We start from the raw sequence: 57,671 nt of genomic DNA, 5'->3' as shown, positions 1-57,671 counted from the left end.
GCCGACGAGCGCATTGGGGCGGTAGCAGGCAACGCGAAGGTCGGCAACAAGGTCAATCTCTGGACGCGCTGGCAAGCGCTCGAATACATCACCAGTCAGAATTTTGAGCGCCGAGCGCTTGATCTGTTTAATGTCGTCACCGTCGTTCCCGGTGCGATTGGCGCATGGCGCATGAGCGTAGTGCGTAAGGCTGGCGGTTACCCCATCAACACTGTGGCTGAAGACGCCGATCTGACGATGAATCTGCTCGAGCAGAACTACAAGGTCATCTATGAAGACCGGGCGCTTGCCTTTACCGAAGCGCCGACGACGATGAATGGCCTCATGCGGCAGCGCTTCCGCTGGTCGTTCGGGATTTTGCAGGCTGTCTTCAAGCACAAGCAGGCGTTCCGCACGAACCTTGCAATGGGACTGTTTGCGCTGCCGAACATTCTTGTCTTCCAGATATTGCTACCGCTGGTTTCGCCCTTCATCGACATCATGTTCGCGGCGGGCATCCTGCAATACTGGTGGAACCGGCACTATCATCCGGAAGCCGCCAGCGCGGCCAGCTTCGAGAAGCTGCTGGTCTACTTCCTCGCCTTTCTGCTCATCGACTTCGTCACTTCGATCCTTGCGTTTTCGCTGGAACGGCGTCACCCGGCGAACAAGGGCGACGCCTGGCTGCTCTTCCACATCTGGCTGCAGAGATTTTCCTACAGGCAGGTTTTTTCGCTTGTGCTTTTCAAGACGCTGAAGCGCGCCATCGACGGGCGGCCCTTCAACTGGGACAAGCTGGAGCGCACGGCGAAGATGTCGCAGCAGACGGAGAAGATTGCGGCTGGAGGGTGATGGCTACTTACGGACGGTTTGCGTTCCCGACGCAACCTTGATGGAGAAAGCGCTCGCGGGAATCTTGTTCATCTCGATATTCGAATAAGTCGCAGTCCGTGTGTCGCCGCTTGCCTGATAAAACACCTGTTTAAGTGAGATAGCACGGGCCGGGTCGATCCAGATAGTGATGTGGGTGAACATCTGGTTGCCGGTGGTATTCTTCGGGGTCAGGTCGAGCTTTGCTGTCTGCACGCCATCGATTGTTTCCATGCCTTGAAAGCTGATGTTCCAGTTTGCGGCGAGGTCTTTGCCGCTACCGCCGAAGCCTAGCGTCAGGAAGCCCTCATACTGCTGGCGGTTTGCGCCTGCGGAAAATATCGTCTGCTGCTTGATGGTCGGCTGATAGTAAGCAAGCTCGCCATTCTTATACAGGATTTCTTTTGGAGCAGGCTGGCCGTTGTCCGTCTTCACATGCGCGATCATCTCGGTGCCGCTGTTCGCGCGACGGAAGGCAATCGTACCTGTAGTCGTCTCATGACTCTGGATAACAGCAGTCAGCTGGTCCCAGTTAAAATCCGCTTGCGCGCTTTGGAACTTCAGCGACGCGGCATCCATCTGGTTCAATACCTTTTGCAGGTCACCGCTCTGGGCACGGCCAGGGATAACAAAGAATGCAAAAGCGGTGGCGAGAACGGCGCAAAAAATAATCTTCATCGTTGATTCAAACCGTCCGAAACATTGGATGCGGATGCGGCTCTAGCGGTGCGCCCATACTTTGTAGGCAGTAACCTTGCCGCTCGCGTCCTTCAGCGTGTCGTAATGGTCTATGATCATGGGGCCGGATATGCGCCCGATGCTCTGCTCCAGCCGGCTCTCAAAAGGCATGGACGAATTGCCGCGCACCTGCTCGGCGGGAATCTGGTAGGTGAAGGCGTCCGCGCCGATCGAGCGCACGACTACTTCGCTCGGAGCAAAGCTGCCCACGGACGGATGATCGCCATAGTTCCAATAGTGCGGGGTGATGAAGATAAACGCCAATATCAGCGTCACCATCACGTCATAGTGGAAGTTGCCGCGCTCATACGTCCAGAAAATGTAGCTCTTCAGAATACGGCCCATAAAATCGCAGGTCCTTCGACTTCGCTTCGCTCAGGATGACAACTTAGAGCTTATTTCATAAATTGGCTCGTTCTCGTCCGGCGGAGATTTCCGAGGCGGAAACCCCTTCGTACCCTGTTCTGTTTCGCTGGGCTAAAAGCCCAGCGCTTCTACCGAAAACATTTATGAAACACTCTGTAACTATTTTACCTGTGTGCGATCGCTGTTTGCCCGCCCATATAGGGAACGAGCGCCTCTGGTATTCGCACCGAGCCGTCAGCCTGCTGATAGTTTTCAAGAATTGCGAGCCATGTGCGGCCCGTCGCCAGGCCGCTGCCGTTGAGCGTGTGTATGAACTCCGTTTTGCTTTTGCCCTGCGGACGGTAGCGGATATTCGCGCGCCGTGCCTGGAACGCCTCACAGTTCGAGCAGGAAGAAATCTCTCGATATAGTCCCTGTCCCGGCAGCCAGACTTCGAGATCATATGTCTTCGCCGAGCTGAAGCCCATATCGCCGGTACACAGCAGCATTCGCCGGTACGGCAGACCCAGCCTTTCAAGAATGGCTTCAGCATTTTCTGTCAGCTTTTCCAGCTCATCGTAGCTTTGCTCAGGCTTTGCAAACTTTACCAGCTCTACTTTCTGGAACTGGTGCTGGCGGATGATGCCGCGCACGTCCTTGCCATACGAACCTGCCTCAGAGCGGAAGCAGGGCGTGTAAGCCGTTAGTGAAACAGTCAGCTTCGTTTCATCGAGCACTTCATCGCGATAAAGGTTCGTTATTGGGACTTCAGCCGTGGGAATGAGCCAGTGGTCGTTCTCGCGATACTGCCCTTCCTGAAAACCCTGCTCGTCCACGCATCGAAACAGGTCTTCGGCGAATTTCGGCAACTGCCCAGTCCCGAAAAGCGACTTGCTGTTGACCATGAAGGGCGGCAGTACTTCTGTATATCCATGCTGGCGCGTGTGCGTGTCCAGCATGAAATTGATCAGCGCCCGCTCCAAGCGCGCGCCTTCTGCCCAATACACGGCAAAGCGCGCGCCGGAGAGCTTCGCCGCGCGTTCGAGATCAAGAATGCCTAGGGTTTCGCCAATTTCCCAATGCGGCTTCGGCTGGAAGTCGAACTTCGGCAGCTCACTCCATCGCTTGATCTCGACGTTGTCGTGCTCGGATGAGCCAACAGGAACAGATTCATGCGGCAAATTCGGAATTCGCTGAAGGATCGTACGGAGTTCCTCGTCTCCCTCTCCGGCCCCGGCAGCCAGCGACTCCATCTTCTCCTTAAGCGCCCGCGTCTCCTGCATTACGGCTGCCGTATCCTGTCCGGACTTTTTCAGCCGCGCCACTTCTTCGCTCAGTTTGTTGCGCTGCGCCTTCAGTTGCTCCACTTCCGTGATGCGCTCGCGACGCCGTATGTCAATTGTGTGAAAATCTCCCAGTAGCGCAGCCGGGTCCTGTCCGCGAGCGCGCAGCTTTTCTTCGACCAGCGACAGGTTGGCCCTCACAAATGCAAGATCAAGCATAGGCTTCCAGATTACTAGAGAGATGTGTCCTGACAACCGAAATGCGAGCATGAAAATAGAACTGAATTGTCATCTCGACCGGAGCGCGAAGGGAAAGTGGAGATTCTCTCTTGAAAGCAAGCATTAATCGGTTGGGTTAAGGAGAGCAAAGGTTTTTCCACTAGGCTGGTATGAAGCTGGGAAACAGTTGTGCTTCTTTGTAGATGGAGTTGGAGCGGAACATGCCGTAGATGGCGTGCAGCATTTTTTTTTGCTCGCTACCGCGATCAGGCTTGCAGCCTGGCCTGCGCCGCTCCACCAGAGAGAGACAAGGCTTTCAGGTGGGGGTCGCGATATGCGCCCACCAATGCCGGCATGTAGAGCGCATGGCGAAGATGGCGGTTGCCGACGCGGCTGATGCGCGAAGCTTTTCGCACCGAGTCGCCCGATCGCGGAATTCCAGGTGTGCTCTTATGCAGGTTGTCTAAGTGTGACCGCGATTTTTTGTAACGGACTCTTGACAATTGGCGATCTCACCGCGCTTGGTATGCATTTCCTGCCGATGAAAACCAAGGCATTTCCGAATAGTTGTCTGTCACTTGACAGACGAGCACTAGTAAGAGTGACAGAGCAATGACATCTTCATGACACGCTTCATATTTGGCCTTCCTATACTCCGAGTTGATTGATGTGCTTTGAGATCTCCGGATGCCGTCAAATTCACAAAAGAGATGGGGTCAAGAATTTTGTCATTTGCTCATCAGTTGAAGTGGCTACGTTTCTTAGTCGTATTGGCGATTTATCTTTCCATATTTTGGCGGTTGAACGCGCAGGATGATTCGGAGAACCACGCAGGCCATGTTCCGATCATCTCCGGCGGCGCAGGCTATTTACATAATGTGGATGGCGGTGTCACATCCTTGGAACCACAGGTCAGCCCGGTTCTCCTGGTTCCTTTTGGTTCTCATGTGCTGCTTGAGTCGCGCACTGATTTTCTTGGCTTTTTCCAACGTGAGAACCAGACCACAGGGCCATTTAAAGGGAAGATTTTTAAGAGTGTCGATTATGCACAGTTAGACTGGCTCGCGAATACTCATATTATGGCCACGGCGGGCAAGTATCTATTGCCCTATGGTTTATATAGCGAGCGGCTGGAGCCATTCTGGATCCGGAACCTGCAGGATTCGCCGATCGACGTGACAATCGGCCTGCCGGCTGGCGGCTCCGGCGATGGTGTGATGCTACGCGGAGTGGCCATCCAAAGGCCATCTTACTCACTGCAATATAGTGCATACTTTTCCGCGCGCAGTAGCGTTAATCAGCTTCAGGCGGCGCGAACAGCGGGAGGGGATGCAAGCATCTTTCTGCCGCATCCGCATCTCGAAATTGGCACATCGTATCAGCGTCTTCTTCAGGACCATGAGATCAACAGCGTCTCCCCCTATGTTTCATGGCAGCCTCCGGCGGTTCCGATTGATCTGAAGGCCCAATACGATTACAGCTATTACGGCAATGGATACTGGCTGGAAACTGCATACGACTTTGACAAGCTGCCTATACCACCGTTCCTGCAGAAGTTGCAGGCCGTTGGACGGATGCAGCAATTCTTTCCTCTAAATGGCGGCGGCAATGACCTGCCGCGGATTAACACACAGCGCTTTGACTTCGGACTGAACTACTACTTTCGCGATGATCTCAGGATTGTCTCGAGTTATGGCAGAAGTTTCAGCTCGCAACAGGATGCAAATGTCTGGAACATTGGCCTTAGTTATCGTTTTATCTTGCCGCTCTGGCCGGAAAGGAAGAAATGAAGCGCTATCTCGTTTTTCTCTCGCTCCTGACGATTTTGCTGCTTGGCGGCGTTGGCGCTGCGGCGCTCCAGCAAGATACCCCCGCAGCCCAGAGCGGTAAGAAAGCCGCATCCAGCAGCAATAGCAGCAGCCAATCCCAGGGAACTACCGGCGAAGAAGTCTTCCAGGCGAACTGCGCGCGCTGCCATAGACCTCCAATGAGCATTTCGCCGCGAATTACCGGGACAATCATCATGCACATGCGTATGCGCGCGCGGTTGTCACGTCAGGATGAGCAACTACTGCTGAAATATATGGCACCCTGAGTTTTTGTTCGGCAACGGCGACATCTTGGAAGAATTCGCATTTGCTAGATCGGAGAAATAAATTCGATGACCAGAAAATCGATACTTACCGCGCTGGTGGTGCTGGGCATTCTTGCTCAAACGCCTTCGGCCTTTCGTGCCCAGGATACCAGCGGGACAATCGAAGTTCATGCACGGCGCTTCAAGTTTGTCCCCGCTGAAATCACCGTCAAACAGGGAGAGACAGTCAAGCTGCATCTTGTCTCTGACGATGTTCCTCACAGCCTTGTCATCAAGGACCTCGGCGTAAATCAGGAAGTATCAAAGGGCCATCCTGCTGACGTCACATTCACTGCAACGAGCGCCGGCGATTTTAAGGGCAAGTGCGGACGGTTTTGCGGCAGCGGGCACGGCTCCATGGCTTTCATGGTTCACGTAAAACCGGGCTGATTCAGGTGGCGAACTTGGAAACAGCAAATAGTGAATTGCGGTATGCGCCGCAAAAGGCGCAATCGTCGGACGTCAACAGCGGGCAGGGCGTGGAAGGCGCTCCTTTATTGCCTCACGCCGAACTGCCGCTGCATGCAGTCTATTTTCCTATGGGGTTCCCACTCGAGGTGTTTTCAAATTCTGCTGCCGTAATGGCGGTAGCAGAACAAAGCTGGAAGCATTTTCAGCCAAGGTTTACAGACAGGTCTTTGGATCTCCGCATTCAGGTGACGGATGATGAGGATAGCCCAACTCCGCCGTCTGTTCCTTCTTGTACCTTGCAGTGGAATATTCTGCTGCATGTTGCCAATGCGCGGAATTTTCTCGTGTGCGATCTAAGGAATGGACGCTCTTTTGGATCGATCACGCAGTCGACTGCGGAGTCTCCACTCTATCTCCGGTACTACTTTCTTGAAGGCGCCGCCTTATCCATGATGACGGCATTACGCGCCGCTCCAATCCACGCTGCCTGCGTCTGTCCACGCGGCTCTGGAATGCTGCTATGCGGAGACTCGGGCGCAGGCAAGACCTCTCTTTCCTATGCCGGAGCGCGCTCTGGTTGGATCTATGTAAGTGATGATGCGAGTTATCTTCCACTGGGCCGCAAGGATCGGCTGGTGATCGGAAACCACCATCAGATACGGTTTCGAAGTTGCGCAGTGGAGATCTTTCGCGAACTTGAAGGACGTCCAGTGACTCCGCGCGTTGCAGGAAAGCCATCGATTGAGGTTCCAACCTCTGAACTCGATGGTCTTGTTACAGCCGATTCAGCGGTCATCGAATATGTGATTTTCCTTAATCGACAGGCCGGCGAAGACGGGTTGACCATGCTCTCAAAAGATTATGCGCTGGGGTGGTTCAAGCAATGGTGTTATACAGCGCCAGACGAGGCTCGCGAAATTCAATATGCTGCGCTGGAGCACCTTCTGGCAGTTCCAATCTACGAGCTGCGCTATCGTGATCTGGGTTGGGCAGTACGGCGGCTTGAACAGTTGGCGGCGACGGGAAGGTAAACCTCAGTGCGGCGTCACCCTATCGGAAATGGCATTTGCGCTCCGCGCATCCCGCGTGAGCTTGCTGCGCTTATCGCTGCTCTCCAGCTTAAAGGAGCAACGACAGAAGGTCTTTTAGAACTTCAAGAGCACGAATGGGAATCGCTCCTGAAATTCTGCGATCCGGCACATCTGACATTACCGCTGGCGCAGGTCGCCGTGAGCGGCTTTCCATTGTGGGTAGGAGAGCGTCTGAAAAAAAATCTCGCCGACAATGCCGCGCGGTTTTCCCGTGTCGAGACCACATACAGGGAAGTGGCTGCTGCACTTGATCAAGCTGGAGTCGAGTACGTCGTGCTTAAGGGCTTCACCCAGGCTCCTGACTATGTCAGCGACGTACGTCTTCGTATGCAGTCCGACCTGGATTTGTATTGTCGGAAAGAGATGATCGTCCGCGCGCGGGATGCTCTGATGAACATTGGCTATCAATCGGAACAGACCATTGACTACAGTCGCTCCGATCACTTGCCGACCATGATTCGTAAGGGTGACTGGCAATGGGGTGGCAACGCATTCGATCCTGAGATGCCGCTTTCTGTCGAATTGCATTTTTGCCTGTGGAATGAGACTGTTTCTAAATTTCCCGTGCCGGAAACAGATCGGTTCTGGGAGCGCAGAATCAGGCGGTCACTCGTGGGGCTATCGTTTCCCGATCTGCACCCAATCGATCATCTCGGCTTCATGGCGCTCCATATTCTTCGCGGGCTGCTTGCCGGTGACTGGATCATTCATCATGTGCATGAAATGGCCACATTTCTGCATCGACACGCAAAAGAAGATGCGTTTTGGAGGCACTGGAAGGAAGCGCACAACGATTCTTTTCGCGCACTGCAAGCCATTGCATTTTTCCTTGCCAGATGTTGGTTTTGTTGCGATATTCACTCTGATGTCCAAAGTCAGATCGAGGCGCTGCCGCCTGTGCAAACGGAATGGCTGGAGCGTTTCGCCGGATCAGCGCTGGAAAACATGTTCCGTAAGAACAAAGACAGCGCCTGGCTTCATGCAAGCCTGATAAAGGCACCACACAAGAAGGTTGCAGCTATATGGCAAGCGATCATGCCACTTCAGGTTCGGGGAATCCCTACGATTGACAATCCCGCCGTTAGAACCAAGAACAGGCAATATAATGACTTGCGCATATCGAACAAATACATTCGATATGTCCTATACATCTCTGATCGTACTATCGATCATCTTCGCCCTATCCCGGCTCTCGTGATGCACGGCTTACTGTTGTGGCTGTCATCGCGCCAGCCGAGAAAGCAGTTCCATCAGTAAGTCGTGGTTCCGCGATCGGGAAAATAGTCTTCACCATACTTGTTTTTGTGCGCGATGTTTGCGCCGCTTTCAGTGAGCTGAATCACGCCGAGATCGGCTTCAGATGGGCCGATACGCTCGTGGCGCGTCAAGGAATTCAACTGCTTTTGATCGACTCCTTCGGCCCATACCCGCATTTCATAAGTGCCGGGAGGAACGTCGTGCAAATCAATCTGCCCCTGCGGTGAAGAGACAGCCACATAAGGCGTTGCCAGAGAAATCACGACGGCGCTCATTTCCGGGTGAATGTTGCAGAAGATATATGAGACGCCTTCGTGGTCGAAGCGCACTGTCTTGTTGCTGCCTTCTTCGTAGAGTCCAAGATCAAAGCGCTTGCCATTGAACTGGGAAAAAACATTGTGGAAGAAAGGATCCATATTGGGGAAATCAACCGCGCTCCCCAACGGAACGACAAGCAGATGCGGATGAAAGCTTTTGTCCTTCTGGACGAGACGGAAATGTCCCGGCTTGGCGGCAGGCGGGTTGGACGAGGTAGGATTAAGCCAGACCACGACTCCAGATGATTGGGCGCGCGCGGCCTTCTGCTTATCAGCATGGGTGAACTGGACGCGCCCAGTCACATCAACCGATTGGGCGTGGCTCATGCCGCAAACGAGCAGCACTGCGAGAGCGGTAATAAATCGTGCGCGATGGAATGTCATAGTCAGCACTTAGAAGAGGTATCCCGCGGCAAGGCCGAGGCTTTGGTTCGAGTTACTCTGGCCTGAGATAGGCCAGCTATAGATGTTTCTGTACTCCGCTGAAAAGAGCAAATACGTTTTGGGCCGTAAGATCACATTTGCAAACCCTGTGCGGTTCCGGGCCAGGTTCATATAGTCATTGTTCTCAAACTCCACGTCGGACCCGCGCAGATCACCCGCGAAAGCATTGTCCACTCCGAATGCAAAGTTCGTTTCGAGCGAGCGCGTCATTTTGATCTTGAACTGTCCCCAGCCGCCCTCCGCGTTCAGGCCGCGCTGAATCGTGTCATCCGCAAAAGGCGCGTAGTCTTTAAAAGCGCCACCTCCGAGGCCGCCGATGCTACGGCCGCGATAGAACTCGCCGGAAAGTTCAAGATGCTGCGTGAATGGAATTTTCCAGTCCAGAGTCCCGGCCCACGCGTCAAGGTGATGATCGTCTTCATACGCCTGCCTGCTGTAGTAGCCGCCGGCGCCGATCTCAATCGCGCGATCTCCTATAGGTATGGACGAAGTGAGCCGGGTTTCATATCCCGGTTGATGACTTTGCTCCGATGGGCTGGCCGCCCGCAGCGCGTGACTCGGAGGTGGTCCTGGGGCCGGCACATCAATCAGTCCAGCATCAATCCCTAATTTTTTGTTGGCGAGAAGCGAGCTGTCCTTGAACTCAAGCTGTGGAGACCATGTCCATAAATTGCCCGACCATGCGAGCGCAGGCTCGCCGACGCTTAAAAACGACGTGGGCTGCAGAGGCGAGATCAGCGGCCTGTCAAAGGATGCGAGTAATGAGCGATGGGACCAATCCAGACCAGCATGTGCTGTGCGCAGCCGCAAGAGTCCGGAGCTGGTCGCATAATCGGCATAGGGAATTCCGCCAAAGAAATCGACGCTGATGTCTGCGGAAGAACGAGCACCCCAGAGCGAAGGGCCTGACGCCTCAAGACCAAGTATGGTCTGGCGCGCGGTAGCGCTGAGGCTGCCTTGCGGCTGGTTGCCGTATTGCGGTGTCGCAATAATTGCCAGATCGACATTGTCCACATTGCTGCTGTTCAGCAGGGATGTAAAGAGCAACATCCCGGAGATGCGCACCGGGTATTTCGACAAACTCTCTACTTTTGTCTGGTCGTGCTGCTTTACCTCTGACTGTAGTATGGCGCTCTGCTCCTGCAATTGCTGCACGCTGGATTGCAAGTCTGTAGCAGCCTGCTCCGGTGCTTCACCGGCGTGGGCTTGCGCCAGTTGCGTTCGCAGGTCTGCGATCTCAGACCGCATCTGCTCCATCTCGCGCTGTGACTTGTCCAGTTGCTCGCGCATGTTGTCCATGGCAGTCATGAGCTGATCCATGCGCTTTTCCAATCGCTCTGAAGAGCTACTGGTTTGGGTGTCTGCCTGTTGACCTTCACAGATACCAGCGCCGAGTGACACGGTGAGTGCAAGTATGATGCTGAGGCTGCGTCTCGATCGTTCGCAATTCATGTTTGACATCCTTGAACAGGCGAAATCGTTCCAGCACTTCTCTAATGGGGCGTGGCGATTGCTGCGTGCTGCTGCGCCGATTCCGCCAGCTTTCCTAATGTGGCCTTTGCCAGTGACAGTGAAAAGACTGTGCGGCCCGGACGGGATTCTTCAAGAGCAACGCTTCCGCCGTGTTCCTCAGCGATCTTGTTCGCCAGCGTTAAACCGAGTCCGGCGCCGCCTTGCTTGCCTTCGCTCACAAAGGGCTGAAAGAGGGTGACGCGAATTGAATCCGGCACACCGGGTCCGTTGTCGGTGATGTAGAGCCGGATCCAGTCTTCAGTTTCCACGATAGAAATCTCGACCGAGGCGCCGCGCGAACTCAGCTTCGCTGCCTGGCAACCATTTAGCAATAGATTGTAGATGGCGCGCTCGATCTTAAGCGCGTCCATCCATAATTCGAGAGGCGGCAAAGAGCTATAAATAAAGCTCACATCTTTCGCATCCGGATGGGCTCGCACGAGTTGTAACGCTCTTTCAATAAGGAATGACAATGACTCATAAGTGGGCTGAAGGGCTTGACCCGTGCGGCTGAAAAGAAGCAGTGAATCGATTAGTTCGGTCATTCCCTCTACACCAAGACGGACCTCGGCCAGCAACTCGGCCCGCTCCGCCGGACTCGCCGCATCGTATCCCAAAAATTCAGCATTCGCGTAGACAGCCGAGAGGTAGTGGCGCAGGTCATGCGAGATGGAGCTGGCCATTCTTCCGATGGTGGCAAGACGTTCTGAAGCAAGCAGCTCCTGCTGTGATTTCTGCAGGCGCATCCGCATCCGGTCAAAGGCGGTGCTCAATTCCTGAATCTCAATCGCGCCCTTTTTCTGAAAGGGATAATCGAAATTGCCCGCGCCCAAAGCACGCGCCCCCAGTACCAGCGCTTCAAGAGGCATGGTGATGGTTCGCGAAATATAAGTGGCTAGTGCAGCGCTGATCAGCAGAACAACCAGCACGAGAGCAAGCAGAAGATGATTCAGCTGCGTCAGATAGCGGCTTGCTTTGTCATACGACTTGAGGACAACCAGCTGTATCAGCGGGTTGCCAGCACGCGACAACGTTACCGACGCCTGGATGTAGTGCTCATGCTCGAGCCATAGATCAGTGCTGTTGAGCGGATGATTCAGCAGGTCTTCTTTCTGGTCGATGCTTGCCCGCCGGTGGTGGGCATCAAGGGTGGTGGCGACAATTTCGCCGTTGGCAAAAAAAATGACCTCGGCCGCCGCAGCTTCGCTTACTTCCATCACCACCTGATCATTGACTGCATATCCCACGGCTACATAACCGAGCTTTGTGCCCGAGAGCTCAGAGCCGAAATAAATAGGCTGCGAGGAGACCTCAAAGAGCCGGCCATTGCGGAGAACATAGTGTGATTCAGTGGAGGTAAAGTCAGCTTCGTCCACGCCGGAAAGAGCTTGCGCGCCGTCCCAGGGCACACCTTGCTGAAAGAGCGCAACCGGGACGCCGTTTGCATCGGCAAGGACAAAGAAATCGCACCCGCTCAAACGATAGAAGTCTTTCGCGCCGTCGCGGATTGTGGGACCGTCGTCCGTGGTCATTAAGGACTTGAGAACGGGAAGATCGGCGAGTAGAGATGCTTCGCGCGAAAGCATCTGGCGTCGCTGTGCCTGGATATTTTGAAAGGTGAGAATCGAGTGCTCAAGGTCGGAGGAAATTTCCTGCCTGATCTGTTTCTCTGAAATTGTGTGAACAGCTAGCAGGCTCAACGCAGCGAGGCCAAACGAAACCGACACCAAGCTCAGCAGAAGTGTCGTTCGCATGCGCATCGCCACTGGGCTTCGCCTCCCCGTTGGTTCTCTTATTCCTGGGGACTCTGTACAAACCTGTAGCCTACTCCGTGGACCGTACAGAAATGAACAGGATTCGCCGGGTCGAGTTCCAGCTTCTGGCGAAGCTTGAGCATCTGGTTATCGACCGTCCTCGTCGAAGGATAAAAATTGTAACCCCAGACTTCATTCAGCAGTTCTTCGCGGCTCAGCACGCGCTCGGTGTTTTCCAGGAAAAACCGAAGCAGCTTAAACTCATGCGCAGTCAGTGTGATTTGTTTTCCATTTTTTGTTACCTGCATTCTGGCAAAATCCACCTGCACGTCGCCAAAGTACGCAGCTGGTCCAGGGCGCGAGCGTTTCGCGCGCCTTATCGCGGCCTGTACTCGTGCGAGCAATTCTCTTGGGCTGAATGGCTTGGTGACATAATCGTCTGCGCCCAGTTCCAGAAGCAGTACTTTATCGGCAACTTCCGAAATGGCACTTAGAACCACGACGGGAATGTCCGGCGAACTCTGCTTCATTGACTTGCAGAGTTCCCGCCCCGACATGCTGGGAAGCATCAGGTCGAGAATGACCGCATCAGGATTTGAGCCGCGGAAAATTTCCAGTCCCTGCCGTCCATCGGTAGAGCTTTTGATTTCGTACCCCTCAGACGCGAACAGGCGTTGCACCGCCTTTTGTATCCTCGCGTCATCTTCGATCACCAGAATGGTACCCATACGCCATCCAGCAGCAGGTAATGATTTGACCCACAACTCTTCAATCATTTTCCTCTAGATTGACAACATTGCTGCATACCTTTGCTGGAAATGACAATCTGATGACAAAAGCTCGACATCATTTGAGGCACAGTAACTGCTTGTCGATCAGGCAGTCGTGCAAAGACGCCAGTCACCGCTTGGATGACCTGCGAAGTTGCGGTTATTAGTCGTGTAGGCCGTTACACAGGAATTGCCATGAAATCCATGCGAAGTCTCAGCCTGCAGGGATACTTGGCTGTAAATGACCACCACACAGGTACAGTTGAACGGAACCTCTATTTTTCTGGAGGCTGATAGCAACTGCGTCCGGGCACACAACGAGCGAGATGCACATAGTTGTCATCCGGGCCGGCGGAGCTCATCGTATTCAGGCACCAATAGCTGGAGGAAGTTTGCACGCCGGGGAGCCATGATTCGGCGTCTTGCGGCGTGGTGCCATAGGGGTTCTTGGTCCGGAGGCACTGGCATGGTTTCGGGTTCGCTTGTGTTGTACTCATCGATACCTCCTAGCCTGCCGCGCTCGGGTCGCGGTCCATTTGTCCCGCAGCCAGCAGAATGGTGCGGTAAATTGCGATTGGGAAAAGGTCAACTTTGTAGGCATTCATGGAAAGTGGCTGCGCCCCTTCCATGGCGGCCTTGCCCGCTGCCCGCGCATTTGCTTCCGTGATTGGCTTGCCGGCCAGCGCTGCTTCGGCTTGCGGCGAGCGGCGAACGATTGGCGAGGCCGCGCCCATTGTCACCACAGCGCGTTTGCAGGTGTTGCCGTCCATTTCGAGGACAATTCCGGCATCGGCAATGGCCCAGTCAAAGCTCTCTTTTTCTCCATACTTCTGGTATGCGGAGCGCGTTCCGCTTGCGGGTTTCAGAATCGTCACCGAGGTCATCAGTTCATCCGGTTCGACGACAGTGAACTTCTCAGGGTCAGCCTCTGCCGGGACGTAAAGCTTGTCAATCGGAACAGTTCGGTTGCCCTTCTTTGCCGAAGTCAGCTCGATGCTCGCATTCAGGCCAAGGAGCGCCACGGCCGCGGACGAGGGGGCGACGGCGGGACACATGCCGTAGTCCATGATGGCGTGATATTGGTTCAGGCCATTGAGCGCGAAACAAATGTCCTTGCCTCTGCGCAAACACGCAAAATCAGCAGAACGGTAGTACCAGCACTGTATCCGCTGCAGCAGGTTGCCGCCCAGCGTCGCCATATTGCGGATGTGCGGAGTGGCCGCGCTGCCGCAGGCATCGGCGAGAATCTGGTATTGCCTACGGACGACGGGGTGCTCTTCGATCTCGGACAGGGTGGTAAGAGCGCCGATTATTAGCCCGTCATTCGTCTCGTGGATTCCGCGCAGTCCGGAGATATTGCGGATGTTGACCAGCTTCGATGGCTGGTCAACGCCGTTCTTCATGCGGTCCAGCAGATCGACGCCGCCCGCTTTTACGACAGCGCCATCTTTCAACTGCGAAAGCGCGCCGTCTACGGTTGTGCAATTTGCAATCGCGAAATTGTTCATGCCAAATTCCTTTCCGGCGCGGGCCTGCGCAGCGCCGCCAGCACGACTGACGGCGTCATGGGCATCTGGCGAATGCGGACCCCAAGTGCGTTGTAAACGGCGTTGCCGATGGCAGCGCCGACAGAGACAATCCCGGCGGCCTCGCCGATCCCGGATGCATCGGTTGAGCTTTGGCCGATGTAGGCTTCGACAAGGTGAACGTCGATCTGCGGAGTCTCGCGTGATCCGGCGATTTTGTACATGTCAAGGTTTGGGTTCACCATGAGGCCATATACCGGGTCGAGCAGGCGATTCTCAAAAAGCGTGTAGGAAATACCTTGAATGACGCCGCCATTGATCTGGCTCTTGACCAGAGAGGGATTCATGGGGCGTCCACAGTCATGGACCGAGAGCACGCGCTTTACCTGTATGCGTCCTGTTTCGGTGTCCACCATGACTTCCGCCACATCGACACCGCCATAGGTCAGGTATTTGCTGCGGTCGTAGTCAGGGACGCGCTTGGCCTGCACGGCGATCTGGTCGGTGGTCATTTTGGCCGCCGCACGGCGGAACGAGACGGGCTGCATTTTGCCTGATTTGCTGCGGACTTCGCCATTGACCAATACGAGATCGTTTGGCGTTGTGCCCAGAGCCGGAGCAACGTCCGTCAGGAATTTCTGCGATGCTTGCCAAGCTGCGTCACGCACTGCCGGCGTCAGTGAAAGCGTGGTCACGCTTCCTCCGGAATTTGGTCCAGGCGGATAGTTGGTGTCGCCGACTTTGACGGCGACTTGGGCGGGAGGCACGCCAAACTGCTCAGCCAGAATCTGCGCCAAGACGGTCTTGATGCCCGAGCCGATGTCCTGTACTGCGGAGAGCACTTCGAGAGATCCATCCTTGTGCACGCGCACTTCGGCGGCTGAATTCATGTTGACGAAGCGATACCATACGGACTGCGCCAGGCCGACTCCATGCTTGACCGGGCCGGTGCCCGCACCCGCTTTCGGGTTGCGGGACTTCCAGAGGTCGCTCTCGCGGACAATCTGACGCTCAACCCGGCGCACCGGATGCTCGTCGGCTTTGTCGCGCAGATCAATGGGGTCCATGCCGAGCTTTTCCGCGAGATCGTCGATGGTCCCTTCCAGAGCAAACGCTCCCGGAGGATGTCCCGGCGCACGCATCGCTGTTCCGGGTCCGGCGTTAATGAATACATCGTTCTCTTCCGTGTGCAGAGACGCATACTTATAGAGGTTTTGCGCCGGGCCTGCGCAGCCAGCGCCTGTGCCGCATCCTGCTGTGCCATAGCTTACGAGATGGATGGCGGTAATCTCGCCACTCTTCTTTGCGCCAATGCGCAGCACCTGATCGGAGCTGGGACGATTGCCGACGGACAGATGCTCTTCTTCACGGTCAAGCATCAGCCGGACCGGCGCCCCCGCCTTTTTTGAGAGGGTTGCCGCGGCTATTCCAAAATTACCGGCGCCAAACTTTGCGCCGAAGCCGCCACCCATGTACTCCGTTATTACGCGCACCTGTGACATGGGAAGCTTAAAGAACTGCGACAGTTCCTCGCGCACACTGGCGGTCCCCTGAGTTGACGCCCATACTGTCAGCATCTCGGGCTTCCAGTCGGCGACGACACCGTGGGTTTCGAGCGCAGAGTGAGTCTGCACCTGCGTGATGTAGTGCCCTTCGACGACTACATCCGCGTCCTTGAAACCCTGATCTATATCGCCACCCTTTTTGTGAATCGATGGTCCGTGTACATTGCCAGTCTGCGGAACATTGTGGGGGCCGCCGCCGCCGCCTGCAGTACCGGCCTGGTCCGCTGCGCCTGGGAACACGAGCGCTGCATCTGGGGCGCGTGCCTTGTCCAAGTCGACGGCGAAGGGCATCGGCTCATATTGGATCTTTATCAGCGCAGCCCCTTCTTCGGCAGCGTTAGGGGTGGTTGCCGCGACTGCAGCAACAGGCTGGCCCGCATAGCGCACGACTGGATATTTGACCTGCTCGAGCGATGGATCGCGCAGGACCGCACCACCGTCTATGTGCTGAATCACATAGACAGCTTTCACTCCGGAATACTTTTCTGCTGCGGACGTATCAATGGATACAACTTTCGCATGAGGCACGGAGGCATTAGCGAATTTCGCATACAACATGCCCGGCAACTGGACATCAGCCGTGTAGCGGGCACGGCCCGTGACTTTTGCGGCACCGTCCCATCGCTCGACCGGCTGCCCCACATACTTAAGATCCTTGTTGGTGGGCCATACCGGTGGTTCGGTCGTCGGCACCTCACGCGGCTCATCCTTCAGTGTGTATCCGGGCACGCCAAACGGCATTGAGACGGTCTTTTTGTCTGCAGCTTTGCCGGCCTTGCTTTCCGCTTCCTGAACCATATTCTCGCTGGTTGCCATGGTGCTCCTCCACTACGCCTTGCGGTTGCTGCCTGCCACCTCAAGGGTGGCAGAGAAGATTCTGGGGTAGGTGCCGCAACGGCAGAGATTGCCGGCAATGGCATGGCGCACATCGTTTTCGGTTGGGTTGGGATTGCTCTCCAGCAGCGCTGCGCAGCTCATCACCATGCCCGGCGTGCAGAAGCCACACTGCAGGGCATCATGCTTTACAAACGCAGCCTGAAGAGGATGCAGGCTGCCGTTTTCAGAAATTCCTTCGATGGTTGTTACCTGGTGGCCAACGGCATCTACTGCGAGCGTCATGCAACTGTTCACGGGTTTCTTGTCGAGCCAGACGGTACATCCCGAACAGCTGCCACGGTCACAGATCACCTTGGTGCCGGTCATGCCCAATTGATTGCGCAGGGCCTCGGCCAGCGTTGTGCGCGGTTCGATGTTGACGGCATGTTCCTTGCCGTTCACGTTCAGCTTGATCGAGGCTGGCTCAGGCCCGATGACCGTAACGCCATGATTTTCCGAACGGGCCGCTTCTTCGCTGAAGGCGTATACTCCATCGAGCAGGGCAGTTCCGGCAGCCGTTAACCCGGCGCCTTTTAGAAAGCCCCGGCGCGTAATGCCGTTCGCTTGCGTTTTCAGATGATCTTCGTTTTCCTGCGACGCAGGATCAGGATGCGGCGCCTTAGGTGCAGACATACATCGCTCCTCACTACAGCTTCCGGTTTTATCTATCACTATCGCTGCTCACCTGAATCCGGCTCAAGCGAACAAATTTGACTCTACTATGCTGGAAACGGAGACGTGCCGGCGGACAAATAAGTTCCTCCATCCAGGAAGCTTTTCAACAGCAAAATACGGCTGCCGATTCGAGCCTTTTGCCCCGAACCTGGAGGACAGGCACTTCGGTTGTCCGGGGAATTAGGCAGCGCCAGCAGAACGCAAATCGCCGACGCCAAACTATAACTCCGTGCAGCTTCCTCTGGCAATCGGCGCTTGAACCTCTATCAAAATCTCGAAGACTCAAACTTTGCGAGAGAGTGCATGCGCAGAGAAAAGTCAGCGATGCCCCCTACATTTTTTAGTCCGAACAAATTCATTTTTGTAAGCAGTCACATATATTTCGGACCCTTGTGAAGGGCGCTTTCGGGTGGCAGAATAGCCGGAAGCAGTTGTGAGGAGTTTCTGTGACTCCTATGTAGACCGCCCATGCGTTGTTGCAGAGGGCACTCCGATGTATCTGCGAAGCCGCCGCGAATGCCTGAATCTGATTCGACTTTTGTTGACAATTTTGAGTGCGCTAATATTTGAACCTGTCTCGGAGGCGAAGCTAGCCACTATAGGCGGCATCATTTTTACGGCTAGTTCCGATCAAGTAGAGACCGTGTGGCCTAATGCTCGAGTCACCTTAAAGAATCTCGACACAAGTAACGAAGTCGCAACCATTTCCAATGATCTCGGGACCTACGCTTTTACCGGCGTGCTACATGGCCACTATCAAATTAGGGTCACATTGGCTGGATTTGAGCCTGTCATCAGACGCTTGACAATCGCTGGGAATGAGACTGCGAAGCTCGATTTTCAGCTTGTCCCAAAAGGGCAGGTGGAAGCAGTTACAGTGAATGCTGAGAACCCCGGAGTTGACCTGACTTCCAGTTCCGGCGGCACTCCCGCTTTGAACGCGAATATTCTTAAGTCACTTGTCCAACTTAATCAGGACTTTCAGGATGCCTTGCCCTTGCTGCCGGGAGTTGTGCGTGGCGTCGATGGGCTCATTCGCATTAAAGGAGGACGGACTAACCAGACAAATACTCTGGTCAATTCAGCGAGCGTAACGGATAGCTTTACCGGGCAACCGGCACTGAGCCTGCCGGCCGTGGCCATTCAATCGGTGCAGGTGCTTTCCAATCCTTTTTCGTCAGAGTACGGAAATTTTGCCAGCGGCGTGGTCAATGTTGACACCCGTGGTGGAACCGACGAGTGGAAATATCTTTTCGAAGATCCGGTTCCACGCTTCCGCTGGATCAATCATCGTCTAACTCACGGAGTCGAAAGCGCCTCTCCTCATCTGAGTTTTGCAGGCCCTCTGGAGAAGGGCAAGGCTTACATTTTTCAGTCAGTTGGGTACGGGTACGACACGGTAACGGTGCCGTCCCTTCCTGATCCTGACAACGTGCGTGTTGTAGAAAAGATCAATTCATATACGCAGCTCGATTGGAACCCCACCGCCAGCCAGAGATTTTCGGTAGTGCTTGCACTCGACCCCCAGAACACTGACTATGCCAATATCAACACATTCAATCCCCAGCCGGTTACCGGAAATGATCGTGAACGGGACTATTTCCTCTCCGCCACGCACCGCTGGATTCTCGCCAATGGCGGCTTTGTGCAAACGCTGTTTTCATCGAAGCAGCTCGATTCGCGCATCTATCCTGCAACGCTGACTGGAGAAATGGTTCTTTTTCCCGAACAGAACTACGGCAGTTACTTTGAGCAGCAGAATCGGGATACGCAACTCTATCAATGGTCGCAAACCCTGCACGTGCGGCCTGTCGAATATGGCGGCAGGCACTTGCTGACTTTCGGGTACTCCTATTCTCATTCGTCTTATCAGGGACAGGTGACGAACTACCCGCTACAAGTCCTGCGGGAAGATAGCACCTTGAGCAGTGTCATCACTTATCCAGGCGCGATTGAGTCACAAGCAGGGGTAAGCGATTTGGCTTCGTTCCTACAGGACAATTGGCAAATCCATCCACGCTTAACAATGGATCTGGGTCTGCGTCTTGATCACGATACCCTCTCGGCTGAGGCCGTCGATATTGCTCCACGCTTTGGCTTTGTCTTTACCCCAACGCGCGATAACCGCACGGCTATTCGTGGCGGTTTTGGCGTGTTTTACGACAAGATTCCGCTCAACGTTGCGATCTTCGACAAGTTCCCGGCACAGACGATCACCGACTACTCTCCCTCTGGGGCGACCGTTGTAAGCGGTCCGGCAACCTTTACACATGTCGCTCCCAACGCACTGCATGTGCCCTACAGCCTTGGCTGGACATTGCAGTTCGATCGCGAGTTGCGTCACGATCTACTCTTTCGTCTGGGGTATGAAGACCGCCATGCCTTCAGGGAATTTTATGTAAGTCCGTTGCAACTGGTAGACGGAAGTTCCAGGCTCCTGCTATTCAACTCCGGCCACCAAAGCTATCGCGAGTTCCTGACCATGATGAGGTGGCGCGTTAATGAGCGCACTACCGTGTTTGCGAGCTACGTTCATGCGCGTGCTTATGGCGAACTCAACGACTACAATCAGTTCTTCGGCAATTATCCTTATCCGCTTATCCGTCCCAATCAATATGGTCCGCTCTCGTCCGATGCGCCGGACCGCGGCCTCTTCTGGGATGTGATCGGATTACCGCATAAGCTCGACTTCGTTCCTATTTTTGACGTCCACACAGGATTCCCCTTTACCCGTCTTGATCAGAACTGGAATTTCATTGGTCCGGAAAACCAGGCAGGACGTCTGCCAACTTTTCTGGCGCTGGACACCAAATTCCAGTATCCAGTCGATTTCAAATCTCACGGTCACCACATTCAGTTCCGAGCTGGGCTGAGCGTGTACAACGTGCTCAACCACTTCAATCCTCGCGATGTCCAGGAACACTACGCCTCTCCGGCCTATGGCACCTTCTACAATTCTGTCGGCAGGCTCTTTCGAATCGATGGAGACTTCGACTTCTAGCAAGCAGCTTCTGCCCATAGTTCCAGAAAATCAATCAATTCTTCTGGAGGCCGGATCCATACTTTAGCGTTTGTCGTCCTGTATTCAGACCGCACGAGGATCGAAAGCCCGCGTCTATCCAGTACGCGGAAGGCATCTTCATCCGTAAGATCGTCTCCCATGAAGGCAGCTGGCGCTGTTGGGTTTGCCTTCTCCAGAATGGCACGGAGCGCATCTCCCTTGTCCGGATGAGCGGCGCGGATCTCAATGCCACCGTCAAAAGCCAGAAGCTTGACTCCGCTCACTCCGTCGAATTTGTGCCACTTGGCCTGGATGCAGCCTTGAACATCCTCAATCTCTGGTGCGGACAGTCCCCGCCAGTGAACAGCCAAGCCGCCGGGCTTGATTTCAGTGATGGGTAACAGTCCTGCTTGGCGTAACCAATCTTCTGCCTGCCGAATGATCGAAAGAGTCTCTGGTTCGATTTGCTCGCTGCGATAGGTGCCATCCGACGACAAATGTTCCAGTCCGTGAGCACCCCATAATTCAAGACCGGTTAGCGGATTGAGCAATGTCTGTATTTCGCTGACTGGCCGACCAGACACGATCGAAATATTTGTCCTACCAGATCGATTGATCCTGTCGAGAAGCGGAATGATTCCCGGATATGGACGGGCCTTGTGACGATTAGTTTGAAAGGGCGCCAATGTGCCGTCATAATCCAACACAAGTAACGCGGTTGTTTGGCTGTTGAAATGCTGAAAAAAATCTGCGACCGCGAGGTGTCGATTTCTATCCAGCACGACGAGTCTCGCTTGCGGTCACTCCAGAGGCCGCATATCTACTTAGGCGAAGGTCGCATAGATCGCCGATCAGGCTGCCGGCCCACCAGTAGATGTTGTGATCCTTCACCGAGCATCGCAGCCGCTGCATACGATCTACCACCTCATGAATATCCATCTCCAATGCTTGCGCGATGGCTTCTCCAGTGGCCTCGGTATCGTAAGGATTGACGATAATCGCATCACGCAAATCACGCGCAGCTCCCGTGAACTGACTCAGAATTAAGACTCCCCGCTCATCGTTGCGGGCGGCAACATACTCTTTCGCAACCAGATTCATGCCGTCATGCAGCGAAGTCACCATGCAAAGATGCGCTACGCGGAAATAACGTCGCACCTCTTCATGGCTATGTTGGCGATTCAAGAGAACCAGCGGCCTCCATCTGCCGCGCCTGAATCGCTCATTGATACGGATGGCTTCGTTTTCCACCTCGCGTTGAAAATCGGCATATCTCTGAATGTGGTTTCGTGTAGGTGCGCCGATCTGGATAAAGGTGAATTTTCCCTGATAACGCGGATGCCTTTCGAGGAAAGACTCTACCGCTTGAAAGCGCTCGATGATGCCCTTGGTGTAGTCCATTCGATCAACGCCCACACCCAGGAATGTTGCTTCTATCCCTAGTTCTGCGATCAACCGGCTTCGTTCTTCTGCTGTCGTGTTTTCTGGAGGAATGTCTTCACCTTCGAAGAAGTCGACGCTGATCGGAAATGGCAGGACCGATGACCAGTGATTCTTGCGCCGAACGGAAAAACGTTCCCAGTCCACACGGGCCTCAAGTACACGATCTACAGTACTGAGAAAATTATTGCAGTGCGCTTGGACGTGAAATCCAATCAGGTCCGCCCCGAGCAATCCGTCTAACAATTCCTGCTGCCACGGGCAGATGCTGAACGCCTCCGGGTTTGGCCATGGAATGTGCCAGAAGATTGCGATTCTTGCATGCGGTATACGGTCCTTGACCATCCGAGGTAGCAGCACAAAGTGGTAATCCTGAATCAGGACAACAGGATCTTTTTCGTCTGCAATTTCCTCCGCAAGTGCATCTGCGAATCTTGCATTCACATCGTTGTAGTACTCCCAATCGGAGGCACGAAAAATCGGACGTGTATGCGCCATGTGGCAGAGAGGCCATAGGCCTTCATTGGCAAAGCCATAGTAATAACCATCTTCTTCTTTCTCACTGAGCCAGATACGACGAAGTGTGTATTTGGGATTGTCCGGTGGAACCTGCAGGCGATCTCGACTGTCTACCATTTCCTTATCAGCATTGCCACTTCCCTGTGCTATCCAGGTTCCATTGCAGGCGCAGAGAATTGGCTCAATCGCTGTAACCAGTCCACTGGCAGGAACTGTCACTGTTATTTCGTTACCCTGCCGGCTGTGAATATAAGGTTCACGATTTGAGACAACAAAAAGGCCGCTGCCATTAAGCTTTGTACGAACGTGATCGGCCAATCGCTGTGCGGTCCAAAGAGATTCGTTTGAATTCCTAAGTCTGGCTTCGATCTCCGCTGCGGCACGAGCCTGGCGCATGCTTTCTGCAAGCGGCGCCACCTCCCGAGCCAGCGATTGGAGGAAGTCCAGATCTTTTGCCGGAGGCGGGGTGACATGCCGGTCCACGCGTAGTGTTTTCATCCACTGCGCAGCGCGCGCAATCGGCCCAACAAGACTCCAGCGCACAATCAACAAGGTGATAGCGACAATCACCAGCACCAACCCAGCAATATGTGCAAACGCCTGACCCCAGACGCGGAAGATCTGGGCGCGGATGTAGCCAGTATCGTAGACAACAATCATGCCACCGGCAACGCTCCTGTTTATGGCATGTAGTGGTGTGGCGAGAACGTACAGCCTTTTAAAATGCGGCCGCATATAGATGCTTTCAGTGTGATTATTTGAGATTGCATCCTTCAGTATTTTGGGCACGGCGGGCATAACTGCGCCCAGATCACGAGTGACAACGAGGGGATAGGATTCACTATCGTATATGCCGATGCCAAGCAGGTGATCGCGATTGGTGAAGCGATCGATCATGGACTCGAGTCCAGACATGTCTCCATTTTGCAAATCAGATTCAGCATTTGCCGCCAGGCTTTCACCAAATGTTTCGGCTTTCCGTTCGAGATCCAGGCGGAGTGAATCCTTCTCGGTCCGCACCTGATACCAGGAGAACACAAGGGACACCATCGTGACTCCGATGATCAATGCCACAATCAACCGCAAACTCAGAATCCGCATTTGCCCTCGCTCGACCTATGTTTGATGCGGGTTAAGGGAAAAACCTGCGTCGCAATCCGCACCACCGAACCGGAGATGTTGCCCAACCCCTCTTTTTGAAGCAGGCAATTTCACGCCTTGCATGGAAGCTACCCTCCGTGAAAAGCAGAATCACGCCGGGATAGTATGCGCATTCCGATGAACAATCGCCAGGAGTGCTCGGGTCATAGCGCCAATCAATAACGGTGAACAGTACGGGTCCATCCAAACTCCCCAGGCATTTTCGCCCTCAATGATCGCGCACAGCTGAAGTTTAGCAACCCGGTTCACGAGACGACGCAAAGGGTCTGTGTCCGGGCAGAGTTACTTGTCCTTTACTCCTGCTCGAAGATGAGGAAGTAATCTTCTCCGTCGGCTTTCGTAAAGTCGTAACTAGCGACATACCGGAAGCCTGCATCGCGAAGTTCATGGATCACGATGGCCTCATCCAATCCGTGATTTGCGCCATTTCCATTGCGGTCAATGATACCGAGCTTTGCTCCTGGCCGCAGCGCGGGTGCAAGGTTACGCAAAAGCAGCTGCGGATGAGCAATTTCGTGATACGTCTTAAGCATCACAACGGCGTCCAGGCTATTGGGCGGAAGTTTCGGATCATCAGGGAGGCCAAGCACCACATGGATTTGTGGCAAATGTTCGCGTTCAACGCGATCATGAATCGCCTTGGTTGCTTCGGGATTGATATCTTCGGCATAGACTGTTCCGTCGGATCCGACTCGCTGGGCAGCTCGGACTGTTAACCAGCCGCTGCCGGCGCCGATGTCCGCAACTGATGAGCCGGGATGAACGTCGAGAAGCGTAAGAATGCGCTGAGGCTGGAGTCTCGCGTCGCGTTCTGGATATTCAAAGATTGACAAATCGCCCGTGTATGGTGTGCTCGTCGGATGCGATGGTGCCGGATTAGGTGCGGCTTGAGCCTGCACGAATATCGAGGAGATGGCCAGCAGGAAAGAGCTCAGGAATCGTACGCCTTGCCGCATAGGGAATCATGCTGCGGGGATGGAGCTACTGTCAAAGTTCAGGCAGATGCGGATAAACCAAACGGAGTCTCGATGCGACTGCTACGCGCTCATTGCGGCAGTTTCATTTCCGGCAAAAGACCCTTTACCTGCTATGAACTAGAGCACAATGCGATAATCCGCTAGTTTTCGCGTGATTCGTTCCCGGTCGAGGTACTCGAGCAAAGGAATGGCGTATTTGCGCGAAACTCCTGTCAACGTCTTGAAATAGGCCACATCGATAGTTCGTCCGCGCTGGGTCTCTATACTTTTTTTTAGCTGCGCTACAGCGCTATGGTGCATGCAAAGAGTATCGCTGCCCAGCCGGACGAGAGTCTTTTCGCGCAGCAGCTGAGTGATGAGCCTGTGCATCTCGGTTGGTTCTATTTTCATTCGTCTCGCAAGTTCTTCAGGCGAAGGAGGGGCGAGTCCTGCGGCTTCGAAAGCCGCGCTCACAGTGGATAGCTGTGCCCGATCAGGGTCCAATTCATGATTGGCACCATTGACCAGTACGACGAGGTCATTATGGATGCGAAGCTTTCTCTGTTTGACAAGCTGCTCCAATGCAGAATCAAAAACCTCCGGTTCCAAACGGGAAAGATTTCGGAGCTCCGCTCGCTTCGAGCCCCCAGCAGGGGTTTCCTTAACATATGCCTCAAGTTGGGTGACAAGCAGCGACAGACAGGCTTCGAAGGCATCGTGTGTCAACAATAAATTATTTGGAAGCAAAACGAGTTTTGAGTGTTGAATCAGCGACTTCAGACGTTCACAAAGCGCCTCATTCTTCTTGCCGGTTTCGACGGAGAGAGCTTTGAGTGAAATTCCTGCGGCGGCGCGCCTCGCAATCCGAAGGACGATCTGTTCATCCGCCGACGCGTTCTGCACCTGTTGGAGCCATTCTCGACAAGCCGTCTTTTTCAATCGCGGAATGGGATGGACGTCGAGTACACGCCCGCCACCAATGGTCGTAAGCGGCGAGCCATTACGAATTACGAATCGGTCACCCGGTAAAAGGACGATCGGGTTGCTGAGCCGCAACCGCGCAAGCCGCCTCGTCTCGGCTTCGATGGGGTGATATTCATAGAGCGAAACAGCTGCCATGCAATCTGATGCGAACGCATGGAAGTGAACGTGGCTGTTATGTTTAAGGGGCGCCGTGCGACCCAGAATACTTAGTTCTGCATCGATCGTGTCTACCGCGACTATGGTGGAAGGCTCGACCAGCGTGTCACCACGCTTTAATTCAGAGACCTGAATTCCTGCCATATTGAAAGCTACGCGAGTACTGGCGCTCACCGATTGTTGCACGTGCCCATGCACCTGAATTCCGCGAACTCTGGCAGTGCGACCCTCCGGCTCGACTGAGAGGAGCTGGTCGGCCTTGACGGTCCCGGCAATCAGCGTTCCTGTAACGACAGCGCCGAAGCCTTTCATCACAAATGCTCGGTCTAAAGGAAGCCTCGGTAGCATGTCCGTATCTTTGCTTGGAATGCGCGATGCAAGAGCAATCAATTCGTGACGCAGTTGTTCAATCCCTGCACCTGTCTTTGCGCTTACCGGAATGATCGGCGACAAGCTCGCTGCAAGGGGGGTGTTGCCTAGGAAATGTTCTACGGCTTGTCTGATTTCGTTCAACCTTACATCGCTTACAGTATCGGTCTTCGTAATAACTGTGAGACCTCGCTCAATGCCTAGTAATGTGCAGATGGCAAGATGTTCCTCAGTCTGGGGCTTTACACCCTCTTCCGCAGAGATGACGAGCATCACAGCATCGATACCGCCGGTTCCAGCAAGCATATTTCGTACAAACAAGGCGTGGCCCGGAACATCAATAAAACTCACCCTAAGAGGTGATTTGTCGATAGACTCAGCATCCAATGAAGCAAAACCAAGATCGATCGTGATGCCCCGTCGTTTTTCATCCGGCAGGCGATCTGTGTCAACGCCTGTGAGTGCACGGACCACGGCGGTCTTACCATGATCAATATGGCCGGCTGTACCAATGACAATTGACCTCGGCACTCCGCCGTGATCCATAAGATGGGACGTGATCTGTACAGCCATAGTCAGCTTCCGGTCGTTTCGAGAGCCAGCCTCAAGTGACGAGTAAGGACCTGGAGCAAATACGGATCGAGTTCAGCGTCGACGGTGCGCAAATCGAGGAGAACGAGATTGTCATTGATTCTCCCGATGACTGGCGGATCGAACTGACGCAATGCACTCTGGAGAGTTTCCGCACCTATATCTGAATGACATAAGGAGATCGCGTAGCTTTCCAACCTGGCTCTTGGTGCGGCGCCTCCACCGACTGCGCTCTCGACTGGCACGACCTCGACAGTCAGTTCGGAAGAATTCACTTGACTGACGATCTGTTCGCACCGTTCCTTGATCTGTTGTGACTCCGTGTGCAGCATGCGCATAACTGGGATACGTTCAGGCGTATCGGAAAGATACTCAACCAAAGTCGCTTCAAGTGCGGCATAGTTTAGTTTGTCCGCCCGGAATGTCCTGAATAGAGGATTCACCCGAATCTGGTCGACCAGGTCCTTTCTGCCTGCAAGAATGCCGCATTGCGGTCCTCCGAGCAGTTTGTCGCCGCTGGCAGCAACAAGGTCGCAGCCTTTGCCAAAGCTATCCATCAATGTGGTCTCGCCATGGATACCACACGATTCAAGAGAATGGATTAACCCGGTTCCCTGGTCTTCAAATACCGGGATATGGGCCTGCTTTCCAAGTGCGATGAGTTCGTCAAGCGACGGCTTCGCGACGAAGCCCTCCATGCTGAAATTAGACTGATGTACTCGGAGAATCAGGCCGGAGTTGGGGCCCAATGCACGCTCATAATCCGATAATCGCGTGCGATTGGTGGTGCCAACCTCTTTGAGCGACGCCCCGGATTCTTGGAGAATCTCAGGAATGCGAAAACTACCGCCAATTTCAACGAGCTCGCCCCTGGAAACAATAACTTCCTTTCCTTTTGCAAGGGAGTGCAAGGCAAGAAATGTCGCTGCAGCACAGTTGTTGACGATGATTGCCCGAGATGGGTGCTGTTGATCCGATATGGCAGCCTCGCTCTGAAGAAGCGTGAGAATGAGCGACTCCACATGAACGTCACGGCTTCCACGTTCGCCAGAGCCAAGATCGAGCTCAAGATTAGAGTAGCTGCTCGCTACTCGGACGAGGTGATCGAGCGCCAGCTTGCTCAGTGGCGCGCGCCCGAGATTTGTATGAAGAATAACGCCGGTCGCGTTTACGATTGGCCGCAAGGAAAATTGATATCTCTGGCTCAGGTTTTCGGCCACGGAGAGTGGCAAACCGGCGACGCGCTCCGACAATGTCGCGCGTGTGTGCAACCCGCGCACGATCTCGTCCCGTGCTTGATCGAGAGCGCGACGGACGGCATTTACAACGGCGGTGCGCTTGTGTGATTGCAACAGGAGATCAATACCATCCACTCGGAGTAAATCATTTACCGAGGGCAGGATGCGGTAGAGGTCTTCAGAAGAAGAAGTAGCACCGTCAACATCGACTCGCATACTGCTGGCCTCCCTGCGGAACTCCATTTCTTCTTTGCAACTATCTCAGCACAATCGCGGGTTTCCCCGCCAGAACGCGCCCGATTGCTTTGGCGGGTATGGGTGCATCGCGAAACGAAGCGAGCAAAACTGCCGCAGTCTCGGCATCTGCACTGATGAGCAGGCCACCCGAGGTTTGTGGATCGTACATCAGTGTTCGCACGTCTTCGCGGATGCGGCTTGTGAGTGCATCGGAAACCACGCACTCCGCGTAATCGCGATTAGCTAGCAAGCCCGCTGGGATCGTACCGAGCGCGACCGCATCCAAAGCGCCTTCGAGCAGTGGCACCTCTTCCGTCTCGATCTCAAGAGTGACCCCGCTGCCAATCGCCATTTCGCGACCGTGCCCCATCAATCCAAATCCGGTAATATCTGTCATCGCGTGCACCCCGGTGTGTTCAGCAACAATTGCCGCGGTAATTTTGTTGAGAGTGGTCATCCATCGCACGGCGCCATTTACCCACAAGGTCTGAGCCTTGTCCTGTTTGAGAGCTGTTGTAATTACTCCAGTCCCAATCGGCTTTGTCAGGATGAGAACATCTCCCGGGCGGGCGCCTGCATTGGTAAAAATGTGGGCTGGATCGATAAGGCCGGTGATAGCGTAGCCAAATTTCATTTCGGTATCACGAACGGAGTGCCCGCCGATTAGGGTGCAGTTGGCCTCGACTAACTTCGACAGACCACCGCGCATCACTTCTCCGAGCACCTCCATATCCCCATCCTGAGGAAAACAAACTACTGCCAGTGCGGTGAGGGGTTGGCCGCCCATCGCATACACATCACTCAAGGAATTCGCCGCCGCAATCTGACCGAAGGTGTAGGGGGCGTCCACCATTGGGGTGAAGAAATCGACAGTCTGGACCAAAGCCATGTTTTGGCCCAGACGATATATGCCTGCGTCGTCAGATTGATCGAATCCAACCAGAAGGTTCGGGTCTGTCTGTAGTGGAAGCGCGTCCAATACGGTTCTCAGCGAACCGGGGGCCAGTTTGCTGGCGCATCCACCTGCCTTGACTTGCTGGGTAAGCCTGATGGGCGATAGTGCTTGCGACGAGTCATTGCGATGATCATGCATTGCAGTCGAAAAGACTTCGTATTATAGATACAAGGTCAACGCAAAAGGAAGTGCCTGGGCTCCGGTGATCCTCCCGGTCTTCAAAACCGGCGGTCGTCCTCAATGGGCGACGGTGTGTTCGACTCACACGCACTTCCGCCAACATTGCCAACAAGAGAACCTTTGACTGAACTGGCAAAACTGCCAGTTGCCAATCAACTCCCGTTCCGCTGTGATCAAAGAGACGCAGGAGCGCAAGAAATCCCTGCGTAGCGGCAAGTTGATTTCCCAGGAGGAGTCCGCAGGGATGCAAGCGTCGCGCCGGGATTTCATTCGTTTGATGGCCGGGGGCAGTGGCGCAATAGCGCTTGGACTGGATATTCGGCCTCTGGTCGCCCAGGCGCGTTCCTTGAAAACCTCAAAGACCACTGAGACCCGATCGAATTGTCCATATTGTGCCGTTTGCTGCGGCGTGATTGTGCACACCATCGGAGATGGGGCAAAGAATGTCGTGCCCGCCGTGGTACATATCGAAGGAGATCCTGATAACCCGGTCAATCGCGGAACTCTATGTCCAAAAGGAGCTTCGCTACAGCAGGATTGCGTTAATGAGCGAAGGCTGACCAGGCCGCAGGTGAGACGGCCGGGACGCTCCGATTGGGAAGACATCTCCTGGGACCAGGCACTTGATGAAATCGCGCGCAAAGTAAAAGATACGCGTGACAAAGGTTTCGTACGTGTCGACGAGCAAGGGCGCATGGTGAATCGCTGCGACAACATCGCATTTGCCGGTGGCGCCACGGATACGAATGAATTCTGCTGGACCGTTGTGAAGACAACGGCAGCCTGGGGGGTTGTGCGCCACGAAAACGTGGCGCGGACTTGACACGGCCCCTCGGTTCCCGGTCTGGGAACGACATTTGGCCGAGGCGCCATGACCAACAGCTGGAACGACATCGCCAACACCGATGTCATGTTGATCATCGGGGCGAATCCTGCAGAAAACCATCCCTGCGGTTTCAAGTGGGCGATTGAGGCCAGACGCCTGCGAAATGCGCGCATGATCGTCGTGGACCCGCGCTTTACTCGTACCGCGGCAACGGCGGACTTGCACGTGCCCATCAGGGCCGGCAGCGACATTGCCTTTATCGGAGGGCTGATTCGTTACGTCATTGAGAACAATCTTTATGCCCGCGAATATGTGCTGAACTACACAAACGCCTCGTATCTGGTTAGCGAGGACTTCCACTGCGCAGACGACGGACTTTTTTCCGGATTCGATGCCGCACATTCCGACTATGACCGGAGCAGTTGGAATTATCGTGCACACGGCGGTACAGCGGCTTCAGGAAGTCTGCCGGAAGTCATAGCAACTGACCCGACGCTCCAGGATCCGCATTGCGTGTTTCAGCTTTTGCGCCGGCAATACTCCCGCTACACGCTGGAAATGGTTGAGCGGATCACCGGCGTTCCCCAAGCCCAGTTCCTGAAAGCTGCCGAAGAGTTCGCGGGAATCCGCCGCAATGGTGACATGACGAAGACAGGCACGCTCATGTATGCGCTTGGCTGGACGCACCATTCCACGGGCACGCAAACGATTCGCGCGGGAGCGATTCTTCAACTCCTGCTCGGCAATATGGGACGTTCGGGGGGAGGCGTCAATGCATTGCGCGGGCATGCCAATGTGCAGGGCGCGACGGATCTGGCCATCTCATGGGACAGCCTGCCGGGCTATTTGAAGCCTCCCTCGGCAGGTGATGGCAGCTTCGCTGGCTGGATGAAGCGGACCACGCCCGCACCTTCAAAACCGAGCGAGTCTCAGTCTCTGAATTACTGGGCAAATACACCCCGATTTGCTGTTTCTCTGCAGAAGGCGCTGTTCGGACCCGTGGCGACCGCTGCCAACGGCTGGGCCTACGATTACATGCCCAAGCGGCCGGATGGGCGGGGCTGGTGGGCGCTCTCCGATGAAACCATCCAAGGCAAGGTGCGGGGAGCGTTTTGTTTCGGCATGAACGTCCTAGCTCTGGCGCCGTCGGCAAGCCGGACCCTTGCAGCCCTGAGTCAGCTTGACTGGCTGGTGGTATGCGAGATATTTCCGGACGAAACAAGCGAGTTCTGGCGTGCCCCGGGTATATCCGCAGAGCAGCAGGCAAAGATAGACACCACGGTTTATCGTCTGCCCGGGGCTGGCTTTTCAGAGAAGCCGGGAACGATGGTCAACTCATCTCGGCTCCTGCAATGGAGAGATGCCGCCAATCCTCCTCCCGGCGACGCGCGAATCGATCTGGAAATTCTCGCGCAGATTTTCACGCGCGTTCGCCGGTTATACCAGACAGAGGGCGGAGCTTTTCCGGATCCGATACTGAATCTCACCTGGGATTACGCAGATCCCGAACGGCCGAGCGCGGAGGAGTTAGCCAAAGAATTAAATGGCCGGTCACTCGCTCCAGTGACTCAAGGGAGCAGCACTATTCCTGCGGGAGTGCAACTGCCGGACTTCAGTTGGCTCCGGGACGACGGTTCTACCGCAAGCGGGTGCTGGATCTACTGCGGCTCATGGCCGGAAGGCGGTGCGTTGACGAAGCGCCGAGGTACCGAAGATCCGTCCGGTCTTGGAATCTATCCGAACTGGGCCTGGGCATGGCCTTTGAACCGCCGGGTCTTGTACAACCGTGCCTCCTGCGATCCGCAGGGAAAGCCCTGGGATCCGAAACGGTCATCGGTTTGGTGGGATGAAGCTGCTGGCCGGTGGAAAGGACACGATGTTCTCGACTTTAAAGTAGACTCCGCTCCCAAAGATCGTATGGGACCATTCATCATGACTCAGGAAGGTGTGGCACGGCTCTTCGCGCCGTTGTCGCTTCTGGTGGAAGGCCCATTCCCCGAGCACTATGAGCCTATCGAGAGCCCGGTTGAAAATGTCCTGCACCCGGCAGTCCGGACAAATCCGCTTGGCCTGAAGATCGAGACGCCCTTCGACAAGTTCGGAACACCGGCACAGGGCTACACGGCGATAGCATTTACGATGCGGCTCACCGAAACCTACCACTTCTGGACCAAGAACAATCCTGCCAATGTTGAGTTGGTGCCGGAGCCGTTTGCCGAAATCAATGAGCGGATGGCAGAAGGACTCGGGATCGCCGCCGGCGACTTCGTTCGCATCTCGAGTGCACGCGGCGCGCATATTTGCCGGGCGATGGTAACGAAGCGGCTGAAGCCTCTGCAGGTGGACGGCAAGCAGGTTTACCAGGTGGGGATTCCGTTCAGTTGGGGATTCCGTGGCATCGCTGAAGACGCTGGCCGGACCTCGCGCACGCTCGTCAACCTGATCACGCCCACAAGTTACGACGCCAATACGCGCACGCCGGAGTACAAAACGTTTCTGGTGAAGGTGGAAAAGGTGGATCGACTATGAGCGCAGAGTCGCGCCGCATTCAGAAGATTTCAGCGCACGCCGGGCCGGTGCCGGGCGTGGGAACTGACCGCGAAGAAAAAGTAGCCAAGCTCATCGATGTCTCCACCTGCATCGGTTGTAAGGCCTGCGAAGTTGCTTGCCAGGAATGGAACGATCTCCCTTTTGCCGAGACCACATTTCAAAATGACCTCCAGACCATGCAGGATACCTCGTGGAATGTCTGGACACTGGTCAAGATGGACGAGATGGAGCGCGACGATGGAACGCTGCAATGGCTAATGCGCAAACACGGCTGCATGCATTGCGCCGATCCTGGTTGCCTCGCTGCCTGTCCCGCGGAAGGGGCCATCGTTCAGTATGAAAACGGGATCGTTGATTTCGATCATGACAAATGCATCGGGTGCCAGTACTGCACTATCGGGTGCCCGTTTAATGTGCCCAAGTTCAATCCGAAGTCAAAGAAAGTTTTCAAATGCACGCTTTGCGCCGACCGTGTGGAGCACGGCCTTGAGCCGGCATGCATCAAGTCCTGCCCTACTGGATGCTTGCAGTTCGGAGCAAAGGAAGAGATGCTCCATGTGGCCCACAAAAGAGCGGAGCAGTTGCGAGAACACTTCGGATACAAGAACGCTGGTGTTTACGATCCTCCGGGCGTAGGCGGCACCGGGGTGATCTATGTGCTGCACGATGTAACTGCGCCCGAGACGTATGGTGGATTGCCGAAAGACCCTCACATCCCGGCCGCAGTCGGCTTATGGAAAGGCCCGCTGAAATGGTTGGGCGGCCTGGCGATATTCGGCGGCTTGATCGGGATGATCGCCCATTTCTTCCTCTTCGGTCCAAAGGACGACCCCGGCGAAGAAGAACATGGGAGACCGGAGAAGCCCCAATGATCAAGGTTCGTTGGCGCAAACTGGATCCGGAGCATATCAGCCGTTACACGTTTCACGAGCGCGCCATTCATTTCATTGTCGCAGTTACTTGCGTTTACCTGGTGTTAAGCGGCCTGGCGCTCAATACTCCATTTCTTTTCTGGTTATCGTCAATCCTCGGTGGCCGGGCTTCGATGCGGCTTTTTCATCCTGTTCTGGGGCTGTTCTATTTCGTATTCCTCATCTACATGTGGTGGATGTGGCGGCGCGACCTGCGTTTTAACCAGGCGGACAAAGGCTGGATGCAAAACATGGAAGCGTACATCACCAACCACGACGACGATCTGCCGCCCATCGATCGCTGGAATGCAGGCCAGAAGATTTTCTTCTGGATGATGATGGTGTCGGGCATAGGGCTGATTATTTCCGGGATCGTGCTGTGGTTTCCCGAATATGTACCCTGGAGCCTGCAATGGATCAAGTTTCTTGCGATCATACTTCACGTTGCCTGCGCCTTCGTGAGCATCGGAGGGTTGATGATCCATCTATACATGGGAATCTTTCTTGTGAAGGGCGGTTTCCGTCAGATCGTTACCGGAGAAGTGACGCGGGGCTGGGCCTATCATCATCATCGTTTGTGGCTGGAGCGAGTCACGAAGGAGCGCGCTGATGGTTAGCTGTCTCAATCCCGCATTTCGCTTTGCAGGGCAACAACGAATCTGGGCTGCATACCGGGAGCGCGCAGAAAAGCTGAACGTCGGGACAGAGAATCCGCTGCTGACCAGGTATATTGAGATCGTTTCGCTCCAGGCGCAACTCAGTTCCATCCTGCTCAGCACGCTGGAGGTTCCGCAAGCGGATAGCGATCGCGCTCTTCTATCATATTTCAATGGAGAAGCACTGCGCCCGCTCCTCGCGCTGGCTGTATGCGAGTTAACGGCAATGGGGCAGAGTCAGCCGCCGGGCGAATCGCTGGAGTTGCTCGAAGAGTTGTGGAATCAGGTCGAGGACTTCGCTTATCCCCGGGATTTCGCAGCGCGGCTGGTCCTGGAAGTCTTTGCGACCGGGCTTTCGACTTTGCCACACAAGGAAATAGAAACAACGCCCGATCATTGCCCCCATTGCGGCTTTACTATCTTATGCTCTATCGCGCGAGAAGAGGGTATGGGCCGGAAACGATCAGGTCAGTGCTCTCTTTGCTCCAGCGAATGGGCGGTTGCACGTTTGGGATGCCTGCGTTGCGGGGAGCAGCGCGCGTCCAACTTACCCGTATTCAGCTTCGACGCCTGGATGCATATTCGAGTCGAGGCATGCGATTCATGCGGCGGATATCTGAAATCCATCGATATGACAAAGGACGCCGCTGCGCTGCCCCTCCCCGACGACATCGCGTCGAGCGCGGTCAACATCTGGGCATTTGAGCAGGGCTATCAAAGCATCGGGAACTCCCTCTTCCGTCTGTAGAGTTGGCAGTGTTGAGTTGAAACGAAGCCATCGCTTGCATAGACGTCTATTGATCTCTTAAGCCCTGCCTTCAGGACTGCCCATCTTCATGGGCAGCCACAATTATTTGGCTCTTAGCGAGCCTGCGGGATTGATTGCGGCAACGCGACGGGCCAGCAGAAAGCTTACTACTGCGTCGTTGCCGCATGGATGAGCGGCACGATGGCGAGGCTTAATGGATCCGCGATGTGCGGCAGTTTCCACGTATACTGCCTTGCGTGCGGAGGTTAGCCTGTGCGGACGAAACAGCTCATCGCGTTGTCGATCTTTCTAGGCTTCAGTTCTGGGATCACCCATGGCCAGACGACGGCGCCATACGACATAGAGCAGCGAATTGAAGCTGTAGAGTCGTGCCTTCCGCCGCCGGTCATCGTCAAAGGCGAGCCCAAAGCTTGCACACCCCTGTCGAAACGAATAGTGGAATTGCATGTTCCCGGCGTCAGCATCGCGGTCGTACATAGCGGCAAGATCGAGTGGGCGAAGGGATATGGGGTGCGGCAAATTGGCGGAGATCCTGTGACGGTTGAGACTCTCTTTCAGGCGGGTTCGATTAGTAAGCCGGTCGCTGCCATGGGTGCGCTTCACTTGGTTCAGGAAGGTAAGCTCTCGCCCGATACAGACATCAATGCGAGCCTCACAAGCTGGAAGCTGCCGTCAAGCAATGCCGCTCCAGGTGCAGTTGTGACACTGCGAGAGCTGCTTACCCATACAGCTGGGATTACTGTTCACGGTTTTCCCGGATATGCAGCCGGTGCCCCGGTTCCGACGCTTGTGCAGGTGCTGAACGGAGAAAAGCCAGCCAATACAGAACCGATCCGGCTGGATAGCCCGCCGGGAAAGGAGTGGAGGTATTCCGGAGGCGGATATACGGTGATGCAGCAACTGGTGATCGACACGGTGAAAGAGCCCTATCCGAAGTTTCTGCACGACACGGTGCTGGACCCCGTTGGAATGACCCACAGCACCTATCAGCAGCCCCTTCCAGCGTCTTTACTGAGCAGTGCGGCCATGCCCTACAACGGCGATGGAACTCCAGTGCAGGGCGGCCCACACACGTATCCGGAAATGGCGGCCGCTGGGCTGTGGACGACGCCTTCAGATCTATGCCGATACATTCTCGAAGTTCAGAATTCGCTGACGGCGAAGGCGAACCATGTGCTGTCACAGTCGATGACGCAGCAGATGCTGACACCGGGAAAGGGTGACTGGGGCCTGGGTCTTGAACTCGGCGGATCGACTACAGACAAGTGGTTCTCGCATGGCGGGGTGAATGCGGGCTATGAAGCCTTATTTGTCGGATACGATCGCGACGGCGACGGCGCTGCGGTGATGACGAATGCACAGGGCGGAAGCCGTCTGGCCGCGGAAGTGATGAGCGCAATCGCGATGGCATATGGCTGGCCGGATTGGAAGCCTGCAGTTCGAACAGAAGTGAAGGTCGATCCCGCGGTGCTGGCGCGCTATGTGGGGACATATCAGCTGACTCCAAACTTTAGTGTGACGTTCACGCTTGAAGGCGATCAACTGATGACGCAGGCCACGAACCAGCCGAAGTTCCCTATCTATCCGGAATCACGAACAAAGTTCTTTCTTAAGGTCGTAGACGCCGAGGTCGAGTTCGTTCCTGATGACAAGGGGCAGGTGAACTACGTGATACTGCACCAGGGCGGACAAGATCACAAGGGAGTTCGCAAGTAGAGTTGAGGTCAGCGATACGGGGTGTGCTGTGCCGGGCGCTCGAGGGCGTTGGATATTTCAGTTAATGTTGCTCGGTGTTCCCCTGATGTTGTGGGGACAGCTGGCGAATGCGCATTATTCCGCAATCCCCTCGCCGCACTCTGAAAACGGTCCTGGCGATCGTAAGAAAAAAGACACAGACAGCTGCTATGTGCGCAGGGTGAAGACACTGCCAGGAAGTCACAGCTTCGCTGCAGACTTTATTGAGGCTATTGCCACTGATCCCAGCCCGAGAGTGAAGAGCCGCAACGTTATATGGGCCCTGACCGCTGACCTTAGCGATGAGATCCCGGCGGAGGAGCGGGCGCTGTATATCTCGAAATCAACGAATGGCGGAGAAACCTGGACGCAGGTGGTGAAGTTGGATTCGAGGTATTTCGACGCGGGGATCGATGAGGGCCTGCGGAATGGACTGAGTGTGGCTCCGGGCGGTGCGGAGTTTGTGGTCACAACGCAAAGGGGGGCATTCCAGATTCTTCGGGCGCGCGGCTCGGATGCATTGGTGAGGTATATCGAGGGGCCGCACGTTCAGCACGACAGGCCCTGGGTAAGTATTACGAAGAAAGAGGGCGATCCGGTAAGGGCCGCAGCGGCGAAGATGACGGCCGACGGAAGAAGGCTGATGGTGGGATATGGATACTTTGATATGAATCCCCAGATCGTCACCTATCACAGGGGACGGAACGGGTCGTGGGTGGAGGAGGGGCCTCTGCCGGAAATCCCCACGGATCTGGATATCTTGTCAATGCAGTGGGATCAAGCGGAGAGGCCGCGGCCGGGTTCGCTGTACGTGGGAACAGGTGATCAGGTGTTCCGGCTGAATCTGCGTACGATGAAATGGACTGGGGTGAAGGGGGTTGAGCCGGACTCAGCAATCCACGCCATCAACACTGTAGGAGGACTGCATATCGCAGCGTGCTGGGGCATTTATGAGCCGGTGAGCGCGGACGTTGTCACTAGGGTGACGGATGAGGTCTTCGTCTACCACAGGGATGAAGATGAGACGGGATCGAATGTCCGGGCGTATGGGATTGAGGTGGATCCTGCCAACCCAAAATGGCAGGTGGTGACTGCGCTGACGGGTGTGTACATCACTAGGGATGCCGGTCAGAACTGGAGGCGGATGATTGGGCTTCCCGGGGGCGAGTATCGGACGGCACACATCAATGCGGATGGGGGCGTGATCGTGTCGGGGATTCCGGGGACGTTTCTGGCGAATCCATTTTCGAGTGGGTGCGGGCCGAGGTTGAGGAAGAGGGATGATTCTGATCAATAAAATAAAGGAAGCATATGGCGGGATCGAGCACCTTGGTTCTCCGTGAAGACGGCAAAAATTAAAACCTGAGCAGCTTTTTGGAAAAAATGTTCATCGCCGGATGAGACTAACTTAGACAGTAGGGCCGACATTGACCGAAAGCAGTTTCAACATATTGCCTTCATTGTCTGTGATTGCCTTCAATTGCGAAGCCAGCAACCTTGGCAAGTGACCCTTGGCGGCTGAAGCTGCTATAGCGTCAGACGATCTCCTGAACCCACTGGCGTCGCCATGCGGGAGGGTCGAAGGGATCCGCAAAATATTGTGTCTCGTGCACGACCTTATCGTTACGGAACTCCATAATGCTCACTGTGAATGCTGATCGCCCTTGGTAGGTGATAGTGTATTCCGTGATCCAGAGATCACCTTTTCCGAGAGTTCGCTTGACATTGAAGCCTGATGGCTTGCCGGGGTGATGACTCCGCAAGGCTCGCAAATTGCTTCTGCCCACGATCCGCTCGCCTGACTGAGGATAGTCACAAATGGCATTGTCATCGTAAATATCGTGTTCTGCGTCCGCATCGCCGGCTGCCGAGGCTTGCCAGTGCGCATTCAGTGCTTCGCGTATCTGTTCCTCTTCCATGGACTACTCCAGTAGCTGGTTGGGTTTTTATTTTCAACTACCCTGCGCGAGCATGCAAATACGCAGGCGGTAAGTCCGACGTGCAACGCCTCGCCTACACCACGCTCATTTCCGATATCGCTCCGCAGAATCAAGTGTCGAAATCCAGCTTCCAGTGCATTTCTGGCTGCAATTATCGTCCCGGGCGGGATTCTCGTCAGCCGGGAATCAGAAGACTCAGTCCTGGAAGCACCTCTGCGTAATTTTAGCGTTCTGCACTAATGACAGAATCTATATGCCTGGTCGGATGAACTTGCCTCTGACCTGCAAAATGGCAAGGGCAGTTATCCATCGAACCGCAGGGGATGCGTCGCCTCCGCGGACTACAAATCTTCAGTTCCCGAGAGTCGGTATCAAGACGTCTCCAAACCGCAATCTCAAAATGGAAAGATTTGGCTGCTTATTGCAGACGCGCATCCCAATCAATGGAGGTTCTAGAGAAAGCGGCCCCGGTGAACGAAAATCAGACAATAAAAACATCGACTGTCTCGCCATCTTGGGCTTTGAGGAGACAGCGATGGATAATCTGGATTGGAATGCCCGTCATCGCCCTGCTTGCCGCAGGCGTTTACCTCGCCGATCAGCATTGGCCATTCCGCTACCGGAACGTTCACCCGCTGCTTGAGCAGGTCTTCGCCAGCAGGATCACGGTGAGCGATTACCACCGCATCTACTTTCCCCATCCCGGCTTTGTAGCCAAAGGGCTGACACTGCGCCGCAATTCAGTGCCCGGTCTTCCACCCATCGGTTCCACCGAAGATCTGATCGTGCAGGGAAGCTGGCTGGATCTATTGCTGTTTAGCCGGCATATACGACTGGTGGATGTGAAGGGCCTGCACATCGTGATCCCGCCAGTCGGAAGTAAGGAGAATCGAGAGGATTTCCCCGCCGGCAGCAGTGTGGACTTTTCCGGTCCTTCGACTACAGTCGAAGAGCTCTACATTCACGACGCCGCCCTTGACATCATGCGCGTGAATGGCGGTAAGTACACTTTTCCAATTCGCCAGCTCATCATGCGCGGCGTGCAGAAGGGGCAGGCGGTTCCCTACTTCGTCGATATGCAGAACGCCAGCCCAACCGGGCACATTCAGGCAACCGGCAGATTTGGTCCACTTGTTGCGACGAATCTGGGGTCCACACATGTTTCAGGCACATTCACCTTTACACAAGTGAATCTTAGCGGAATTGGAGAACTGCGCGGCATGCTCTCCGCGAACGGACACTTCACCGGGGCACTATCCGCGATTGAGGCATACGCAACCGCAGAGGCGCCTGATTTCGCCGTTAACAAAGGCAGGCCGATAGCGGTTCATGGATCGGCACAGTGCACAGTGAACGCACTCAACGGCAACACTGTTCTTCACGAGATCAAAGGCACGCTCGGAGATACTACTGTAAGTGCTGCCGGCACTGTCGCAGGCACGCCAAATGCGCCGAAAGCCACCGATCTCGACCTGACGGTGACGAGAGGTCGCGCGCAGGACCTTCTGCATCCATTCTTGGAGGATCGGCCACCGATTGCAGGAGTGGTCTCGCTCAAGGCGCACGCGCATCTGACGCCGCAGCAGAATCATGCGAAGTTCCTTCAGCGCCTGAGCGTCGATGGCGGGTTCCATCTTCCCGATGAGCGTGTGAATGATCCCGCCAAGGAGAAGACACTCACCGAATTCAGCGAGCGGGCGCAGGTTTCCAAGCATCCAGTGACTAATCCGGCAATCGAAGCAGAGGACAGTCCGCCTTTAGATGTCCTCTCATCGCTCGAGGGACAGGTAAAGATTCGCGACGGCGTGGTTTCGACACGATGGCTTACATTCTCTCTGCCGGGCGCCTCGGTCAACCTGAACGGATCCTACAATCTGAGCAGCGGGAATGTGCATCTCGTGGGTAATCTGAAGATGGATTCCGACATCTCGCATGTGACTACCGGCTTCAAGTCTCTGCTGCTGAAGCCGCTGATTCCGTTCTTTAAGAAAGATAACGCCGGCGCAAATATTCCAATCGCCATCACCGGCGGTCCGAATGATTACAAAGTGTCACAGAACCTGTTACATAAAAAATAAGATGGCAGCTCTGGCGCGAGAATTGTGGATACCGTAGCCGCGGGCCAGCCTCCCCAAAACTAGTGAATTTTATCCGTCAGCAAGCACCCGGGGCCGGACAGTGCCATGATACGAATGCGTGGCCGGCTCACACAAAAGTGGTCATTCCAACCCATCATGCAGTCGTCTCGACACATATATCGACCAAAGCCCGAGTTTCAGGTAGTCCGAAGCAGTTGCCGTAGGTATAGTGTTTCTGGCGAAGCGCGGAATCCCGGTATCACTGCCCTTTAGTTTCCAGGGAGAGTCGGTGCTCCAGGAGGAGTCATGCAAAGCAAGCGAGTAAGACGAGTACGTCCACTGTTCCTGTTGTTATTCATTGCTCTGAGCCTGGATCTGCCACTATCCGCGGCGCCGGACGCCGCGGAGTTCCACGTACCCGTCGAATACTACAAGCTGCCCAACGGCTTGCGCGTCGTTCTCTCGCCTGACCACACAGCGCCAACTGTTTGCATCGGTGTTTACTACCGCATCGGCTTCCGCATCGAGCCCAAGGACCGCACTGGTTTCGCGCATCTCTTCGAACATATGATGTTCCAGGGCTCGCGAAACCTCGGCAAGATGGAGTTCATCAAGCTCATCCAGTCCAACGGCGGCATCCTCAACGGCTCCACCCGCTTCGACTTCACCAACTACTTTGAAGTCGTCCCTTCAAACAAGCTCGAAACCGTTCTCTGGGCCGAAGCCGACCGCATGAGCGGGCTCGCAGTCACCGAAGAAAACCTCAAGAATCAGCAGGGTGTCGTCGGTAACGAAGTAAAGGTCAACGTCCTCAACCGTCCCTATGGTGGTTTCCCGTGGATCGACCTTCCCATGGCCGCAAACACCAACTGGTACAACGCCCACAATTTCTATGGCGACCTCACTGATATCGAGTCGGCCAAGCTCGATGAAGTAAAGAAATTCTTCGACACCTACTACGCGCCCAACAATGCCGCATTGACCATCGTCGGCGATTTCGATCCAGCCGAGGCGAAAAAGTTCGTCGAGAAATATTTCGGGCCAATCAAGCCCTCGCAACTCCCGCCGCAGCCCGATCTCAGTGAGCCGCGTCAGGAAGCAGAAAAGCGCATCACCAAGACTGATCCCCTTGCGCCACGCCCCGCGCTTGCGATCGCTTATCACATGCCTGAGCGCAATACGCCCGAGTACTATGCGATGGGCCTTATCGAGCAGATGCTCATCGAAGGCAATGACAGCCTGCTTTATAAGGAGCTCGTGCAGAAGCGCGGACTCACCGACAGCATCGAGGGTGGCATCAATCTACTCGGCAATATGTTTGATTACGCCGGTCCCATGTTGCTCTCCGCCGACGTCCGCTATGACCCCACCACCAGCTCTGACACCGTGCTCGCAGGTATGGACGCGGCCATCAATCCGCTGCTCGAAAAGCCAGTAGATAAGCAACTGCTCGACCGCGCGCGGGTCAAGGCGCGTTCAAGCCTGTACGACACCATGACCCAGTTTGGGGGCTTCGGCCTCATGGATCTCCTCTCCAGCTTTGCCCTCTTCGACGACGATCCGGCGCGCGTTAATTCCATTGTGCCGTCATTCGATAAGGTCACGCCTGAGCTGATCCAGAAAACCGCGCAGGATTATCTCCGCCCGACTAATCGCACCATCGTGATCGTGCAACCCGCACCTAAAAACACAGCCGCCGCACCGGCGCAGAAGCAGTAGGAGAGGAGAACCCAGATGAACAAGATCACAATCCCAGCTCTTATCCTCGCCGCGGCAGTTTCTTCAACCATGCTGGCACAAAAGCAGATGCCGCCCGAAGGCGCTCCGCCGAAAGCCTTCACCGTTCCGGCGAACGAAAGCTACACCCTGCCCAATGGATTGAAGGTCACGCTCGTGCCCTACGGCATCATTCCCAAGGTCACTGTGAGCATGGCCATTAAGGCGGGCAGCATCAACCAGGTCCCTAACCACGGTGGAGTCTCTGACATCACGGCCGAACTGCTCAAAGAGGGAACCGAGAAGCTCACGCCCGAGCAGCTGGCCGACGAGGCCGCCCGCATGGGAAGCACGCTCGACATCAACGCCGCTGACGACCAGACCAGCGCCGGCCTCGACGTCCTCTCCGAGTTTGGTCCGGACGCGGTTCGCCTGCTCTCAGATGTGCTGCAGCACCCGCGCCTGCCAGAATCCGAGCTGCCGCGCCTGAAGAACGACATGCTGCGCCAGATCGCTCTCAGTTCCTCGCGTCCACAGACCATTGCCCTCGTGCGCTTTCGCAAGATCCTCTATGGCGACCACCCATACTCTGTTGTCCTGCCGACTGACGCCGAAGTGAAAGCGATCACCCTTAACGACGTGAAGGCATATCTCGCCTCGAACTTCAACCCGCAAAGATCGCATCTATACGTCGCTGGTAAATTCGATACCGGCGCCGTAAAGAAGGCCATCGCCGAGAGCTTCAGCAAATGGTCCCAAAGTGGATCGGCGTGGAAGGCAGACATCCCCACGCCGAATTCCCAGCGCATTCTCGATGTCACCGACCGGCCCGGAGCACCGCAATCGACGCTGATCATCGGACTGCCTGTGCCACCGCCCAACAGTCCTGATGCGATTCCGTTCCTGGTGACCAATGCTCTGCTTGGTGGCTCCTTTAATTCCCGTATCACGGCCAACATCCGCGAGCAGAAGGGCTACACCTACTCGCCGCGCAGCTCTATTTCGGCCCGATACCATGACGCTTACTGGGCAGAAAGCGCCGATGTCACCACCCAGTTCACCGGTCCGTCGATCAAAGAGATCTTCGGTGAAATCGACCGCCTCAAAGACGCGCCTCCGACCGATCCTGAGTTGAAGGGAATCCAGAATTACCTCTCCGGCCTCTTCATCATCCAGAACTCCAGCCGTGATGCGCTCATCAGCCAGCTGCAGTACGTCGACTTCCAGGGCCTGGGTGAAGACTACCTGAAGACCTACGTCGCCAAGGTCAACGCCGTTACTCCCGCCGATGTACAAAAGATGACCGCTGATTACCTGAAGTCACCGGAGATGACCATCGTAGTCGTCGGCGACAAATCCAAAATCACCGATCAACTTGCCCCATGGTCAGCGCAATAGTTGAAAATGACGTGCCCATGGGGTAGTTGATCTCACAGTCATCGTGGCAGACCGCGGATGCCGGGTTTTTTCATCGGATCTCATCCTGAGCGGCCAAAACGTTCAGCATCCTTTAGCCTTGCGCTGATTGCTTATCTGATCTGCTATCTGTGCGCACATGCGCACATTCTCGTTGTGTTTTTACGACGAGCGTTTTCTCTAAGAAAAGAAATTCCCCTCGAATCAAGACAAGAAAATAGGATTTGCCTTGTCAAGCCACGCCATTTAATGCAAGATTATAGGCCCGCCCAATTCCCGCTTGTACGGAACATCAATGGCAGATATTACGCTCACCGACTCTTCATCCCTTTCGGCCAATGCGACCGTGTTCGACGATTCTGTCCTTGGAAAAACTCTGCCATCGGTTATGCACTTTCTGCGCTCTGACGTGATCGGCTCGATGGGCCAAACGCTCGATAAGGTTCAGATAAACTCGCTGTCAATCGGTTTTGATTACGAGCCTAAATTCTCTCTCGCGGGTGGTACGGTCACATTCACAGCAGGTGGTGGCCCGACCGGCGAAATCGACCTGTATAAGCCTGCTGGAGGCGGAAAACCGAGCTCGCTCTTCCCTATCGATCAATTCGGCACAGACATCGAAATGAGAAGTAACTACTATTTGGCTTTGTCATTTCAACTGTCGCTTATAGAAAAAATGAAAGCTACACTGGGTGCATTTTGTCTTATGCCTACTGTAGCTGCGACGGGAAGCGCAAAGTTATATCTCCCATTTGCACCAGATGCTCAGAGCTCCTATCCAACACTGAAGAGCGCCCTGGAAACGCTCTGCGGAACATTTGTTCTTCCATCCTCTATTGATGACATAACGAAACTGCCGGTGGGGTCAGTATTCGCTTATGACTCTCAGGGCACTGTCGGATTTAAGGGAAGTTTTGACGTATTGGCAGCTGTGAATCCGACAGCGACACCTGGAGTCAGTACGAGCTTTGGTCCGATTACGATTGATGCTGGGCCTAGCGTCACGATCGGTGGCGGATTCTCACTAACGGGAGAGTTCCAGGTTCGGATATGGAAGAAAAGCGCGAATGTTTTTCAAATTGGCTATTACAAAAAGCAAGGCGCAAGCTTCACGGTATCCTTTGACGCGAGTGTCGGTGTTGATGTGGCTGTTGGATCTTACGATATTGTCGCTAAAATCTATGGCCTTCTTGGCGATTCGGGAAAGCTCGACCCGAACTGGCTAAAGGCAAATGTTCCAAGTTCTGTTGCCGATGATGTACAGGCTGCATACAAGGCTGCAGTCCAGACAAAGCTGTCGATAGCGATTGATGAGGAATGCGATACATCCCTCACTGACCAGACCGCGTTTTCATGGAACTTCGATCTGATGGCGTTAGATTCGACGTCGCAGGATGCATTCGCCAGCTTGATTCGTGGAGACCTTTCTCCGTTGATGAGTGGGACGCCACTGCCTGCAGGGATTACCAAAGCAGGTAGTGTCTTCGACCGAATGAAAGAGACAAAGCATACCTTTACCTTCAATTTCCTGGGCTTGTTTGATCACGCCAGCGTTCAGGATGCAGTACGTAAGATGGGAACGAAGATAAGCGAGGACGGGCAATTGGTTATTACCGACACAGCTCATCTGACTCGTCTCAGTGCTACAGTGACGCCGTTCGTGAAGAGTGATCAATTGCGTAAGGTCTTTTCAGAAGACTGCGTTGCCACTGTCGGCTACGCTGTTTCCCTGGGGCAGCTTGCTCCACAATTGAAGGTGGATTATAGCTATTTCGACTACGAAAGCCATGCCCATATCTCGGATTTGCAGTTGTTTGTGGATACTGCAGGCCGGCTTGGAGAGTCCGACGCCAAGGCAGACTGGGCAAATGTTATCCAGGCAGGAATCTCAAGCCAGTCCGCTTCGTTATTCGCAACGCTGACCTACGAGGCCGCATCTGGCGTGAAATTATTCCTGGATCAGGATGCAAATCCCCGTAGCATTCCTGATTTTGAAAGAGTTGGACGCAATGCCCTGCTGGTCACGCCAGGTTTAGGTCTCCATCCAGAATTTACAACGCGCCTTGCGGATGATGTGCAATGGCAAGAGATCAGCAAGGCAGGTACTGCTCAGAACTTCTATGGGGTCATAGGAGTGGATCAAATCAATCCACCGCAATGGGCTACCATTTCCTTCGCCTGGACTGTACATATTCTCTTCTGGGCTCCTGCTATGCACTCGACAGGTCAGGCACTGCAGGCGATCTCTCAATATTTGACCCAGCATCCCGGCATAGATCCTCTGAACGACCGGGGATTTCTAGCGCGCCGTCAAGCATTCGTGAGTCAACTTCAGAATGCGATACAAAAAGCCCCTTTGTTCGATGATGCCCTGGGGCTAATGACAATGTTTCTTGCGGCCCCACCAGTAAATAAGAACGTGGTGATTACCTACGCAGGGAAAAAGACGGCTTATACATAAAGCCATGATGAATACTGCGTGTATTGAGTACAAGCAGAGATGCGAACGATCGGGTGAGACCTTTCAAAGTGAAGAGGGCGCTATTTAATGGCACGTATTCTTTCTCAAATTGACCATGTAGTCGTGGTCATGTTCGAAAATCGCTCATTTGACACAATTTTTGGTTGGCTTTATGCAAATGGTGCACAACAGCCAACCCAATATCTACCATCATCTCCGAACCCAAAGCCATTTGACGGATTGAACCATAACCTGTTCAACCCGCAAACGGCTGCGTATTTCAATGGGCAGGATCAGGACAAAATCTGGGGACCATTTGACAAGGCAACCAGTACTGTCAACCCAAATCCCGATCCACTGGAAGACTTCGCCAACGTGAACTACCAACTCTTTGGGCCAGAGGAACCGAACCAGAACCCAAGGTGGCCAAACCTTGGATTCGTGGTCAACTACGCTCTGCAAACGGGTCCAAATATCCCCGTAGAAATGATGGAGGCATACAGTCCTGATCAGGTTCCTGTGCTTTCGGCTCTTGCTCGCAATTACGCTGTTTCGGATGCGTGGTTTTGTTCCGTGCCGAGCGACACATGGCCAAATCGATCCTTTGTCCATGCCGGTACCTCAAACGGCAATGTAGTGAACGGCACATACCCAAACCCGTTCGACTGGAATGTGCGTACCATCTTCAACGTTCTCGAAGATACGGGTGCGTCCTGGAAGGTCTACAGCAACACCGTTATCACTCCTGCTTTGACCGGGCTGATGTTCCCAGAGCTCTGGCAATATTCTTTGGATCGTTTCGCCCATTTCGATGATTTCAGGCAGGCGTGCTCAGATGGCGCCTTGCCCCAGTATTCATTTCTGGAGCCAAGCTTCCTCGACAATCCAGACGACTACCACCCACCGCATGACGTCGTTGCTGGAGAGAAGTTTCTCTATGAGATATGGCAGGCGGTAAGTAAATCACCAAAATGGAAGCAGACTCTCCTGATCATCACATTCGACGAACATGGCGGGACGTATGACCACGTCATGCCCCCTTGGAACGCGGCCTGCCCAGATGAGGAAAGCAATCCAGGCCAGCTGGGATTCACGTTTAATCGCTTCGGCGTGCGCGTTCCTACTGTAGTTGTCTCGCCCTGGATTCAGGCGGGAACAGTGTTTCGATCGAATACAGCCACACCATACGATCACACGTCGGTCCTGGCGACGCTGCGCGACCGGCTTGAAATCCCAGGCGAGAAAATGCTGACCAGCAAGAGAATTGAGGCAGCTCCAACGCTGGCGCAAGTCTTGAATCTAGCAGAGGTCCGCGACGATCTTCCCGACATATCGCCACCTCCGGCTGAGACCCAGCAAACTGGCACGTTCCTCCCGCCGAATGAATTGCAGAAGACGCTCATCTCGGCACAAGCTGTGCAACAGAACCAAGACCCCCAAAAGACTCTCGCTCAGATGGGAACTCGACAGCAGGCGATTGAGTTTTTCCAAAGGCAAGCCCAGGCCAGACAAGAAGGCCCTTCGCATAAATGAATGTATTGAAGTAAACGTTGACCTCCATCGTGTCAAAAGTGGAATTGATACGGAAGAAGCCGACGGACACACTCAGGCTGTTGTTCAGCACGCCTCAAGACGAAGAGTAGGACAATCCGAAACAGAAGGCGTATCGATATATTGTGCACCTCTGCCGAGCTTGAGAAATTGTATAACTCATGGGCTCGCGCAGCTTAAGCCAGCAGCGAGAGGATCCGTGATGCACGCTAATGAAGACTATCGATGGTTGGCTTAATCCACGAAAAGGCAAACTGCTCAATTGCAGGAAATTGTGAAGCCAGAACAGCGATTAAAGGTATTCCTCCGACGCTAAGTAGGCGCAAAGCAGCTTCAAAATAGTTGGCCTTACCTGGTGTACTGTGTTCAAGGGTACTTAAGAGAGGGTTACTGTCCATCTGAACAAACAAAATTGCGGCGAGAAGGAACATCACGCTGAATGTGATCGTAAGGATACTGGCGATTGTGTGTTGCCCCTGAAAAGGATAGGCCCTTACTCCGAGAATCAGCACTACGTATCCGTAGAGCACAAATGCAAGGAGCCAACGCACCTGTGAATTGACATACTTGATAAGAGCAACATAACGTAGCGCAATATAGTCAATTACTGGCCTGTCACCCTCCTCAGAACGTTTTTGGAACCACATCACATCGTCTCCTATAGACGGAGCTATACATGCATCAAAACATACATTCAGTAAAGTGTGATCATGAAGGCTGGTATCCTCAGCGAGCGGTATTCTGTATGAAAGATTGTTGACGTGACACTCTGCTGTTTCAAGATATGGGGTTAGTGATGCCCTTGCCGTTGGGGCCGATTCATCTCTAACCCGGCGCAATAAACGTAACGTGTTGGATTGTAAAGCAAGCGACGGGAGTCGCTCGAATGACCGCCAAATCTTGACCGATGTAAGCTCTTTGGGTATATTTTCGAAGCCTGTTGACAGTGGACTGGCGGACAGGATGGCTAATAATGTCCTCAGGCTTACCCAGATAGACCAAATTCGGAACCACTGTATGACAATTGATGCCGTTAATAAACCGACTCCCCCAAAGACAATCCAGTCGCGGAGCAACCAGTTATCAACTCCTCGCAGAGCCTGCCAGCCCCGCAATGCGAAGAAAACGGCGAAGGTTGCGAAGAGAAGGATGCCGCCCTTCGCATCTGCCTTTACCAGGGATTCGACCTTTACTAAGAGTTTTTGTTGTGCGCCTCCCAATGCTCTAACCCATGCCGCGCTGCAGCTCGGAACAGATGAAGCTAAGAATAAGGGATCGACCCTCATTGCCTTGATTGTCTTCACTGCCCGAATACCGATAACCGAAAAGAAATACCAAACTGCGATAACTGCTGCTATGACTGGAATCGGAGACAAACCATCCATTACGTAGACCGCGCGATAAGCCGTCAAGGAGATGTTAGCCCAATCTGCAAGGAACGCATATGCCGCAACTGCCATCGTTACAAGCGGGTAAATTGCAACAATTATGAAATCACTGCTGGTGACGATGTCTGTATCCCCCAAATGGCCACTACCCTTTATGATCGGCAGAGTGATTCCAATTGTTTTATCTTCCGACTCTTGCTTGAAATCCAGCTTGCGTCTGCCATTCTCTCCCCGCATCCTGATGCCAGCATGTCCTCCATTTGCAACCTGGCTATCCATGCCTTTCCCCGAGCCTTCGTCTGGTTTCCCGATCTGAGCAAGCCGAGAAGCTGTTCTTAATGCTCGAACAAGCAGTAAGATACTTGTACACAGAAGGAGAACACACATAACAAGCTCACTGATGAACAGTGTCCTCTTGAACAACAATATGCCTAGCGTACTAATCGTACTAACCGATGGATCATATGCGACGTTTAGAAGATTCTTTTGAATTACTATGGATGGGACAGCAATCAGAAATAGCAATATCAAAAGCTGATTATTACCAACCAGTAAAAAGTAATCCTGCGCTAAATCTTCATTCCGCCGGCCTCCTTTTAATTGCATGCTTTGTAACAAACCGGCGGGCGTCTTAAGGCTCTTCTTAGTGCGATGAGGAAGATAGAGCTTGCGATATCTAAATAAATGGGACCCCACGACGCCCAGGAGAGCCACCATAATGATGTACCACACCCATGGCGCCGTGAACTCCTTGTCGCTCATCATTGACAACGGTACTCTGGCTTTGCGCACCGTCCAGAATGCGTCATTCCCCAAGACATATGTCCCGGGATAGTACCCTAAGTAGGAAACCAAAGGTGATCTGCTGATAGAGTCGTCAATGAGTAGGTTCATTCCAATAAATGTTGCGACCGCCCCGCTGTTGGGAAAAGCAGATGTGTCTGTCTCGCCGACCTCAGTTTGGAGCAAAAGTGTATTCACCAATGGAAATGAGGTGACTGAAATAGTCCCTCTGAGAGCTTCAAAATTCAAGACACGAAGCATCAACAGGTCCTGGTCATAGGTCGCAAGTCGAACGTCTGGAACATTGTGCCGAAGGTATTGCAGGAGGTACACCTCATCCAGCGGATTCGAGGCAGTGACTATGATTACCCGATATCGGAGGTGCCGAATCGTTGAGGTTATGTTACTTAAAGCCTGATCGATGTCCGGCGCCGCCTGCTCTGTTGCAAATGCCACAGGACTGTCCAGTTCATTTGACGATTGCTCGTGCAGGCTGAACGGGACGATTTGAGATCTGACCGGTTGCCCGGATATATCGGCAGGCGTGACACTGACAACTGTTGGTTGCCACATGTTACGCAGTGCTGACAGATCGCGTGGATACGTCAAGGTTGATATTCCGGGAAATGTGCATTGCTTTTCAAGAGTCCCAGGACTGTAGGACGTCTCATCTTCGCTAAGATATGCAACTTCGCCGATGTGATACCCGAGCTCTCGGAGAAATGCGAGCATTGTCATCTCAGTACGACAGTCTGTTGGGGCAAGTGGCGTAAAAGAGCCAAGATGTTGCTTATCTATTTCCTCTTTAAATGTATTCCTTTGTGCCTCGACTGTAGTTGTTGGGCTGAGGATATCGGCGGATATGCACAGACGATCTCTGGCAAGGGTCCGAAGGTCCTCGAGGGCTCGATACAAAGGACTGAAAGAAGCAGAAAAATTGGGACCCAGCACTTTCACTTTAGTGGTCAAATTGCACGGGCCAGGGTCTGGTCCTTTCTGAATATTGTTTGCATCCGCGCATTGCGGTCCGCCATTTAGGCGACAGTCGAGCTGTACTATGTAGCGTGCCGCTTTCGTAAATGCGATTTTGTTAAGCCCCGCTGTGGGGGTTTCGCCGACAAGGAAGACGAGGAGCCGCGGAGAATAGATAGACGATATGTCCGCGCCAGGCTTGGTGAACTTTCGAAACATGAGAAGACCAGGTTGATCTCTCAATTGTTGTTTCAAAGTATCCGTAAGGCCGATATCGCGCTCGTTTAGTTGTGTCTGTTGGAGACCACTCCAGGGGAACCAATACCTCTCGAAACCGAACCCATTTGCTTCCGCCGCGCGCTCAATGGCAACAACATTTCTGTCGAACTGAAGCGAGAGATGTGATCCCAAAGGATCTGGAATAGTGGCAATGATGTAGGTCAGATTTAGACCTGCCGAAGGATCCTTCGGCGGAAGACACGATGCGATATCCGCCTTATAGTGATATTGTGGAGTAAATTTCCGTTGGATTCGGCCTTCTAAAACGGTTTCTTCCTTGATTTCTTCAGGAAAGTATTCTGCATCGTTGTGTAGCGGAGGATGGACATCCACACCTGCAGCCGGCTTGATCGGATGGTTTGCATTCGTTTCGAGGTCCTCCGGATCGACTGTGGAAAAAGCTTTACATAAGGCGTACCACGGACCTTGTTCATTCTGCGAAAGGGAATATCGATTGTATGTGGCTGTGGTATTTGTGGAAGATGCAGCCACACTCGGAGTGCTAGCAGGAGCTGGTGGCGCAGTATTCGTTTGATTGACCCACGGGCTTAGAAAAAAGGTAAGAACGGCCGCAGCACCTATTCCGCCAGCAATAGGAAGAGAAGTTTTCTGGTCCACCTTAGCACCCCGCGCGGGCCCTTGATCAGCAGTAGCACACTATAGCTAGCTCGCTGAGCCATCCTGGTATCAGAATGTGGCAGCCCGCGAATTTATCGCAACTCTATGAAGGGGGATCATCTGCGGAACTCAAATATAGCAGCCGTGGGCCTAATCATCTTCTTAGACGCATGCTCGTCTTTAGAAACCACCCACCTAGTTGGTGGCCAAGCTCATCGGTTCGTTACAAGAAATTTGACTCAGCAGGTCACGACAAACAATGAGCGGGAAAATAATAGCACGAGTACCTGGAGCGCGACGCCTGTGTACGCATAGAGGTGAGCACGCTCACCTCAGCGAAGTATAGGCTGAGCAGTTAATCACTATTAACACTTTGCTCAGTTATAGTTATCTGCTTAGTTAACCAAAATGGCTCTCGTCGGACTTGTGGTATCTGTCAATCTCGATTTACTTCAAAGAGCGAAATAGCCACTACATCGTGAGCATTGAGGTGATCTAGCTAGAGCAGCCGAGTGGATTGAAGCTCATCGTAAGCTGGGACTATACCATTTGGTAGTCTAAAGCTTTACTTAAGGAACAGCCGAACCGTGATGATCCGGCTGTTGCATCCGGGGAGTTAGAAGGAGTTGTCCACATAGCCCAGACAAGAGCACCAGCAAGTTGAGCACTGGTAACGGTTGGTCCTGATAGTTGCAGGCCCCTGACATTGCAGCACTCCAGACAACGTGATTCAGACTGCAATGGGAGCCTTCTTTTGGCAACCTCTATTGAGCAGGCGATGAGGCGCCGATCAAGTCGCTCACACTCGCAGAGAGTTGTGCATTGGACAGAACATAGAACATCCCGCCCCGTCCGTTCTGGCTGACCGAGCAGTCCGGCCCATCGTAGGAACCTTCCTGGTTCATATCGCCGAAGATTGTGTATCTTTCATGCCCAGAAGTAGAGACGCCAACTTTTGCGTGGTTTCCATTTGGATTGTCTCCTCCGAGGAGCCCAAAGGCCACCCCTTTCCAAGTGCCGGTTGTGGCGTTCTCAACCGGTCCAGGAGCGCTCAGCGACTTGTCCCAGCAGGTGATCGCGGTGCTGTTCGCGGCTGTTGTCGAAGCGAGCTTGTCTGGGTTCGTCCACCAGTTTGCAACGTGTAGCGAAGCCCCGCCCAGCAGCGACGACACCATCTGCCAGGGGGGAACTGTCAGCCTGGAGGGTTTGGAAATCAATTCGATTCCTGTTGAGAGCGTGCCGGTCAGAGGCTCTGCCGCCTTTGACTGCACTCCTAAAGAACTCACCAATCGCTGCACGTCACTGGGGCCGCCATTGCTAACGACCTGCAGGTCGTTGGGATCCGTCACGACGCTGGCATTGCTCATCCCTTGCAATACGGCGATCAGATCGCTTTTGGTGAGACGCAGCGCGAAAAAGTGCTGACTCACTTTCACGTTATTGTCCTTAGTACACCCAAGCGTATTACCGTCGGACTTCCGCGGATGGGCGACGCTGCCGGAGAGCGGCCAGTCCGGCGTGGAAACCTGCATTACCATTCCGTTACCAACGTCGTTCCAGGCGAGAATGCCTTTCGAGTGACCCCATGGGCCGCTACAGGATATTGAGTTTCCGCATTTTAGCGCGGGGTCTTCGTAGGGCTGGTCGTTCCAGACTACATAGTGGAACTTGCCTTTATAGATTTCATCGAAAGTGGAGCCAAGAGGGTCCTCCGTCGTTGTTCCCAAACACTGTTGGCCTCCATCCTGCAGCGAAGGGTGTTCGCTACTTGCGAAGACATACTGCTGGCCGAAGTGCGAGAACGTGGAGGTAGGAGACCGACCTGCGTCGAAAGGGCACGTACGTGTGTCTCCATTACCGCATTGAGGAAATGACTGGGAGTTGAGTTTGAAGACAAACCACCAGTCCACAGGATGGCCCGCCGCAATCAAAGGAGATGGAGCGATACAACCCGCCGAGTTTTGCGAGCCGCCGCAGACCATTGCACCAGACTCTACGGCGGTTGGCGATGTGACAGATGGATTGGGCGTGGACACTGAATGGTTAGTAACGGCACCATGCAGTAATGCGATTGCGAGCGGCACAATTGGCGCCAGTGTTCGCGTGATCGGGTGAATAGTAACTTTCGTTGATGCCGTGTCTTTTTTCTGCATCGTCATAAGCCGGGCATACTTCACCTGGAATGCCGCCCGAAAACTGAGAGGTGTTTATTTACCTTGGTCCCTCCCAGCGACCCCACCCGCAACTGCGCCGGTGACTGCTCCCGCCATTGCTCCCGCAGGTGCGCCAGCAGCGGCGCCGGCCATGGCGCCAGCAGCTACCGCAGTCTCAGGGTCGGGCTTAGTGACCCCCTCATCCCGGCTATATGAGATTCCTTTACCTACCGCATACGTGCTTGCGCTGATACCCAGCAGAGTTAGCACACCGTCGGACACCCAAGGAAAATAATTGTTTTTCAGAACGAGGTAGAATAAGCTGATGGCGATGACGAACGTGAAAATCAACAATTGGAGGCGCGACATGCTTGCATCCCCGTTGGTCTCACATACCAGCGAAGTAAGGTTGATCTCATCACGCCAAATCATCACCAACAGCTTCGCCGCCAACAATCCCAGAAAAATGCAGAGTATGTACTCGCAAACAACTACTATTAAGGATGAGTTCATATTCCCAAGTCCTCTCTTTCAGTCTTTCGATTTCCAGGTGGTGAAGGCCTTAACCGATGCGTAGATACCACTGCTTCCCCCAAATACGGCCAGCCGCTTTGAGCTCACATTCGGTAAGGCCCCATTAGCGTGAACAGCGTCCCGGACATACTGGGCAGCAAGTGCAAGGGTCATCAAGAGCAGTTGCAAGCGCTCTGGGCTTATTCCATTGCTTCCATCCTTACGGGCAAGCAGACGGGACAGGTTAATGCGGCGCGTGAGCATATGGTATGCCAGCATAGCCGCCAGCACTGCCAAAAGGCCTCGCCCTCAAGCCGAAGAACTTCAACTGCATTCATGAGTTGGCTATCCTAGTATGCTGGGGCGCGATAGTACAAGAGAATATCCGTCGGAATTTTACTCGGAAGGAATCCAACAGCTTTACAAAGGGGGAATCAGAAGTATCGATAATTGATCCTGACCTGTCAAGACAAAGTTCTGCGACTCAATGTATTGGGGAAACTGTTGCCAAACGTCGAGGACGTCGTCGACTTTTCTTTTGTATGCTGGCCTCTCTCTGGTGAGGGTTGTCTTTGTCTGGAACCGGCAAGGCAAGTTCAACCCGACGGAGTATCGACTTGCAGGAACAGCCGTCAGAGGATTTTTCCTTAACTACTGAACGATCTATCCCGAGTGGTCGCGAAGAAGTGGTTCCTTCTCTAGCCATCTGATTCTGGATTTGACCGGATGCATAATCGTCGATGAATGTTTTTTGATAGAGGTCTTCGCCGATGAAACGACGCACAATTCTTAAATCGCTTCTAGCCGCGATGGCAGTTGGTGCCACCAGCAGTCTTCGCGCGTTTGCGAGCCTCCCGAAGATGAAGATTACGCGGGTGAGGGCATATCAGCCTCCGAATCCTAATCCCTTGTTCAATCAGAGCGACATGGTCGTGACAGTTGAAACCGATGCGGGGATTATGGGCATCGGCGAAGGCGGCTCAAAGGACCTGCTGTCACAGGCTGCCGGAAGACTGATCGGGCGCGATCCACAGTATATCGAGCGACTCTGGCAAGACATGAATCGCGCTTTCTTCTATCCGGCTGGACGTGAGAGAACACACGCGATCGGAGCGCTGGACCTTGCGCTCTGGGATATCAAGGGCAAGGCGATGAATCTACCTGTTCATGAATTGCTCGGGGGAATGGTCCGCAATTATTGCGAATGTTACAACACGGCGGGAATCATTCCGGGTGTCACGGCTGACACTCCAATCAAAGAACGCGCTAGAGCTACGATTGAAGCTGGCTATCGCGCTTTCCGTTTTGGAGCAATGGACCTGCCACGCGATGAAAGCACATTCAACACGAGCGAACGGATAACGCATCTTACAGAAGAATGCGCAACAGCAAGAGAAGGTGTGGGCAAGGATGGAGACTGGATCGTCGATTTTCACCAACGATTCGACTTATCGGATGCCGTTCGAGGCTGCAATGAAATCGAAAGCCTTGCTCCCTTCTTTGTAGAAGATCCAGTCCGCGCCGAGGCATTCCTGCAGGATTTGCCGATTTTGCGCCGCAAGGTCAACGTGCCTCTGGCCGCTGGAGAGGAGTGGGGCAATCGATGGGACTTCAACCCGCTCGTTGAAGACCATGACATTGACTTTGTTCGCGCCACATTGCCGAATGTGGGCGGCATAACGGAGATGATGAAGATTGCTGCTCTGTGTGAGACCCATTTTGTTGGGATCGTTCCCCATTTCACAGGCCCCATCGCCACGGCAGCCCTTGTCAACAGCTTGGGAACATATTCGGGCCCAGTTCTCATGGAGTACAACTATCAGGGACGCACATTTCCGCACCTTCCTGTTTGCCTCGACTTCAAAAATGGCAAGCTTTATCCCAACGAGCGTTCCGGTCTTGGCGTGGAATTGGATTTTAAGCAACTGAAACAAGTGGCTGAAATTACAGAACCAGTGACGGCCCGTGCTCAGACCTATTTCAGGCCCGACGGTTCAATCACCAACTGGTGATTTGACATGGCCACTTGCTGCAATCCTGAGAGAGGTTGAATGAATCAGATTGATCTTACTCACCGCCACGCAGTCGTTACTGGGGGTGCGCAAGGTATTGGGCTATCTATTGCCAGACGCCTTCACGCCTCGGGTGCCTCTGTCTCTCTTTGGGACCGTGACGCAGATTTGCTCTCGGTTACTGCGAAGATGTTGGGACCACAACCGGCAGTTTCCTGCGATGTCGTTGATGTTTCGAATGCGATCGATGTCGCGGCGGCAGCAGAAACATGCTTTCAAAAGCACGCCCGAATCGACATCCTGGTAGCAAACGCCGGCATCGCTGGTCCCAACCACAAAACCTGGGAATATCCCATCGACAAATGGAAGGACGTCATCGATATCAACCTGACTGGAGTCTTCCTGTGTTGCCATGCAATTGTTCCGTATATGTTGCGTCAAAACTACGGCCGCATTGTGAACGTAGCGTCGATCGCCGGCAAGGAAGGGAATCCGAATGCTTCCGCATATAGTGCATCAAAGGCCGGAGTAATCGCGCTTACGAAATCGCTGGGCAAAGAAACCGCCAACCACAATATCTCAGTCAACTGCATAACACCCGCTGCGGCGCGAACGCGAATTTTTGAGCAGATAACTGAGGAACACATCGAATTCATGCTTTCGAAGATTCCGCGTGGCCGCTTTTTAGAAGTGGACGAAGTAAGCGCAATGGTGGCTTGGCTGGTTTCGGAGGAGAATTCTTTCACCACTGGTGCTGTTTTTGACCTCAGCGGCGGTCGAGCCACGTACTGA

General features: G+C 54.1%; 43 protein-coding genes, 1 tRNA gene and 1 pseudogene (1 of these 45 running past the window's edge). 22 read left to right on the top strand and 23 right to left on the bottom strand.

Going from position 1 to position 57,671, the window contains the following annotated elements; all coding sequences use genetic code 11:
- Nucleotides 1–831, top strand: the end of a protein-coding gene (locus VEV40_RS18140; protein ID WP_324834371.1) for a glycosyltransferase. 2,667 nt of this gene lie to the left of the window's left edge; 831 of the gene's 3,498 nt are visible here — the last part of the coding sequence; its start codon lies off the left edge, out of view; it ends in the stop codon at nt 829–831.
- Between the two features lie 3 nt (nt 832–834).
- Here the strand turns inward: VEV40_RS18140 and VEV40_RS18135 are convergent, their stop codons facing one another.
- From VEV40_RS18135 to VEV40_RS18120, 4 genes are all read right to left on the bottom strand, one after another.
- The gene (locus VEV40_RS18135; protein WP_324834369.1) at nt 835–1,527 is read right to left on the bottom strand and encodes a LolA family protein; all 693 of its coding nucleotides are present in this window, start codon (nt 1,525–1,527) and stop codon (nt 835–837) included.
- 42 nt (nt 1,528–1,569) lie between these two features.
- Nucleotides 1,570–1,932, bottom strand: a complete 363-nt coding sequence (locus VEV40_RS18130; RefSeq protein WP_324834368.1) for a hypothetical protein — start codon at nt 1,930–1,932, stop codon at nt 1,570–1,572.
- Between the two features lie 185 nt (nt 1,933–2,117).
- Entirely contained in the window at nt 2,118–3,434 is a 1,317-nt protein-coding gene (serS, locus tag VEV40_RS18125; protein ID WP_324834366.1) for a serine--tRNA ligase, read from the bottom strand.
- A gap of 266 nt (nt 3,435–3,700) precedes the next feature.
- Nucleotides 3,701–3,937: a transposase gene (locus tag VEV40_RS18120; RefSeq protein ID WP_324834365.1), complete on the bottom strand. Its 237-nt coding sequence runs from the start codon at nt 3,935–3,937 to the stop codon at nt 3,701–3,703.
- Between the two features lie 222 nt (nt 3,938–4,159).
- On the opposite strand from VEV40_RS18120, the gene VEV40_RS18115 reads away from it, so the two are divergent.
- The 5 genes from VEV40_RS18115 (at nt 4,160) to VEV40_RS18095 (ending at nt 8,327) form a co-directional block, all read left to right on the top strand.
- Nucleotides 4,160–5,224, top strand: a complete 1,065-nt coding sequence (locus tag VEV40_RS18115; protein WP_324834363.1) for a hypothetical protein — start codon at nt 4,160–4,162, stop codon at nt 5,222–5,224.
- Complete coding sequence (locus VEV40_RS18110; RefSeq protein WP_324834361.1) at nt 5,221–5,529, top strand: hypothetical protein; 309 nt, start codon at nt 5,221–5,223, stop codon at nt 5,527–5,529. Before VEV40_RS18115 ends, VEV40_RS18110 begins: the two co-directional genes overlap by 4 nt.
- Nucleotides 5,530–5,595: 66 nt before the next feature.
- Nucleotides 5,596–5,958: a cupredoxin domain-containing protein gene (locus VEV40_RS18105; protein WP_324834360.1), complete on the top strand. Its 363-nt coding sequence runs from the start codon at nt 5,596–5,598 to the stop codon at nt 5,956–5,958.
- 14 nt (nt 5,959–5,972) lie between these two features.
- Complete coding sequence (locus VEV40_RS18100; protein WP_324834359.1) at nt 5,973–7,010, top strand: aldolase; 1,038 nt, start codon at nt 5,973–5,975, stop codon at nt 7,008–7,010.
- Between the two features lie 6 nt (nt 7,011–7,016).
- The gene (locus VEV40_RS18095; RefSeq protein WP_324834358.1) at nt 7,017–8,327 is read left to right on the top strand and encodes a nucleotidyltransferase family protein; all 1,311 of its coding nucleotides are present in this window, start codon (nt 7,017–7,019) and stop codon (nt 8,325–8,327) included.
- Here the strand turns inward: VEV40_RS18095 and VEV40_RS18090 are convergent.
- The 8 genes from VEV40_RS18090 to VEV40_RS18055 all read right to left on the bottom strand — a co-directional run bounded on the left by VEV40_RS18090 (nt 8,321) and on the right by VEV40_RS18055 (nt 17,724).
- Nucleotides 8,321–9,028: a hypothetical protein gene (locus VEV40_RS18090; protein ID WP_324834357.1), complete on the bottom strand. Its 708-nt coding sequence runs from the start codon at nt 9,026–9,028 to the stop codon at nt 8,321–8,323. The genes VEV40_RS18095 and VEV40_RS18090 overlap by 7 nt on opposite strands.
- A gap of 9 nt (nt 9,029–9,037) precedes the next feature.
- Entirely contained in the window at nt 9,038–10,408 is a 1,371-nt protein-coding gene (locus VEV40_RS18085) for a hypothetical protein (protein ID WP_324834355.1), read from the bottom strand.
- A gap of 173 nt (nt 10,409–10,581) precedes the next feature.
- Nucleotides 10,582–12,354, bottom strand: coding sequence for a sensor histidine kinase (locus tag VEV40_RS18080; protein ID WP_324834354.1), 1,773 nt, complete (start codon nt 12,352–12,354; stop codon nt 10,582–10,584).
- Nucleotides 12,355–12,392: 38 nt separating this feature from the next.
- Entirely contained in the window at nt 12,393–13,082 is a 690-nt protein-coding gene (locus VEV40_RS18075) for a response regulator transcription factor (RefSeq protein ID WP_324834352.1), read from the bottom strand.
- A gap of 317 nt (nt 13,083–13,399) precedes the next feature.
- Entirely contained in the window at nt 13,400–13,621 is a 222-nt protein-coding gene (locus VEV40_RS18070) for a hypothetical protein (RefSeq protein ID WP_324834350.1), read from the bottom strand.
- 9 nt (nt 13,622–13,630) lie between these two features.
- The gene (locus tag VEV40_RS18065) at nt 13,631–14,632 is read right to left on the bottom strand and encodes an FAD binding domain-containing protein (RefSeq protein ID WP_324834349.1); all 1,002 of its coding nucleotides are present in this window, start codon (nt 14,630–14,632) and stop codon (nt 13,631–13,633) included.
- Entirely contained in the window at nt 14,629–17,031 is a 2,403-nt protein-coding gene (locus VEV40_RS18060) for a xanthine dehydrogenase family protein molybdopterin-binding subunit (RefSeq protein ID WP_324834347.1), read from the bottom strand. The genes VEV40_RS18065 and VEV40_RS18060 overlap by 4 nt, the downstream gene beginning before the upstream one ends.
- 12 nt (nt 17,032–17,043) lie before the next feature.
- Nucleotides 17,044–17,724, bottom strand: a complete 681-nt coding sequence (locus VEV40_RS18055; RefSeq protein ID WP_324834345.1) for a (2Fe-2S)-binding protein — start codon at nt 17,722–17,724, stop codon at nt 17,044–17,046.
- A gap of 535 nt (nt 17,725–18,259) precedes the next feature.
- Between VEV40_RS18055 and VEV40_RS18050 the strand changes: the two genes are divergently transcribed.
- Complete coding sequence (locus VEV40_RS18050) at nt 18,260–20,767, top strand: TonB-dependent receptor (protein ID WP_324834374.1); 2,508 nt, start codon at nt 18,260–18,262, stop codon at nt 20,765–20,767.
- On the opposite strand, the gene otsB is transcribed toward VEV40_RS18050, so the two are convergent.
- The 6 genes from otsB to selD all read right to left on the bottom strand — a co-directional run bounded on the left by otsB (nt 20,764) and on the right by selD (nt 29,511).
- Entirely contained in the window at nt 20,764–21,549 is a 786-nt protein-coding gene (otsB, locus tag VEV40_RS18045) for a trehalose-phosphatase (protein ID WP_324834344.1), read from the bottom strand. The genes VEV40_RS18050 and otsB overlap by 4 nt on opposite strands.
- Nucleotides 21,539–23,827, bottom strand: coding sequence for a trehalose-6-phosphate synthase (locus VEV40_RS18040; protein ID WP_324834343.1), 2,289 nt, complete (start codon nt 23,825–23,827; stop codon nt 21,539–21,541). Before VEV40_RS18040 ends, otsB begins: the two co-directional genes overlap by 11 nt.
- 353 nt (nt 23,828–24,180) lie before the next feature.
- The gene (locus VEV40_RS18035) at nt 24,181–24,843 is read right to left on the bottom strand and encodes a class I SAM-dependent methyltransferase (RefSeq protein ID WP_324834341.1); all 663 of its coding nucleotides are present in this window, start codon (nt 24,841–24,843) and stop codon (nt 24,181–24,183) included.
- A 138-nt stretch (nt 24,844–24,981) separates the two neighbouring features.
- Nucleotides 24,982–26,925, bottom strand: coding sequence for a selenocysteine-specific translation elongation factor (gene selB / locus VEV40_RS18030; RefSeq protein WP_324834339.1), 1,944 nt, complete (start codon nt 26,923–26,925; stop codon nt 24,982–24,984).
- Nucleotides 26,926–26,927: 2 nt separating this feature from the next.
- A complete protein-coding gene (gene selA, locus VEV40_RS18025; protein ID WP_324834338.1) occupies nt 26,928–28,397 on the bottom strand; it encodes an L-seryl-tRNA(Sec) selenium transferase in 1,470 nt (489 codons plus the stop codon).
- 40 nt (nt 28,398–28,437) lie between these two features.
- The gene (gene selD / locus VEV40_RS18020) at nt 28,438–29,511 is read right to left on the bottom strand and encodes a selenide, water dikinase SelD (RefSeq protein WP_324834337.1); all 1,074 of its coding nucleotides are present in this window, start codon (nt 29,509–29,511) and stop codon (nt 28,438–28,440) included.
- Nucleotides 29,512–29,557: 46 nt separating this feature from the next.
- Here selD and VEV40_RS18015 point away from each other — a divergent pair.
- The 8 genes and pseudogenes from VEV40_RS18015 to VEV40_RS17985 all read left to right on the top strand — a co-directional run bounded on the left by VEV40_RS18015 (nt 29,558) and on the right by VEV40_RS17985 (nt 38,296).
- A tRNA-Sec gene (locus VEV40_RS18015) sits at nt 29,558–29,652 on the top strand.
- A 145-nt stretch (nt 29,653–29,797) separates the two neighbouring features.
- Nucleotides 29,798–30,376 carry a molybdopterin-dependent oxidoreductase gene (locus VEV40_RS20770; protein WP_414637856.1) on the top strand — a complete coding sequence of 193 codons (579 nt, stop codon included), beginning with the start codon at nt 29,798–29,800 and terminating at the stop codon, nt 30,374–30,376.
- A gap of 12 nt (nt 30,377–30,388) precedes the next feature.
- A pseudogene (gene fdnG / locus VEV40_RS18010) lies at nt 30,389–32,908 on the top strand (formate dehydrogenase-N subunit alpha); the annotation flags it as partial.
- Entirely contained in the window at nt 32,905–33,801 is an 897-nt protein-coding gene (fdxH, locus tag VEV40_RS18005; RefSeq protein ID WP_324834335.1) for a formate dehydrogenase subunit beta, read from the top strand. The pseudogene fdnG and the gene fdxH, both read left to right, overlap by 4 nt.
- Nucleotides 33,798–34,457: a formate dehydrogenase subunit gamma gene (locus VEV40_RS18000; RefSeq protein ID WP_324834333.1), complete on the top strand. Its 660-nt coding sequence runs from the start codon at nt 33,798–33,800 to the stop codon at nt 34,455–34,457. Before fdxH ends, VEV40_RS18000 begins: the two co-directional genes overlap by 4 nt.
- A complete protein-coding gene (gene fdhE / locus VEV40_RS17995; RefSeq protein WP_324834332.1) occupies nt 34,450–35,244 on the top strand; it encodes a formate dehydrogenase accessory protein FdhE in 795 nt (264 codons plus the stop codon). The genes VEV40_RS18000 and fdhE overlap by 8 nt, the downstream gene beginning before the upstream one ends.
- Nucleotides 35,245–35,517: 273 nt before the next feature.
- Nucleotides 35,518–36,981 carry a serine hydrolase gene (locus VEV40_RS17990; RefSeq protein WP_324834330.1) on the top strand — a complete coding sequence of 488 codons (1,464 nt, stop codon included), beginning with the start codon at nt 35,518–35,520 and terminating at the stop codon, nt 36,979–36,981.
- An 85-nt stretch (nt 36,982–37,066) separates the two neighbouring features.
- Nucleotides 37,067–38,296: a hypothetical protein gene (locus VEV40_RS17985; protein WP_324834329.1), complete on the top strand. Its 1,230-nt coding sequence runs from the start codon at nt 37,067–37,069 to the stop codon at nt 38,294–38,296.
- A gap of 238 nt (nt 38,297–38,534) precedes the next feature.
- Here VEV40_RS17985 and VEV40_RS17980 read toward each other — a convergent pair whose 3' ends face one another.
- Nucleotides 38,535–38,918, bottom strand: coding sequence for a nuclear transport factor 2 family protein (locus VEV40_RS17980; protein WP_324834328.1), 384 nt, complete (start codon nt 38,916–38,918; stop codon nt 38,535–38,537).
- Nucleotides 38,919–39,493: 575 nt separating this feature from the next.
- On the opposite strand from VEV40_RS17980, the gene VEV40_RS17975 reads away from it, so the two are divergent.
- The 5 genes from VEV40_RS17975 to VEV40_RS17955 all read left to right on the top strand — a co-directional run bounded on the left by VEV40_RS17975 (nt 39,494) and on the right by VEV40_RS17955 (nt 48,143).
- Nucleotides 39,494–41,017 carry an AsmA-like C-terminal region-containing protein gene (locus VEV40_RS17975; RefSeq protein WP_324834326.1) on the top strand — a complete coding sequence of 508 codons (1,524 nt, stop codon included), beginning with the start codon at nt 39,494–39,496 and terminating at the stop codon, nt 41,015–41,017.
- Between the two features lie 306 nt (nt 41,018–41,323).
- Nucleotides 41,324–42,736 carry a pitrilysin family protein gene (locus tag VEV40_RS17970; RefSeq protein ID WP_324834325.1) on the top strand — a complete coding sequence of 471 codons (1,413 nt, stop codon included), beginning with the start codon at nt 41,324–41,326 and terminating at the stop codon, nt 42,734–42,736.
- Between the two features lie 15 nt (nt 42,737–42,751).
- Nucleotides 42,752–44,131 carry a pitrilysin family protein gene (locus VEV40_RS17965; RefSeq protein WP_324834324.1) on the top strand — a complete coding sequence of 460 codons (1,380 nt, stop codon included), beginning with the start codon at nt 42,752–42,754 and terminating at the stop codon, nt 44,129–44,131.
- Between the two features lie 313 nt (nt 44,132–44,444).
- Nucleotides 44,445–46,610 (top strand): hypothetical protein, encoded by a 2,166-nt coding sequence (locus VEV40_RS17960; RefSeq protein WP_324834322.1) that lies wholly within the window; start codon nt 44,445–44,447, stop codon nt 46,608–46,610.
- Between the two features lie 87 nt (nt 46,611–46,697).
- The gene (locus VEV40_RS17955; RefSeq protein ID WP_324834320.1) at nt 46,698–48,143 is read left to right on the top strand and encodes an alkaline phosphatase family protein; all 1,446 of its coding nucleotides are present in this window, start codon (nt 46,698–46,700) and stop codon (nt 48,141–48,143) included.
- Nucleotides 48,144–48,370: 227 nt separating this feature from the next.
- Here the strand turns inward: VEV40_RS17955 and VEV40_RS17950 are convergent, their stop codons facing one another.
- The 4 genes from VEV40_RS17950 to VEV40_RS17935 all read right to left on the bottom strand — a co-directional run bounded on the left by VEV40_RS17950 (nt 48,371) and on the right by VEV40_RS17935 (nt 55,164).
- Nucleotides 48,371–52,201, bottom strand: a complete 3,831-nt coding sequence (locus VEV40_RS17950) for a hypothetical protein (RefSeq protein WP_324834318.1) — start codon at nt 52,199–52,201, stop codon at nt 48,371–48,373.
- 764 nt (nt 52,202–52,965) lie between these two features.
- Nucleotides 52,966–54,360, bottom strand: a complete 1,395-nt coding sequence (locus tag VEV40_RS17945; protein ID WP_324834317.1) for a deoxyribonuclease II family protein — start codon at nt 54,358–54,360, stop codon at nt 52,966–52,968.
- A 48-nt stretch (nt 54,361–54,408) separates the two neighbouring features.
- Entirely contained in the window at nt 54,409–54,867 is a 459-nt protein-coding gene (locus tag VEV40_RS17940; protein ID WP_324834316.1) for a hypothetical protein, read from the bottom strand.
- Between the two features lie 18 nt (nt 54,868–54,885).
- Nucleotides 54,886–55,164 (bottom strand): hypothetical protein, encoded by a 279-nt coding sequence (locus VEV40_RS17935; protein WP_324834315.1) that lies wholly within the window; start codon nt 55,162–55,164, stop codon nt 54,886–54,888.
- A 473-nt stretch (nt 55,165–55,637) separates the two neighbouring features.
- Between VEV40_RS17935 and VEV40_RS17930 the strand changes: the two genes are divergently transcribed.
- Nucleotides 55,638–56,879 (top strand): mandelate racemase/muconate lactonizing enzyme family protein, encoded by a 1,242-nt coding sequence (locus VEV40_RS17930; RefSeq protein WP_324834313.1) that lies wholly within the window; start codon nt 55,638–55,640, stop codon nt 56,877–56,879.
- A 39-nt stretch (nt 56,880–56,918) separates the two neighbouring features.
- Nucleotides 56,919–57,671, top strand: a complete 753-nt coding sequence (locus VEV40_RS17925; RefSeq protein ID WP_324834312.1) for an SDR family NAD(P)-dependent oxidoreductase — start codon at nt 56,919–56,921, stop codon at nt 57,669–57,671.

The sequence above is a fragment of the Alloacidobacterium sp. genome (assembly GCF_035631355.1).
Taxonomy (GTDB): domain Bacteria; phylum Acidobacteriota; class Terriglobia; order Terriglobales; family Acidobacteriaceae; genus Alloacidobacterium.
This window is presented reverse-complemented; position numbering and strand designations above follow the sequence as displayed.

What these genes read in the sequence shown, in the direction of transcription:
- VEV40_RS18135 (WP_324834369.1), bottom strand. Translation starts at nt 1,527, where the DNA reads ATGAAGATTATTTTTTGCGCCGTTCTCGCCACCGCTTTTGCATTCTTT.
- VEV40_RS18130 (WP_324834368.1), bottom strand. Translation starts at nt 1,932, where the DNA reads ATGGGCCGTATTCTGAAGAGCTACATTTTCTGGACGTATGAGCGCGGC.
- serS (WP_324834366.1), bottom strand. Translation starts at nt 3,434, where the DNA reads ATGCTTGATCTTGCATTTGTGAGGGCCAACCTGTCGCTGGTCGAAGAA.
- VEV40_RS18110 (WP_324834361.1), top strand. Translation starts at nt 5,221, where the DNA reads ATGAAGCGCTATCTCGTTTTTCTCTCGCTCCTGACGATTTTGCTGCTT.
- VEV40_RS18105 (WP_324834360.1), top strand. Translation starts at nt 5,596, where the DNA reads ATGACCAGAAAATCGATACTTACCGCGCTGGTGGTGCTGGGCATTCTT.
- VEV40_RS18090 (WP_324834357.1), bottom strand. Translation starts at nt 9,028, where the DNA reads ATGACATTCCATCGCGCACGATTTATTACCGCTCTCGCAGTGCTGCTC.
- VEV40_RS18085 (WP_324834355.1), bottom strand. Translation starts at nt 10,408, where the DNA reads ATGGATCAGCTCATGACTGCCATGGACAACATGCGCGAGCAACTGGAC.
- VEV40_RS18080 (WP_324834354.1), bottom strand. Translation starts at nt 12,354, where the DNA reads ATGCGAACGACACTTCTGCTGAGCTTGGTGTCGGTTTCGTTTGGCCTC.
- VEV40_RS18075 (WP_324834352.1), bottom strand. Translation starts at nt 13,082, where the DNA reads ATGGGTACCATTCTGGTGATCGAAGATGACGCGAGGATACAAAAGGCG.
- VEV40_RS18070 (WP_324834350.1), bottom strand. Translation starts at nt 13,621, where the DNA reads ATGAGTACAACACAAGCGAACCCGAAACCATGCCAGTGCCTCCGGACC.
- VEV40_RS18065 (WP_324834349.1), bottom strand. Translation starts at nt 14,632, where the DNA reads ATGAACAATTTCGCGATTGCAAATTGCACAACCGTAGACGGCGCGCTT.
- VEV40_RS18060 (WP_324834347.1), bottom strand. Translation starts at nt 17,031, where the DNA reads ATGGCAACCAGCGAGAATATGGTTCAGGAAGCGGAAAGCAAGGCCGGC.
- VEV40_RS18055 (WP_324834345.1), bottom strand. Translation starts at nt 17,724, where the DNA reads ATGTCTGCACCTAAGGCGCCGCATCCTGATCCTGCGTCGCAGGAAAAC.
- VEV40_RS18050 (WP_324834374.1), top strand. Translation starts at nt 18,260, where the DNA reads ATGTATCTGCGAAGCCGCCGCGAATGCCTGAATCTGATTCGACTTTTG.
- VEV40_RS18040 (WP_324834343.1), bottom strand. Translation starts at nt 23,827, where the DNA reads ATGCGGATTCTGAGTTTGCGGTTGATTGTGGCATTGATCATCGGAGTC.
- VEV40_RS18035 (WP_324834341.1), bottom strand. Translation starts at nt 24,843, where the DNA reads ATGCGGCAAGGCGTACGATTCCTGAGCTCTTTCCTGCTGGCCATCTCC.
- selB (WP_324834339.1), bottom strand. Translation starts at nt 26,925, where the DNA reads ATGGCTGTACAGATCACGTCCCATCTTATGGATCACGGCGGAGTGCCG.
- selA (WP_324834338.1), bottom strand. Translation starts at nt 28,397, where the DNA reads ATGCGAGTCGATGTTGACGGTGCTACTTCTTCTTCTGAAGACCTCTAC.
- selD (WP_324834337.1), bottom strand. Translation starts at nt 29,511, where the DNA reads ATGCATGATCATCGCAATGACTCGTCGCAAGCACTATCGCCCATCAGG.
- VEV40_RS20770 (WP_414637856.1), top strand. Translation starts at nt 29,798, where the DNA reads ATGCAAGCGTCGCGCCGGGATTTCATTCGTTTGATGGCCGGGGGCAGT.
- fdxH (WP_324834335.1), top strand. Translation starts at nt 32,905, where the DNA reads ATGAGCGCAGAGTCGCGCCGCATTCAGAAGATTTCAGCGCACGCCGGG.
- VEV40_RS18000 (WP_324834333.1), top strand. Translation starts at nt 33,798, where the DNA reads ATGATCAAGGTTCGTTGGCGCAAACTGGATCCGGAGCATATCAGCCGT.
- fdhE (WP_324834332.1), top strand. Translation starts at nt 34,450, where the DNA reads ATGGTTAGCTGTCTCAATCCCGCATTTCGCTTTGCAGGGCAACAACGA.
- VEV40_RS17985 (WP_324834329.1), top strand. Translation starts at nt 37,067, where the DNA reads ATGTTGTGGGGACAGCTGGCGAATGCGCATTATTCCGCAATCCCCTCG.
- VEV40_RS17980 (WP_324834328.1), bottom strand. Translation starts at nt 38,918, where the DNA reads ATGGAAGAGGAACAGATACGCGAAGCACTGAATGCGCACTGGCAAGCC.
- VEV40_RS17975 (WP_324834326.1), top strand. Translation starts at nt 39,494, where the DNA reads ATGCCCGTCATCGCCCTGCTTGCCGCAGGCGTTTACCTCGCCGATCAG.
- VEV40_RS17970 (WP_324834325.1), top strand. Translation starts at nt 41,324, where the DNA reads ATGCAAAGCAAGCGAGTAAGACGAGTACGTCCACTGTTCCTGTTGTTA.
- VEV40_RS17965 (WP_324834324.1), top strand. Translation starts at nt 42,752, where the DNA reads ATGAACAAGATCACAATCCCAGCTCTTATCCTCGCCGCGGCAGTTTCT.
- VEV40_RS17960 (WP_324834322.1), top strand. Translation starts at nt 44,445, where the DNA reads ATGGCAGATATTACGCTCACCGACTCTTCATCCCTTTCGGCCAATGCG.
- VEV40_RS17955 (WP_324834320.1), top strand. Translation starts at nt 46,698, where the DNA reads ATGGCACGTATTCTTTCTCAAATTGACCATGTAGTCGTGGTCATGTTC.
- VEV40_RS17945 (WP_324834317.1), bottom strand. Translation starts at nt 54,360, where the DNA reads ATGACGATGCAGAAAAAAGACACGGCATCAACGAAAGTTACTATTCAC.
- VEV40_RS17940 (WP_324834316.1), bottom strand. Translation starts at nt 54,867, where the DNA reads ATGAACTCATCCTTAATAGTAGTTGTTTGCGAGTACATACTCTGCATT.
- VEV40_RS17930 (WP_324834313.1), top strand. Translation starts at nt 55,638, where the DNA reads ATGAAACGACGCACAATTCTTAAATCGCTTCTAGCCGCGATGGCAGTT.
- VEV40_RS17925 (WP_324834312.1), top strand. Translation starts at nt 56,919, where the DNA reads ATGAATCAGATTGATCTTACTCACCGCCACGCAGTCGTTACTGGGGGT.